The organism is Pedobacter frigiditerrae (assembly GCF_004331645.1).
Classification (GTDB): Bacteria; Bacteroidota; Bacteroidia; order Sphingobacteriales; family Sphingobacteriaceae; genus Pedobacter; species Pedobacter frigiditerrae.
The window spans coordinates 173,014-230,684 of record NZ_SJSK01000006.1 but is presented as its reverse complement, the minus strand read 5'-3'; the positions used below and the strand labels follow the sequence as shown (position 1 = coordinate 230,684).

The window sequence follows — 57,671 nt, the reverse complement described above, 5'->3', positions numbered from 1 at the left end:
AAAGGCAATAATATATGGGAATTTTATACAAAGATTAGGTTTCAGTAGTGGTGGCTTTCCTCAAGACATCAGGATCATAAATATCGATACGAAAGAAATATTTGCCTTTAGAGTTAAGCCCGCTTTTAAGTCGGCAAAAGAAAACCAGTTTATCTATTTTATTAAACCAGGAAGATATGCAATAGTAAATTATTGGTGGACACAAAGTAAAGTTTATGGCGGTGCAATACATACGGAACCAATTTTTAAAGGAGTTGATGCAACTGATAACCTAGAGGACAAGATTAAAACTGGCCAAATTAAAGTGAATGAGTTGACACAATTTACATTTCATGTATCCGAAAATTCATTGAATTATTTAGGATCATGGCATTTCGATAAAGGTCTAGTCTCTTTTACTGACAATAAAGAGCAATGCGACAAGAAATTAAACAAACTTAAAAAGCTTGATTTTGCAAAAGCTAAAACCGAATTACCTAACTAATATAAGTTCGAAGAAACCCTCTTATAGATCTCTTACCGATAAATCGGTACAGGCCCTATCGGCGAGATGATGGAGCTGACGGACTTGCAATATTACTATTCGTAAAATCATTTCGAACGAGGCACGAGGAGAACCCAGAAGGGCTCAGCGCAGCTAAATCTACTAGTTGCTTTCGATTAAAAGTCATTGATTTTAATACCTTTAGTAATAAGGTTCTAATTATTAACTTTGCTTATTCACATAATATACCATAAGATGTTCCAGAAGTACTATAAGATTTTAGTAATAGTTCTGTGTTTGTTTCATTGCATAACTGATTCATATGCTCAACTAGACAAACTTAATGTGAAACGCGATGATCCTTGCGATTGTAAGTTAAGCAAAAATTTGAAAGAGGGCGATTGGAGCTTAGGAGCTGTTGGAGATAGCGTAATTGTCTGTAACAAAGGAGCAATCAGAACTTTAGCTAACGGAACTTCAAAGCGATACAGTTCTTGGGTTGAACTATTAAAGGAGCAATCTTTATATAATGATTTTGAGAGGATAATCTATTGCACAACAGGAGCTATGGTGCCTCGCGAGAATGGCTTTGCGGGTTATTCGTTAACCTATTCCAAAAAACAACTTGTTATTAATTGGCACATCCGAATAGATAGCTTTGAGGTGTCAAACAAAAGATGGTCAGATAAAATTAGACCTGTTTTACAACAAAGGATTTATGCAAGGCAAGGTAATCTATTCATTAGTGAGAAGAGGGTAATATTTCACCCACATAAGATAAGTGAACTTGCAATTAAAGATGTCAATCAAATGTACCTAACTCAAAAAAAACAGAATAACAAGTACGGCATGCCTCCTTTGAGTAAAAGACTATTTGTTCTTGCGATGTCTGGCCACCAAGTTTCAATAACTAGGCTACTTAACCTTAACAAGGAGTTTGATGTTAGCGAAGATTCACGGCTTCCAGGTTACCAAGCAATAATGAGGCAGAAGTTAAAGCAAAAATAAAGTGTTGTTTCTCTTATTGGTATTTAGTCAGTAATCAATCATCCTAAATCCTTGTGTAAACTAAATTCGTTTTCCATAGCTGTAGGTTGTAATTAAAACCGTAAATTAGCTAGGCGCCGAACCGTAACGAACCACCGCAGATTGTTAAAAACAATTAGTGGGTTGTTTCTTACGGTCTTAAAAAACATTTATATTTGGATATGGAAACCTCTGAAAAAACAAACCGCACCCACCTAGGCCGTAAGATTAGCCGTATCCGCGAATTGCGTGGAATGAAACAGGAAGCTTTAGCCACCGAATTGGGCATTAGCCAACAAGCCATTAGCAAACTAGAACAGAGTGAGGAGATTGAAGATTCTACATTGGAGAAGATTGCAAAAGCATTGGGAGTACCCGCCGACTCTATAAGGAATTTTGATGAAGAGAAAATGATTTACAATATCCAGAACAACTATGAAAACTCAAATAATAGTGGCTCGATTATCGGCTATCAAGTAACTTTCAATCCATTAGAAAAGGTTATAGAGCTATATGAAGAGAATAAAAAACTTTATGAGAAGCTTTTGGCAAGTGAGAGAGAAAAAGTTGAGATTTTGAGAGGGAAGTTGAGACCTTAACATTACAAATACCACCTATTTATTATATGGTCTTTTAGGAACTAATCTTTCGAATTGTTCGATTTGCTTGCCTCTATAGCGGCTTCAATTATTGTTCTACGAATATTAACCCATATAAGTTTAGATACCTTTATAATTGCCATTGTATTATCAGGTTTTATAGCTAGTGCCAGTGTATGATCATCAAGTCTATTTTCACCCCAATAAAATGTATAAATAAATTCATTAATAAAAAATTTCACCATACCTTTTTTATATGGATCTACTGCAACAAAATCTGTTAAAACATCTGAAGCCTCACAGGTCATCATTACGCATGGATAGCTTGTCTCTAGTAAGGGTTCGTTGTTCAATATAGATTGCCTAAGCTGGTCTTCTTGTTCACAAGGTAATTTGAAATCAGCAAACATACTATGGGTGGTTACACTAGCCCTCCAAAGTAAGGATATAAGAAACAACTTGAATCTAGAATAGTCCAGATTAGTGCATGCTATTATATTTACACCTGGGTTTGGAGTTAATTGTTCGAAACCCTCACTCGTAGTTAAGTAAGATTTGCTATAAAAATAATTATTTGCGTAACGTTCCAATTGTCCCAGAATCCGATTGTCACAATCAGCGCATAAAATATATTCATCAATTGCTCCGGTTTGTACTGTTTTTCTTCTAGTAAGATCCTTTGAGGAGAATATATACATCCTATTCTTTTCATCGGGAATACCCTTGTACATAAAATTAGGGAAAAGATGAGAACGTTTTATAAGTTCCTTTTCCTTGAGACAAAGCTTACATTTTCCTTCCATGATACAAATTAATTTACTATTTTAATATTTGAGGAAAAATCCAACATTAAATGATATAAAACCAACTGGTTACTATCAATGTCAGTATGTTCGGAGTCATAAAGATACTTATAGCTTTCGATTGAGTTATTTTTAGTCAGGAACTTAGTGGTATTTGCATTCGGATATTGGTCTCGCAAAACATCATTTATACAGTTGACATTATCATCAATATCCACTTGCTGGACGATAAAGCCAATCATTCCGTTCACCCTATGATAACAAGAATATTTTTTGTCGATAAATCTTAAAATACCATCGTTAATATATTTAGAATTTAAACCTGCTTTTCCTTTCGGATTAGTGCTATCGAGACGTTTACATTCTATTATATAGTATTCCGAAGGGTTGGCAAAAATATTTTCGTTAAAGACCTTAATATCTAAATACCCATCACTAACACCATATTCTTTAGGTTCACATTCAAAGTGATAGGAAAAATTGAGCTCATTACGAATATTACTGTTGTTTAGGTAGTTACAGTGAATGTGATCTCGAATTGCATCTTCATTATTCAAAACAAGTTCATTGTTTTCTACAATGCGTGTATAACAAAGCGCTATTTTTTCAAGTATATTTAGAAGCTCTCTATCGTAATAGTACTTGGCGTTATCCAAAAAGCTGGAGGCATCTGTATTCTCAAAACTAATCATCACTCCCTACCCGTCTTTAAAATTGCATCTAGAAATACGTTGAGGTCCAAATAAGCCAATGCAGGATGCCATAATCTCTCTTCATTTGGTTTAAAAATGTAAAAGAAATCTTTTTCAAACCCCCTAACATCTTTCTGGATAAATAGCTTATCGGTTAGTCTTTCATGCCCCAATGAAATAATAGTTTTAAGCACGAAATCATTGTCTTTTTTTATCCAAGTTATTGGCTGTTTCTGTGTTTCCATTTCAGAAATTCTGAAAAACATTCCTATAATATGATTTGAATGCCAGATATCAACCGAAAAAGATTTGGCACCTTTAAAAACACTAGAAAATTTTTCTAGAAAAATCTTTGAATATTCATCTAAAGAACCGTCTTCAAATTGTACGGATGGAAAACTGCTTATATCAACTTTCTGTATTATCGTGGGTATCACATATTTGTTGGCATAGTCTATTAATGATTTTTCAGCACTAGTCACACAAAATGATCTGTAGATGCTCTCATTTAGCAATTCCAATTGTCGATTCGAAACGGAATTCCAAATCAGACTGTTTTCACTTTCAGGAATTAAACTTAGCTCGATTTGAGATACAACTTTTGAAAGAACAACATTTTCAATAAACGGAAATGTAAATCTCTCTTCATTGAAACCCTGTTCCCTTTCGACACCAATCGATGAAAATCGGTTAAGAGCATAATATGAAAAGAGGTCTGATTGGAGCGAGCCAGAAATAGTTCTTAAATCATCCATCCCATCCTCATTTTCAATTTTTATCGCTGTTATCGAGTCTTTAAAAAGGCAATCATAATCAATAAAAGCGGCTACAGATTTAAGCTTGTTTGATAATCCTTTTTTAATCAAAAGTCTTTTACCAAAATATAATCCCTCATCCCTTACCCGATGCAACGTCTGCTCTGTAAACGGAATAAGGTTCTTGTGTGCCCTAAATGGCTTAACGTACCTTGGCTCTAACAATTGCAAAGTTCCTAGTACTCCAACGGGATTTTCGTCTTCTCCCATTTGAAATCCGACACCATTAAGATATCCCTTCTCAATTAATCGCTCACTGATTTTTTGATAAGAGGATAGTCTCAATAGAAAACTAAAGTCTAAATAATGACCATATAACAACGTTTTCCAAAGCCAGTCATGGTCTTTTAGTAACTTCTGTCTAACTGTTTTAATGTCATTCCGATTTACCATGAACAAATTAAACAGCGAAAAAAACCTACTCGGTTTAACAGAAATATGTTCGATCAGAGAATCATCTGTACTTTCTTCAAATGCATATTTATAGAACAAAATTACCGCTGGGGCGATTGCAGGGTCGTTTGACTTATTAAAAACCTCTCTTCTAACAGGTGAAAGCTCAAATACATTTGATATAAAAAAATCGTTGAGAAAATATCTTCTAAAATTAAGTGCTTTAAGGTTATACAGGGTTTTACTCGTTACAATTAATGCCGAATTTGTTATCTCCTTGGAAAAATCGCTTACTCTTAATATGAAGGCTTGCGCAATCTCCTTGTTACTGATTGCAATTTTAACGCTCTTTTTTACCTCTTTCTTTTTCCTAAAACTGATATATTGCTCAAATGGTTCTTTAACACCCTTTTGTGTCGCTCCTCGCTTCCAGGGAGGATTGCCAATGATATAATTAAAGGTAATCTTAGACAATTTTCTATTAAATGGTTTGTCTAAATCAAAAAAATCTGAAACGAAAAAATTTGTATCAAGTAGTTGGGGAAATACAAAATTTTCTATGTCTCGGGGGTTTTGGTAATCCAATAGGGTCAAATACACAGAAAATATTGCAACACTGATTGCGCTCCCGTCCTTATCTATTCCAAATATATTATTTTCTGCCAGTGACTTTAACTGGTTTTGATATTCAATTGATGTCCTTGATAAATTTGGAGTCAATAGATTAAAGCGCTCAATGATTAACCTTAATCCCTCAACCAAAAAAATCCCTGAACCGCATGCAGGGTCAAGAATCCTACAATTGTATTCAGTTGAATTCGACTTAAAATATTGCTGAACAGTTTGCGAAGTAATGTATTCTACAAGGAACAATGGTGTGTAATAACTACCTGTCGTCGCTTGTTCCTGTTGTCCAATGAACAGTTCGTAAACGTTACTGATAAATTCCACTGGGATTATAGAAAAATCGAATATATCAAATAAAGAGAGCTGTCCTGTATTAAGTTTTACACCATTCAAAAGATCGATAAGGATACTCAAAGCTTCTTTTGATATCCTATTAGAAGAATCATCAAAATCAAATAAGTTTCCTCCAAATTTATCTTCAAGATATTTAAAAAACGTGAAAGCATCCTCTCTATTCGCCAATACAGAGCAGAAATCAGCTGATGTCCATTCTTTCAGCTCACCTCCAAAGCCAATGCGAACCTGTCTGTCAATTAAGTACCTGGTAAAAATGATCTTACCCAATAACGCATTTGCTGTATGATTAGTTAAATTATACGAATCGATTAGTATACTTCTAGCATCTTTAATATTCTCAAGAAGTTTATAGTCTACCCTATTTTTGTAAGTTAGGAGCTCATTATATTTTTCCCATGTTTCTCCTGTCACAAGTTTGAAATAGGTAAAATCATCGAGTCTTTCATCGCTCCCTATCAACGACAGGGCAAAGTTGTCTTTGATATATTCAAAACCGTTAAAAATATTTACTGCAGAATTTTCTACAATAATGACTATCGGTGTTTCATTTAGATTCCAGATTGCCTTAAATAAACCATCCCTATTTCTTGGGTTATCATAAAATAATATAAATGGTTTCTCTTCCAAGCAAAAAACCGAGTCAGGTTGTGGATCAAGAGCCTGAAAAACCTTATCTATTTTTTTTCCAGTCGCCTTTGAATTATCTGCAAAACATAATCCATTAGTCTCATCTAAGCCTAGTTTTAGATAAATATCCTTTATTGTCATAATGCTTGGGCAAAAAGATTAAATAACGGACTCAAAACTCTGATCATAGGTGAATAGCATTTATAAATGTAACCAAGTTTTTATAACTTTTCATAAAAGGATAACGACTATTTTATTCGAGGCAAAATACTAATTTTTTTAGTTATCTGGAATTAATAATTTCCAATCCAACCGTTCGAGATTTTCTGTGCCAAAGGCATCCCTTTGGGAAAGGCATCACGAACATCCTATCAAAGGGATTTGAAGCCCTTAATAAAACGCATGGAAAACTTTTACTTATAGATCTCTTACCGATAAATCGGTACAGGCTCTATCGTCGAGATGACGAACTTGTGACGAGATGATGCGCAACAAAAACACTTACCTATCCCGCTCTACTAACTCATTCACTTCCTTTTTAGAATAATACAGTTTAGTGCCAATCTTATAGGCAGTAATTAGGTTCATTTGGCGCCAACGGTATAAGGTAGAGATGGAGATGTTAAGCCTATCTTTTAAATCCGTACTGTCCATCCATTCCTCATCCGTTTTTACCTTGCGGTATACACGCTCTAACATTTGAGCCATTTTCTTTTGAAGAAGCAGCAGTGCATCAAGCTTTTGGTTTATATCAGGTTCCATAGGTTTGGTTTTGATGATACAAACCAATAAAATAAAAATAACCTGTGGTAGTGGCAGGGGTTGCAAAGCACCATTTGCAACCCCCTAAAAAACTTAATTTAAAGTAGATTCAAAGCATTTTTTTTAATTATTTAACGCATTAAAATATTTGTAGCGAAAGCTATCACTACTAACCGAACCCATCTCCACCCTATCCCTCGGACAAGATACTATCAAATTAGCGGAGGCAAGGGGGTTACCAAACCTTAAAAGATTTGTTTGATACCCCTAAGAAAGAAATCTTTGAAAAGCCAGAGTTTACCTATCGCTGGTTTTTTGAGGTTTGTGATTATTTGGAAAGGAATGAGTTGTTGGGGGAGTTTGATAGGGTGTAGGAACGTCATTCGAAATATCTGCTATCGAGCCCGCGAATAGATCTCTCCTATCGTCGAGATGACGGTTCCTACAGGGATGACGAACGGCGTAAACGTCATATCATAACGGAGCGCCCGCCTGTCCGGCAGGCAGGCAGTGGGGAGAAATCTGTAAGAAGAGTTAGCTAGCATTTTATTGTTTTAATGGTATTAATGAGCCATTCTGGGTTCTCCTATCTTCGATACGAACAACAACCATTTGCGTCATGCTCAGTTCGACTGGGCAACTTAAAGCGTTATGTCTACAGGTTCAAAGTATGGGACAAGTCAATTCCTAAATGTAGTTTCTTCGGGAAGCCTTCGGGAACGCTTCGGTAGTTCTTCGGGAACTGTTCGGGAAGCCTTCGGGAAGCGTTCGGGAAGGCTTCGGGAAAGCTTCGGGAAATGGTCGTCTTTTTATCGGGACCATCCCGAAGCGGGAACGATAAAAACCCGAAGCAGATACGACCACATCACGAGCCATTCTCGAAGCAGATGCAATGGATAACTGAGCTGGTGTAAAAACCGATCCGAATATATATGGGCACAAAATTGCATAATAGTAAAATCGAAGGGTAAGGTTAAATCAAACCCTACCTGTTGTGACTGATGATGAAGGTGTCTGAAGAAATTCAGGCGCCTTTTTTTGTTGGTAAATGACCATAAGCTAAATTAATAGCCTACCTTACCAGAAACCTACCTCCCATGAAAATCGCCATTTTTAGTACCTGTAATTACGACCAGCAGTTCTTAACAGATTTTAACACTGGGCACGAGCTCAGCTTTTTTGCCGAGCCCTTAAGCCTGCAGAACGTAATGCTAACCAAAGGTTTCGATGCGCTGTGCCTTTTTGTGAATGATCATGCCAATGCGCAAGTATTTGCCAAACTAGAAGAAAATGGGATAAGGCTCATTCTGCTCAGGTGCGCAGGTTTTAACAACATTGACTTAACTGCCGCTGCCGCAGCCGGCATTAAGGTATTACGCGTACCAGCCTATTCACCACAAGCGGTGGCAGAACATGCGATGGCGATGGTGCTTACCCTTAATCGCAAGACACATAAAGCCCACAACCGCACCCGCGAGGGCAACTTTTCTTTAGAGGGTTTAATGGGCTTTAACCTTCACGGCGCCAAGGTAGCCCTTATAGGCACAGGCAATATTGGCAAAGCTTTTTACCATATCCTTAAGGGTTTTGGCTGCCAGGTCATGGCCTACGATCCCAAACCTGATCAGGAGCTCATGGCAAAAGGCTTACAATACGGTACCCTAGCAGAAGTATTAGCAGATGCGGTTATCGTATCGCTACATTGCCCATTGGTTCCCGAAAACCACCACATGATTAACTCCACCACCCTGCAATTCTTTAAAAAGGGTGCCATGTTAATTAACACTAGCCGTGGTGGCCTAATTAATACCCCTGAAGTAATTACGGCCTTAAAATCGGGTCATTTGGGTTACCTGGGGATTGATGTATACGAACAGGAATCTAAATTATTCTTTGCAGACCATTCTGCTGAAATCATGACTGATGAGCTGATTGCAAGGCTGATGTCTTTTCCCAACGTACTGATTACAGCTCACCAAGGTTTTTTTACCAAGAACGCCATGGAACAGATAGCAGGCACAACCTACAGCAATGCAGATGCATTTGTAGCGGGTATTCCCCTTGCTAATGAGGTATATGAGTAGGGAGTTGTGAGCTGGCTTAGGTGTTATTTGCTATTTCCCTAACAATATCATCAAGTTCTTTTGATGATGCATTTAAGACCGCAAGCAACTCCTTTTGTTCTTCGCTAAGGTCACTAGCTGCCAAAAGTTCTACTATAGACATGATTCTGGCTAAGGGTGCCCTAACCAAGTGAGATTGCATCCAACTAATTTCCTTCAATTTTTTATTCTGCTGCTCAATCTGTTGTACGTAATTATAACGTTCAGTTACATCACGCTGTATGCTAATCCACCTGATCAGCACTCCATCTTCGCCAAACACCGGGCTTAAACTTAAACTCACATGATAACTCTGCCCTGTTTTAGTATAATTAACTAATTCTACTTTGACCGCTTTTTTGACATTAACGGCAGCTTTCAACTTCAATAATTCTTCTTGATTACTGTCGTGACCATGCAGCATGTCTGGGGCATTACCTATCAGTTCGGCCTTGGTATAACCAGACATTAAAACCATGGCCTGGTTCACATAAATGATCGAGGGATTATTTGAAGCGTCGGTAATGAGCACACCGTCTGAGGTATTAATAACTACTGATTCTAATAGTTTAGACCATTCTTCTTCCTTTTTCCGGGAGGTAATGTCTTGCATGGCCCCAATCATCCTATAGGCCTTACCAAGCTCATCTAGCATCAAAAAACCCCTATCAAATATATTTTTATAGGTGCCATCGCCGCAAAGAAATCGGTATTCATCTGTCCACCTGGCAATCCCTTTTTCAATATGCAGATCGAGCCTCTTAATCACCCTATCTCTATCTTGGGGATGGATGAGCTGTTTCCACCAGGTAAGCGTGGTGCGTTCTGCATCGGGATATTTTAAGATCCCTTTTACTGCCTTGTTCCAGAAAATGGTACCCTCTAGCAGATTACAATCCCAAATTACATCGCTTGTGGCCTTGGAAACGACATTAAACCGCTCCACATTTTTGGCCACCTCTAGCTCTGCATTTATCCTTTCGGTAATGTCTTTCGAGGTACACACTATTCCTTCAACAGCAGGATCATCATAAAGATTGGTAGCCCTGGTCTCTACCCATAGCCACCCTCCTGCTACGTCCTTATATCGATAAGGCGATAACTGAATGGTCTTATGCTTCCAGATTTCTGCGGCCTCTTTCCCTACTCGCTCTATATCATCTCTATGAATAAAATCGAAGGCCCTTTTGCCAATAAAAAACTCGGGGGCAACCCCGAACACCCTTTCTGAAGCTGGGCTAACGTACTTATATTTAAAATCAGCATCAATGATGGTAATCATATCTGAGCCATCTTGCACCAATGCCTTGAACCTGTTTTGTGTAGCCAATAGTTCCTGCTGAGCGGCTATTTTTTCGGTAACATTCATGGCTAATACCACCCGGGCAACCCTTCCTTCAAATGTAATCTGGTTACTGGCCACCTGTACCCAAATGATCTTTTTTCCTTTGGTTAAATGCCTAAATACATTTTTGTAGAATAAGCCCGAGGCAAGGTTTTCCTTCACAATATTGGCTACTTTCTGTTTATCTTCATGAGGCCTAATGTCATTAATGTTCATGCTCAGGAATTCTTCCCTACTGTAACCATATTCACCTATCGCAGCTAGGTTAACATCAAGAAAATGAAGACTACCCACGTCGAAAACCCACATGGGAACTGGCGAGAGCTCAAAAAGACTATACAAATCAGTATTTTTCATAGATAAGGGGCATTGCTTTAACCTCTTTAGTGATAGATATAATAATTACAATATAAAATTATATAACGAATAATGACGTATAGGAAGCGATGATTTATAAGTTGGGTAACGATTAAGATAAGATAAACATTAATATTACCTAATGGTTTTAATTAAGCTTATTCCCTTTAACAAATAGCTTTAAAAGAGCCAAATTATTACACCAGGTTAAATGAGATCAATTTTATTCATTCCATTCATTTAATCATGTTAGTGCTAATTTGGGATTGATAGGCTTGGCTGAACTATTTTAATACGTTAGAAAATGCTAATCTATGTAGCACATAGCGTTTAGCCGACATTTTTTGGTTATATTTAATAATGCAGTCATTTGAAATTACCCATTGGGGTAAGCAAATCTTAGTTATTCCACTGGGGAAAATGGAGTTTAAACTCTATTATAATGATGAGTTGATTGCCTCCATTACCAATCAATTAAATGCAGGAAGATCATATTGGTCTTCGCCCAATCTTGATGCCAGTGAGGCTAATTTATTAGGATCAATCATCACTTCAAAACTATATTAATGGCTATTTGCCCTAGTACATTGAGTTATGTATGTAAAATTGTAAGCACCCTTTAGAAATTTAGAATTACTAAACTGTTGGATTAACAGGTAAATTTTAGCCTAGACAAAAAATCCTGTGGCTAATAACAATCCATGCACAGCTCAGGACCGCTGAAATGGCTGTCATGTCTTTTGACCCTTAATTTTTTCCACTCCTCCATCATTCGGTTTCATACCCTAAAACAAAAGATCCTTAAAGTTGTTAAGAAGAAAAACGGCCCTAATGATTACACGACCTATATTTGAAAAATTTAGGCAGCAATTTCTCGACTATTTTGAGGATGAGGTATTGACTGCAGAATTTGACAACAACCATAACCTGATTGTTTATGCCAACCCTTACAGAGATTATAGCGAGCTTGTTATTTATATTTGTGACAAGGTTGCAGAGCTAGTTTATTTTCGCCAGCAATTGCTCCTTTACCTTTACCCCTTTGGTAATAACGATTGTTTAAGCATTCGTATCAATTGAGTAAACAAAAAGCGTCAAAACATAAATAGCCCAAGTTTTATTTCGCCGTCTCAATAGGGCGCAGGCACCATAAATTATCGCGTATAACAGTAGGTGAGCAAAAAAGCGACCGTTAAATGTGCTTGTGTGTAAGGCGGTTTTTTACGTAGATTAAAAGAGAATGTTATAACCACACAGACAAATATAGGCTACTTCTTCCAGTCTCGATAGCTTTATGTTTTCTTAACACAAAAGGAGTTTTGTTTTTAGTAGATTGCAATAGAAATTAACCTTAGCCCTCTCAAGTATGCCTCAACCAACCTCCACTCTCGCCAAAGAACGAGAAAAAGTCACATGTCCCAATTGCAAGCAGGCAACAGTCCAAAGAATTAGCCGTCCCGTAATGTTTAAGATCTTCCTACGGTGGAGTGATTTGAAACGATTCAAATGCTATAACTGCTACAGCTCCTTCTATTCCTAGGATTATTTTTTATCCAAAAGGCTGCTATAGTCTTCTGCGACCTTAAAGTTATATTCGAACTTCTTTTTAACCAACCTTACCATACATTTGAAATAGATGCTGTAAGCTTCTTGTTTAAGCCGTAAGCTTTGACAGGTTTGTATTGTAGTTTCCAAACAGCTCATTGTTCGGGGGCGTTCAAGCGCTTTGACATCAAACATTAATTGTTACATTTACTAATCGGATAAAGTACTACTCATTCTTGTGCCAATCATCGCTAATTTATGCAGACCAGACTAGAACTATATCAACTTGTAACACCCCTTGCAGAGTTGGGCATCTGGGAGAGAAATCTCTCAACGGGAAAGGTATTCTGGAACGAGATCATCCGCCAGATACTGGAAGTTGACGAGGATTTTCAGCCTGGGTCACAGACTAACATAAGATTCTACAAGGATACTGACCGTGTGCAATCAATGATTGAATCGGTGATTGAATCGGGCAAGCCTCAGCAGGCAGAACTGGAGATGGTCACTGCCCTTGGCAATGCCAAATGGGTAAAGGTACGAATGCATATCAGATCCAACGAGGGCTCTGGTAAGTTGCTCTATGGCACTTTGGAGGATGTCACGGCAGAAGTGGATGCCAAACTACTGCTTCAAGAAAGGGAGCAGCGATTTTCCAAGGCGTTTAATTATGCCCCAATTGGTATGGCATTGGTATCGCTGAAGGGAGAATGGCTCAAGGCTAACCCAAGCCTCTGCGGTATGCTTGGCTACAGTGAAGATGAATTTATGGGTCGGACATTTCAAGAAATCACCTTTCCAGAAGACCTAGAGACCGACCTCGAACAAATGAGCCACTTGCTGGCAAGAGACATTACTAACTACAGTCTTGAAAAACGCTATTATCATAAAAATGGACATATCATATGGGCGTTACTCAATGTATCCCTCGTTAGGGATGAACGGGAAAATCCCCTGTATTTTATTTCACAGATCAAGGACATTACCGAACAAAAAAAGAATACGGGAATCATTGAGGCACAAAACGGCCGACTGTTAAATTTCGCACACATCGTTTCCCATAATCTCCGCTCTCACGCGGGTAACATTTACATGCTTGCACAGATGATCTTAGGAGAAAATGACCAAGCCGAAAAGGACGTGTTGACTGGTATGCTAGCTGACAATGCGGACAGCCTGCTGAACACGCTTGATGAGCTAAACGAAATCGTCAAGATCAACAACGAGGGCACAACTCACCGGCAGGTGATCAATTTGCGCAAGGAGATCGAACGGACAGCAAATATTCTGGCAGCATCTATCAGGGCAGAGGGCGCAACAGTAACGGTACAGGGGCCAGAGGATATCTCCATCCTGTTTAACCCCTCTTATTTTGAAAGCGTATTCATCAACCTCATTAGCAACAGTCTCAAGTATAGACATCCCGACCGTCCTCCAATTATTGCCATTACGGTTGAGGATATTGCCGAGAAGGTACAGATAACCGTCGCCGATAATGGGATTGGACTGGATATGGTTCTTCACGGACATAAGCTTTTCGGCATGTACAAGGCATTTCACGGGAACGCCGACGCTAGGGGTATGGGTCTATTCCTTATCAGGAACCAGATTGAGGCGATGGGGGGAAGCATAACCGCACATGGCAACCCAGGCGAAGGGATGACATTTACAATTGAAATCAACAAGGCATAGCATGGAACAACTAGACACCGCATACGTTATAGACGATGACAAGATATTCACTTACGCACTGTCAAGGCAAATGAAACTGGTGAATTTTTCCCGTTCGGTAATGGTCTTCCATAACGGGTTGGAAGCACTGAAACATCTTACGCCCGCCATGGCATCACCAGAAGAATTGCCGTCGCTGATTCTGTTAGACTTGAATATGCCAGTACTAGACGGATGGCAGTTCCTCGACGAGTTTACCAAGCTCAGACCGAACAAGAAGATAAGGATCTACATTGTTAGTTCTTCGATTGATCCGGCTGACCATGAACGGGCACTCCGCTACGAATCGGTTTCGAACTTCTATATCAAACCGATCTCGAAAACTAACCTGCTGGAAATCCTAAGCCACATGACACTGCACTAAGTACGACAGGACTACAACAATCTGGCATTGTTTGTAGCTTAATCCGTTTGTATAGCTATAAGCACATTATAACAGGCTAATATTTCCTATCTATTATGAAAATACACGTCCATTCTTAACTTAGCAGGGCTTTGCTTTAATATTTTTACTATTTTGCAAAGGATTGCGAGATTAGATTTATTGCTAATAAATGTCAAGTACGAAAAGCCCCACCTATTCCTGTTATGTCATTGATGATGAGCTTCATTCTGTTGAATCACTAAAAGACCATATAGGAAAAATGTCCGAGTTAAGACTTATCGGAAGTTATACCAATCCGTTGATTGCACTTGAAGAAATAAGAAATGGTAAAAAGCCAGACATCATTTTCTTGGATGTCGATATGCCCGAAATGTCAGGCATCGAAGTTACCGAACTGCTTCCAAAGGATATCATCATAATTTTTACCACAGCGCATTCCAAATATGCATTACAGGCATTTCAACTTGATGTACTCGACTTTCTTTTAAAACCGTTTAACCACCAAATGTTTCTTAAGTCCGTTACGAAGGCAATAGAGAGAATTGGAAAGGCTACCCCAAAAGCAGAAATAGAGAGCATATTCATTAACCCAGGCACAAAGGGCAAAATTGTTCAGCTTACAATAGCTAGAATCTCGCACATCGAGGCGCTTGACCATTCGGTCTGCATCAATACGCCACCAGAACGGTTCGTTACCAATGTCAATCTCAAGGAAATAGAAGCCAAGCTTCCCCCATCAAAATTTGCACGGGTGCATCGATCGTTCATCATCAATGTTGACCAAATACAGTCAATAGAGGCAAATTTCATAGTGCTTCAAAATAATGAGAGAATTCCTCTTGGTGAAGCCTATAAAAAATCTCTTAAGGAAAGAATTCAGCACAAAACAATCACTGGCTTTTAGTTCACGTTGTCTAGAGGGTAATTCGCGTATCCCATTAAGCTATTGACGCTTTTATTCTAAACAACAAGTTCCAACACATATCTTGGTTTAAACTTAACATCCTGAAACATTGATAAACCTTGAAATAACTGAACGTGTACCTATCTCTTTCCTTTCGCACCATAATAGATTCCGTCTCTTAAAGTTAATTTGCCTGCAGGCTTGAAAACTTGACTATCAACTTCCCCCAAATCCATAATCATTATCCAATCCCTAAGTTTTATTGGCAAAATATTGGCATAGGCTTTTTGTGTTCATCACTAACCGAATGACTGTGGCAATTAATAAATATGGCTAACAGACACAGAAAATCACTTGTTCTTCGGAATGTCAAAAGTTCGGTAAAGGCTTTGACAATTCTGCTTTTGGCATTGTCCGTAATTGGCATTGCCTATGCAAACCTCATCGGGGAAAAGAAGGAAATATTGATTCCCGTGACAGGTGCAAACAAAAACAGTTGGGATAGCAAGAGCTTTTGGCATAGCCCCTGGGGCAAGTCAAAGGTTCATAAGGGCATAGACATTTTTGCCACCCGAAAAAGTCTTGTCATCAGTCCCATTAATGGTCTCATCATATCTGCAGGATACAGCGAGAACGGGGGAAACTACGTGTATGTTCTCGATGCAAAACTGCGAACCTACTATTTTGCCCATTTGAACAGGCAGGAAAAATCATCGTTTTCCTTCATCAAAAAGGGACAACGGATAGGCTTGGTGGGAAACTCTGGCAATGCAATCAGTTCACCGCCCCACCTGCACTTCTCGATATTCTCGCTGTTCCCAATCATCAAAAACTATAGTAGGAAGGAGAAATTTACGTGGATGAAAATGTTCTATCTCGACCCAGTTAAATCCTTTAAAACAACCTAAGATGTTGAGGGATTATTTAACACGCCACTCTTTTTTGTTAAGCGTAACCTGCTTAAGCCTAGTCCTTGTGTTTTCGCTATTGATGTTAAACCGTTCATTCGCTATTGGGGCAATAGTGGGCATTCTATTTTTGCTATTTACCCATCAGAAAATTCGTTTAAGTAAAGTAGCAATGATACTTTCCGTTTTTGCCGTTATCGCATTAACTTTATTTCTCTCCATTTATATAGAAAGCGATTCTAGCTTGGGAAGGCTGCTTATTTACAAGGTTTCTGCAAAGATGTTCCTCGAACATCCGTTCAGTGGAATTGGTTGGGGTGCATTTCAAAAAGAATACAACCTCCATCAGGCATTGTTCTTTAAATCGGGAAACTATACCCAAAAGGAGTTTCTGTTGGCGGACAATACTTTTTATGCATTTAATGATTATTGGCAGTTCATCGTTGAAATGGGAATCATTGGTGGGCTTTGCCTCCTCATGTCTCTATTATTGATAATTGCCCTCATCCGCACTCGCCTAAAAAACAATGCCAATGACCCGTTTCTTAAGTTGCTTGTTGCAATAGCCCTTATGGTTTGTGTGGCGGCATTCTTTACCCACGTATTTGAACATAAGCCGTTTCAAGTGGTAATGCTGTGTATGCTTGCCTATATGATTCTCTACGACAGAATAAAAAGATTGAGACCACAGATTAGAGCCTGTGCCTTAACAGCTATCCCCGTAGTGCTATCATTGGCTATCTACCTTAATGAAATAAGGAACATTGATAATTACCAGAAACTGGAACAGGCGAAGTTGCTCTCAGCAACAGGATATGTTAACGAAAGTATAAGCATTCTTGAAAAGCTATACCCTACCCTAAGGGATGATGTCGGTTTTTTGAAGACCTACAGTGAGACGCTCTCGGGCAGGAGTATGACGAGAAGAAAAACATCGCTATTGCGCGAGATACTGGCGCAATATTCAGACAACTCAACCTTTCTCAAACTGGGGCTTGCCTATAAGGAACTGGGGAGGTTCAAGCAGGCAGAGGCGGCGTTCCTTCAGTCCGTTTATATGGTTCCAAACAGGTTCGTACCGAGGGAAGCCCTGTATCAATTTTATTTAAGGAACAAGCAATACGAGCAAGCATCGTATTGGCGCAAGATAATACTCACAATGTCAGTCAAGATCCCTTCAGAAAGGATTGAGGCAATTAAACAAACAATGAATCAATAATTTTTAACCATTAAACAAAAAACAATGAAGATGAAAAACCCCTACATTGCCATCGTGGCAATGTTTATGCTTTCAATTGGCATCTACTCCTGTCGAAAGGAAGTGGCAAGCCTACCCGAAATGAAGCCCGAGGCTCAATGGGCGAAAAGTTACTTTAACGACGTGCTACTGCCAAATGCTGGGAATCAGGTTTCCTATGCCGTAAGTAACAAGGTATCGTCAACAGAGCGCACGGGCAAAAAAACCAACCTTAAAACGCCTATATGGACACGTGCCTCGGTTGATAAAACAGCTTTATATGAATTTGTTGAAATCCCGTTGGCCTATACTCACAAAATAACATCCATAATTGGCAAAAAGAATGAAAAGCCTGATCTGGAAATCATCAAGGCAAGTTTTGATCGCTTGCTTATCTTCAAGGATAAAAAGGGAAAGATAAATCAAAGGATAATTTCTTTTATCCCCGATAAAGATTACCTTAACAGGCACAATGGAGACATTAGTCATAATAAGATAAACAAATTGGACAAGGATTTTAATGGCTTTCTTATCTATAAGACCTGGAATAATGTTACCGTTAACAAGCTGCGGATAACTAATGGGAAAGCAGCTAGTTTATCAAAATCAAATGTGTCAAAGCCATACCTGAAGGTTAATAAATTAGCGAGCATTGACAGGACAACATCTGACAGAGCCGGGTATGAAGGTGAGCCGGGCTGTGCGGATTGGTATCATTTTGAATATGAAATCTGGTGTGAATATGTTGGTGATAACCCAGTGCCTACTTCATGTGGTGAACCGATACTTGTATCAGAAACTTATTTATATACCATTTGTCCTGACGACCCGCCTGGTGGTGGCGAAGGTGGTTGTGAAGACCCAGCAAACTTTAACAACCCAGAGTGTCAAAATGGTGGTGGTGAAGGGGGGGTAGACCCCGAAGAAGAAGATTGGGGTCAATTTGGTACTTTTAATTATACTGATGAAACAATTGTCTCAGGTGAAGATGATAATTCTGAGACTATAACTAGATATGTGACTGCATTTATTTCTAAGCCTGCTGAATTTTTATGGTTTCAGACAAAAGAGAAAGTAACATTAACGAAATATCTGCCTTTTATGGGCTACTGGGAATTACAAGGTATTACACATGATAGTATGGGTACTGTTGGCAATCAACCCTCTGATATGACCATTAGCGTTATTGATGTTGCAACAACAGGGTCGCTTCATCAAACAACAGGAACCCCACTCGAAAGATATACTAACGATTATGTGCAAATGAATTATACCTTCAATGAAAAACGTACTAAAATAATTAATGGTCAGCCTGTTGAAAAAATTAAAGAGAACATAACTGGGGTAAAAACCTGGAATGCAATCCATTGTAGGCCCCCACAAAATTAAAATGAAAAAAATTCTTAACCTAATTCCGTTACTTTTCATCTTTGGATGCCAAGTTAAAAATAAGAATGTAAATGGGAAGCTTATTACACTCTCTGTGGTCACTGCTGATAGGACTACTACATTGGATGGACTAACCAATGTAGATAGTACAGGTGTAAATATCATATACTATAATGATTATATCATATACAAGACTCGTAACATAACCTATAGAAAAAGCATAGATACAATTATTGGGGACACTACCTTTGCTGGTTTTATAAATCCTGATACCAGTTATCGTCATTTTGTAATTAAGAAAAAAAATGATTTTGGTTTTTACTACGACGATGATAAACCAAAACACGTCGTAAGATTTTCTATAGACTCGCTTCTAAAGGCAATTTCCCTTCACTCCTCCAATTTTAATGTATACAATTTAGAGCTAGGCACACCCACTGAAATCGTTAAAACTGGCGGTAAATTAGTGGTTGAGAAGTATCTAAATAAAAAAACCGTCCCTCAGGATCCCGACTCAATATATCGATATTATGATATGGGACTAAATGGAATTGACTTTTCTTTCTCACCATTATTGGATAAAGAACAGAAGAGCAAATTGGTTAAAACCAGCTTTATAAACATATATAAAGGTGAAGCTATAAAGGAAAATGTGATAAGGTCAGAGTTTTATTCAGAGATGAAAGAAATAAAAATAACCAATCCAAAAGATTATATTCTTTTGATCAAGCAATATGAAACTGATTTAAATCGGATGAATTTGAAGCAGTCGGAATAATAAAAAACCTAAACCACCTCGAAGCGAGGTAGTTTTAAGCAAATAATTTTTATGCATAATTCAATGTACAAAACTACAAACTTGTCTAGACATACAGACTCACCTAAGGCGCCAGATTAAGATAGATGCAGAAGTTAAAAACATTATACTTCAAAGTATAACGGTTCTTATGCCCACTGGGAAACAAACTTTGTAAAATACTAATTAAATGAGGTCTATTACTTATCTATTACTACTGTTATATTCACTATTTACATCTTGTGTAGCCAATTTGCGGCTTGACGTTATAGAAGTAAAGGATTATGGCCAATTTTTTGATCCGAGGCGAAAGTCTCTTTTCAAGATGGGACATACTTCTAAGATTGCCTTTAGCGGAGATAAAAGGCTTCTTATTGAAGAAAGAGCTTCCCTAACGACAAAAGACATCTTAGATAACAACGGAAAGAAGATAGACGAGATAGTGACTAAAGAGGATATCTCTTATGTGGTGTATGTTTATCAGAAAGGGAGTAAAAATGGATTAAGCTATCACCTTGATTCCTTTCGGCAGGAGAAAGGAATTGTCTTTAACGTCGATTCCATAATAAAGGGCTTGTCCTTAGACCAGCAACCAGTATTAAGTATAGACTTAGGCAAACCAATTGAGGTTTTAAAAGAAAAAGACGTTGAGATTGAAAAATTCTTGAATTCCAAGAAAAAGCCATCCGACCCAGATTCCATCTTTAGGTATTATGACCGAGGATTAAGAAACATTGATTTCTCGTTTTCTGAAAAGCTAGACAGGCAAAAGAACAGCAAATTGGTCAAGACCTTGTTTATATATAACCAAACAAATGTTCTAGAGGGGTCTAAAGAATACACAACTCCAAGAAGAGTAATGGAAACCTCAATGAACAGGATTAATCAGGACGTTAATCTCCTCAAAGAAGTCTTTCTGAAATTCGAGTCAGATAAGAAGACCGAAAAACTACTTAAGTGATGCAGATCTAGATCTCAAAAATACAAACAAAGCCACTCAATCGAGTGGCTTTGTTTGTAGGGTTATTAATTACAAAAACCAATCTCCCCACAGATTGTTATAGAAAAAAAGACAATTAACAATAACATGTCTCTGTATCCGGTAGCTGTAGACCATGAGAACGTTACCTACCATTTTCAGGTAAGTGAATATCCGCACTACGACGAATTGCGCTGCAAGTTTAGTGTATATTACTGCGGCGAACTGGTGGCAACATTTACCCCTGGAAAAGACCATATCCTGCACCTCTGCAAAAAGTATGGCAACATTAAGGAACAACTACTTGATTTAGTGGCAAACCAAATTGAAAAGTTGCATCCCTACGGCTTTTTCTTGCAGTGAGCTGATTTGGCTTTATTGGGGCTATCTGCTTTCACAAACTATTTAGCCATGCCGTTGCGCCAGTGCTATTTTCTATACCTAGCAACCTTATTACTGACTTTCAAAGCCATTACTATAGAAAATAAATTACAAAGACTGAAACACAATGCTTAACTTGGCACATAGCTTGCTTATAATTAAGCATTTACCAAATAAAACAATAACCTACTAGAACCTGAATAACCTAATGATCAAGGAACATCCCCATTACTTCCCTGCCCGCAATCTATTTACTAAAAAATCAAGAACAAAGCTCATCAATTTGGTGTGCCACTTGAGCGCCATACTTGCGCTGGCCTCAGCATTACTTGGAAGCGATTCTGTACCTTATAGTCTTTCCATGATAGCCCTGTCTGGCATTTTCATTGCCTCGCTGCTATTGAAACTTAATGCCAAAGATTCGGTTGGCAAGTTTTTTGTCCCTTTGGCCACTTCCTTGTGGATCACCTATATGTGCATTGCCTTTGGAAGCGAGCTTGGCACGCAAAACTATCTTGTAATTGCCTTGGTTGCCTTGGCTATTTATGCCAATGGCAATACCTATAGGGTCACGAGTATCTTAGGCGTACTCATCGTGGCCATATTAGTGAATGGCTATCAGTATAACAATGCCCCCTTATATCCCTTGCCACGCTTTGGCCATGTTATATTCATGATCAATGTAATTACCCCACTGGCCATTATCTCCATGATGTGCTGGAAAGTGATTAACCAGACCAGGGATTCTCAGCAGCTCATCAACCAGCAGAAGTGGGAATTACAGCAGTCTAACCAATTCAAGGACCGCATACTTTCTATCCTTGGCCATGACATGCGTTCGCCATTTAATAGTACAAAGAGCCTGATTGATATGCTGGATCTTGACATGCTTTCTACATCAGAACGAAGGACAATCGTTGACCAGCTTCGCAACGACATCGATCTGTCACTCTCCACACTTGACAATATCCTTGCTTGGGCCTCCCAAGGTTATTATGGCTCTTTAATGGGCACAGGCGTAAAAAGTGAGAACTTAGCGCTTGCTGACATGGCATCCAAGACTGTTGCCGCCTTCCAACACTTGGGATCGCTAAAGAAAGTGAGCATTATTAATTCTATTCCTAGTGAATGTGTTGCATACGCCGATTTTCAGCAAATCTCCTTTGTGCTACGAAACCTAACAAACAATGCACTAAAGTTTAGCTACACCGGTGGCCATATCACTTTAAATGGAAAATTAGGCGTACAGGGTGTAACAATCAGCATAAAAGATCAGGGAACGGGAATGGATGCCAGTATCCTTTCCTCATTGTTCAACATCGGCAACCGAATGACCAGAAGAGGAACGGCTGGAGAAAAGGGAAGCGGACTAGGCCTTATCTTCTGCAAGGAATTTGTAGAAAATAACGGCGGTAAATTATGGATTGAGAGCGTTACTGGTCAGGGGACTACGGTATATTTTTCGCTGCCAGCTGCACTGGGAGTACAATTTAGCTGATCAAAGACTTCAAATTAGGATTTGGAGCGTTCGATTTTATGGTCGTTAAGGGTAGGAAAGTTCTTAGTTACTTACAGAAATCTAAATCCCTCAATGGAAGCAATCGCATTTGTGCTAAAAACAATTCGCTAAAATGGGGTTATTCATCTTTATTGGTCGCACTATTAAGATTCGCTAGCGGTTCACTCATTATAATTTAAAGCATCCACCTAAAAATTGTTGAGCTCGTTATAAAATTGCCATTAGAACTAATTGCAATAAATTTTCGTAGGTTAATGTAATTTGGTTATTTATGGGGGGCGAGTAAACGGAAACTTTTAAAAATTAACAGCGTGCAAGATTAAACAGTTCACAAAACTGCCTAAAATGATTGCAAAATTGACATAATCACTCCTTGCCCAAGTAATTGAAAACAATTTAGATAAAATTTGTATTGCAGTAGTTTAATACAATTATCAAATAAATTAATGAGGACATGAACAATTATCAGGTATGGAAAAGTTGAGTTCTAAAGTTGTCTTCGACCTAGAATATTTCTTTGAGGTAACTCCAGACCTTTTATGTATTGCTGGCTTTGATGGGTATTTTAAAAAAATTAATCCTACGGTAGCCAAAACGTTAGGTTATACCAATGAGGAGCTATTCGCTTTACCCATTAGCTCATTTATTCATCCTGATGACCAACATTTAACTGGCCTAAAACAAGCTGCTCTAGTTGAAGGGCAATCCCTGTTAAATTTCGAAAACAGGTACATTACAAAAGATGGCGCCATCATTTGGCTTTTATGGACCTCTGTTCCCATTAAGCGAGATAGTCTTATTTTTGCAATTGCCAAGGATATTACCTACAGAAAGCAGTTAGAAGAATACGACAGGATTTCTTCTATTTTGGGAATGATTGAGAACGACCATCAGAAAAGGTTCAAGACTCCTCAAAAAAGGGAACTTTCTAGCCACTTGATGTCATCTGCGATTGATAAACGCAAAAAAACAGAGGAAGAGCCATCACAATCAGATCAATTTTGGTTAAATAACTTCGAAACGCTGGTTCGCAAAAATGCCAGCAAGGCCAACTTAAACTTAAATTTTATAAGTGATGGTTTAGCCCTTAGTCAAAGACAGTTGTTTAGGCGTGTAGATCAAATCTTAGGTATCACTCCAAATAAACTGGTTCGCATCATCCGCTTACAATTGGCATGGGAAGCCATTGCCTCCGGAAAATATAGGACCATCAAGGAAATATCGAATATTGCTGGATACAATTCTAGGAGCCATTTTAGTAAACTATTTAAAGAAGTCTATGGCATCCATGTAACAGAGTTGCTCTGATCAACAAAACTGAATTGATAAAAGTTACCCTTTAAGATTACCACTTCATTCAAAAAAAGATTAAAATGGCAAAACGGATACTAGTGATTGATGATGATGAAGATATACTTACAATTTTAGACATCATCTTTAAGGAAGAGGGCTATGAAACCATACTTTACCAGACTGGTACAAGTGCAGCCCAAATAAAACTCCTACATCCAGACCTTGTTCTGCTTGATGTGAGAATTAATGGCTTTGAAAAAACAGGTGCTGAAATTTGCATAGACATTAAAAATGAGTTGGAGTTGGAAAAAGTTCCTGTGTTACTATTATCCGCTGAACTTGATGTTGCTGCGTTAGCAAGTTACAGTGGTGCAAATGGTTATGTGAATAAGCCATTTGATATTAATAAACTTCTTGCAAAAGTGAAAGAATTTTTAACTTAGTGGCTTAATAAAGCCATATGAATGAGCAGTCTGATAAATCCAAATCATGGAAAAAGATTAACCTAGGTTCTGAGAAGCTGAAGTTATTTTTTTTGAAACACCTAGATCGCATTTACGGTGCTAAACTGCATTTGGTATCTAAGTTGCCACATCTTGCGAGCGAAGTTGAATTTGCCGACCTTAAGCATGCTATTGCTGAAACCGTAGCAGATGTAGAAAAACAAATTGCCAGAATGGAGTTGATTTATTCCTTGTTAGATGCAGAGGTATCTAAGGGTAGCATACACGGTTTAACTGGCTTGGTAGAAGATGCATTTGAGGCCATAGATGAACAACGAGGGGAAGCTGAGCTTCGTGATCTATCCATTATATTTTATCTTCAAAATATTGAAAGTGTAGAGATGGCGTCTTTTCAGATATTGCAAATGGCTGCTGTAAAATTGAAGAATAAGCATATTAACCAACTACTTAAGGAAAATTATGATGAGGCAAAAGCAGATCGCACCCTATTGTTACTAATTTCGTCTAAATATATTACAAATTAACTTGGGCTTATATCCCATTAATCTGTTTCTGTTGGTGGGATTTTGCATTTGATAAAATAACGGGCAGGTTAGCTGAATACTTAACAATAATACTCCAATTAAGAATAACTATTTCTCAGGCCAAACAATTACCCAACTGAAAATGTATATATATAGGTAGTTTATAAACTAAAATCATCCTATTATGCAAACATTTCAACTTAATGACGTGCTTTCTGAACACAGACCCCATTTGCGTTCCTTTGCTTATAAATTTACTAAAGATGACAGCGAAGCAGATGATCTTATACAAGATACCATGCTTAAAGCAATGAGGTATGCTGATAAATTTATAGAGGGAACCAATTTAAAAGCTTGGCTTTTTACCATCATGCGGAATACCTTTATTAACGATTATCGTAAGGAAACTAGAAAAAATGCAGTGGTTACACAGGAAGATGAGATTTCTAACGCCCACCTGATGACTAGTGCAACCAAAAACGAGGCAGAGGGTAAATTTGCAATGGCAGATATTCAAAAGACACTTTCTAAGTTACCTAAGTGTTATTATGATCCATTTATTCAGTATTTTGAAGGCTATAAATATCATGAGATAGCCGAGGACTTAAATATACCCATTGGTACCGTAAAAACTCGAATTCACATGGCTAGGCAAATTTTGCAAAAACAATTAAAGGTATATCGTAAATAGGCATAAGCCCATAATTACCTGCTTTAATTATTTGACAATAAATCCTTTGTTAAGATAAGAGAACCATTCTTTTTAAACATTGCTTCGCAATTTTTCTTCTAGCTCAAAAAATACTATTTTAGCATCATGGCTAATCAAACAGTATTGATATTTGATGATGATGATGACTTGCTAACTATTTTTAGTTTTCTTTTTGAAGACATGGGATGGCAGGTTTTTACCCATCCCACCTGTGATGATGTGTTGGAAAGAACAAGGGAAACAAAACCAGACTTGATATTGATGGACAATTGGATACCAACCATTGGCGGCATTGCGGCAACCCAGTTATTAAAAGCTGATGAAGAATTAAAAGCAATACCTGTTATTTATATCTCAGCTAATAACGATGTAAAGGCGCTTTCTGCACGGGCTGGAGCAGATGCTTTTGTAGCTAAACCATTTGACTTTGACGAACTGGGCGCATTAGCAAAAAAATTGGTAAACAAAACAGGCGTTTAACTGTTATGGCATGGCCAAACTAAAAAACACATTACCGTAGCTCTGCCACATGGAAGAACCTAACCACAAACCAAACAGCAAATCCTCATTAAGTAAAGACCAAACAAACCCTAGTTATACTAGCGAGGAGCAACAGATCAATGCAATGATTGAGAGTGCGCCCTTTCCTATTGCGGTTTATATTGGAAAGGAAATGCGAATTATTAGAGCTAATCAGGCTGTAATTGAAGTTTGGGGCAAAGGTCCTGATGTAATTGGTAAGACCTTTAAGGAACTACTACCAGAATTAGCCGGAACTGGTATATACCAACACCTTGATGAGGTATATAACACAGGTGTACCGTTTAACATCCGCAATAGCAAGGTTAAGCTTACCATTAATGGCGAACTAAAGGAATTCTATTTCAACTATAGCTTTACACCCTTATTTGATGATAGTGGAAAGGTATACGGTGTAATGAATACTGCTGCCGATGTAACCGATTTGAACCTTGCCAAACAACATGCAGAATTTAGTGAAACAAACTTTCGCAACATGATTCTGCAAGCACCATTGGCGATGTCTCTATTAAGGGACCCAGCATTTGTGGTTGATTTGGTAAACGATGCCATGCTTGACATTTGGGGCAAGTCACTGGCTCAAGTTACAGGCAAACCCGTATTTGAAGCTTTACCGGATGCTAAGGAACAGGGATTAGAACAGGTAATGGAAGCAGTTTACCGTACTGGTGAGCCTTTTTTTGCCAATGAAACCCCAGTTAAACTGATTCGTCATGGCAAGGAAGATACGGTTTACCAAAACTTTGTTTACCAAGCCTATCGTGATTCTTACGGTGCAATTTTAGGTGTGCTGGCTATTTCTGTAAATGTATCTGAACAAGTAAGGGCAAGGATGGAATTGGAAAAGGCATATGAGCAGATCCAACTTTCTAAAACTGCTGCGCAGCTAGGTACTTTTGATTTGGACCTAGAAAAAGGCACCATGGAATGGGATGAAAGATGCAGGGAACTTTTCGGCATTGCCCACAGGAACCAAGTAACCTATGAGCAAGACTTTGTACAAGGTTTACATCCTGAGGATAAGGAACGTATTGTTACGATTATAGACCAGCTCTTAACTGGTAAAAAACCCGATGGCAATTATGATGTAGAATACCGTACCATTGGGCAAGAAGACCAACAAATAAGGTGGGTGCGAGCCAAGGGAAAAGTTTATCACGAAAACAATAAACCAAAACGATTTATCGGATCGGTATTGGATATCACTAACCAGAAGCAAAACGAACAGCGTTTATTAGACTTGTCAGAAAAACAAGCAAGGTTAGCAGCCCTGGTTAACTCATCAGATGATATCATTATTTCTAAAACATTAGAAGGTATCATTACCAGTTGGAACCCTGCAGCCGAAAGGGCTTTTGGGTTTACAGAAGCTGAAGCCATAGGCTGTCATATTTCTATTGTTATTCCAAAAAACCGATTAAACGAAGAAGACTATATACTCGGTCAGATACGCAATGGCAACAAAGTAGACCATTTTGAGACCGTACGTTATAGCAAAGGCAAGCAAGAAATACATCTATCACTTACGGTTTCTCCTGTAGTAGACCATACTGGTAAGGTAATTGGCGCTTCGAAAATTGCAAGGGATATTACCCAACAAAAAATAACACAGCAAAGGGCAAAAAAATATACCGTTCGCCTAGAGATCATGAATATGGTGATGAGTGCCATTTCTGAAGAGCTGGACTTGAACAAGATTTTACAAAAGGTAACAGATGCCACAACAGAATTAACAGGAGCATCATTTGGCGCATTCTTTTATAACAAGATGGATGCTGCTGGAGAATCTTACACACTGTTTACCTTGTCTGGCGCACCTAGAGAAGCTTTTGAAAAGTTTGGCATGCCTAGAAACACAGCAGTGTTTCACCCAACCTTTTCTGGCGAGGGCGTGGTGAGGGTTGATGACATTACCAAAGACCCCCGTTACGGTAAAAACGACCCACATTTCGGTATGCCAAAGGGGCACTTACCCGTGGTGAGTTATTTGGCCGTTCCGGTAATATCACGTAATGGGCACGTAATTGGCGGGCTATTTTTTGGTCACCCAGAGCCTGCCATGTTTAACGAAGAACATGAAGCCTTAGTAATTTCTATCGCTGCCCAAGCAGCCATTAGCCTTGATAATGCTAAGCTGTTTGAAGAAGTAAGGGCGTTAAATGATAAAAAAGATGAATTTATAGGGCTAGCCAGCCATGAGTTAAAAACACCATTAGCAAGTATAAATGGTTATTTACAGATTCTTGATCGCCAGATTAAGGAAGAGGGTCCAAAGAAATTTCTTCAAAAAGCGCTTAACCAAGTTGGTAGAATTACCTCATTAGTAAATGATTTATTGGATGTATCTAAAATTGAGGCAGGTAAATTACAATTAACCCGTGCAGAATTTGACTTAAAATATATTGTGGAGGAAGCCATTGAGCTGATACAGCAATCTGAGGCAAAACATAATATTAGTTTTAAAAGTGAGCTAGCAGAGTGCCCAGTGCAAGGCGATGCACAACGCATAGAGCAAGTAATTGTGAACCTATTGTCTAATGCCATTAAATATGCCCCAAAGGCAAATAAGGTAGAGGTTGCGCTAACCTGCACAGCTCAAAAAGTAACGGTTAGCGTAAGGGATTTTGGCCCTGGTATAGCTAAAGACAAGTTGAAGAATATTTTTACAAGGTTCTATCGTATAGATGAAGCCTCACCCAATATTTCTGGCTTGGGCATTGGTTTGTACTTAGCTCACGAAATTATTACCCGTCACAATGGTGAGATTTGGGCAGAAAGTGAATTGGGTGCAGGCAGCACTTTCTTTTTCTCTTTGCCCAGACACAAGAATTAATTTTGCGATAGCTTAGCAAAAAAAGCCCCGATATAAAATCGGGGCTTCTCTTACAAAAAAACTAACCTTATTATAGTCCCCTATCACCTCTTTCTTCTTGTCCACTCTCTTGGCTATCCTCTCCAAAAGTTTCTTTGTCGCTATCGGCATCTGCACCGTCAAATTGATTTGCAGTGCCCGAACCATCTCCCTTATTAGCTATGCCGTCTTCTTGATCGCCATAACCTCCCGTACCTTGATTAGTGGTTTGTCCGAAGTTATTAGATTGATCATCGTTTTGTGATTGGGTGTGGTTCTGGGAGTAATCCTGGCTTTGTGAGCTGCCCTGCCCTTGTTGTTGACCTTGATTTTGCCCATACTGGTTTTGTCCAGCTGCGTGCCCTTCTTTAAATTCGTTTTCTTCCTTTGAGCTGTCATTCTCTTCATTTTGGTAAGAAGCGCCGTAAGGAGTTTCGCCGTTTTGAGCGTTTTGACTTTGGCGCTCAGCGTTCGCATTTTGCTGATTGTTTTCGTCTCTCTGGTTTAGTGCACCAGTGTTTTCACCTTGTTGGTTACTTTCTTGATTTTCTGGTTGATACTCTTGATTTTCCATGGTATTTGATATTTAGGTTTGATTGACCACTACCCAATTGGCAGCGGCAAGACATAAAGGATTTCAAATAGAAAATGTTTTAAAATTCTTACAACCTAAAAGCATATTATGCTTGTGCAAAACATTTGAAAGACTAATATGTTATAGTATCATCAAATGCAACACCATGCTTTATTTTAACGCTAATCAGCAAGCTACAGTAGAAGGGATAAATAGTACTGCACTCTGTTATTTTTTTGAGAGTGCCAATTTTTATTTATTAGAAACTGATGCAAACAAGTTCAACATCGAGAATTTAAGCAAGGATCAAAGGTGGTTAATGATCGATAAATCTACCACTAAGGTTTGTCCCCTAAATTTGCGTCATAAAGACGCGTCTGAGGTAGTAGAAGAAAGGTTTTTTGAAGAAGGTTATTTAAAATTTAATGATACTTCTGGTACTTATATAGAGAAATACAATTCTGCACAACATAGTTTAACACAAATCCCTGCTGTAGCTATACCTGCTGCTGTACACGAAGCAGTTGCTGATTTCATGAGTTAAAGTACCGCTGAGGTTGCCAGCGACGGTGATTAATGCTAGCCATTGTTATTAATGCTTTAAGGGATTTTTCTAAAAACCTTAAAACCATATGGTGCTTAATGTGTTGTTGTGGTATCATTAAATTTTAGCGGAAAATCAAATCTATATCATGACAACAGACATCAAATCAGCAACAAAAAACAACCAACCTTTAAAAAACTCAAGTTTAGCTATTAGAGAAAATGTATCCTTAAAAAATGAGGTTGCTCATGCTAACAAAAAGCCAAGGGTAATTAGGGATATTAAGATTAATTATCCTAGCAATGGCCTATATGGTCTTTTATAAACATAAAGATTAAACTAACCGCAACTAAAGCGCATAAAAAACAAGGCTTTTTGGTTGCGGCTTTTTTATGCCCAAAAAGATAATTTATAATTGAAACATAAGGGTTAGCAAAGTGTTTACCGTATTCTATGATAAATAAATAAACCTATGGCTAAAAAACCTATTGCCCCGAAAACAACCGCATTAAACAATAGTGCAAAAATTGAGAATCTTAAGCCACATACGGCTGATGCGACAAACCAAAAGATGACAACCGATCATGGTGTAGGTATAAACGATGATCAAAACTCCTTAAAGGCTGGAGACAGGGGTGCAACATTGTTGGAAGACTTTATACTTAGAGAAAAGATTACACACTTTGACCATGAAAGAATACCTGAGCGTGTGGTGCATGCAAGAGGGTCTGGGGCACATGGTGTTTTTAAATTATATAAGCCCATTCCTGAATTAACTAAAGCACAGTTTTTAAATGATACCGAAATTGAAACTCCGGTATTTGTGCGGTTCTCTACCGTGGCAGGGTCAAGAGGATCAACCGATTTAGCAAGAGATGTAAGAGGATTTGCAGTTAAGTTTTATACCCAAGAAGGGAATTTTGATTTGGTGGGTAATAACATGCCTGTCTTTTTTATTCAAGATGCCATGAAGTTCCCTGATCTGGTGCACGCCGTTAAACCAGAACCAGACAATGAAATGCCACAAGCCGCTAGTGCACATGATACCTTTTGGGATTTTATTTCCCTAATGCCCGAATCTACGCACATGATCATGTGGGCAATGAGCGATAGGGCTTTGCCTAGAAGTTACAGAATGATGGAGGGTTTTGGTGTACATACCTTTAGGTTTATTAATGATAAAGGCGAATCGAACTTCGTGAAGTTTCATTGGAAACCTTTACTGGGGGTACATTCAGTAGCTTGGGATGAAGCTCAGAACATTTCTGGTAAAGACCCAGATTTCCATAGAAGAGATTTATGGGAAGCCATACAAAGTGGTAATTTCCCCGAATGGGAATTTGGCGTTCAAATAGTTGCAGCCGCTGATGAGCATAAATTTGATTTTGACTTATTGGATCCAACAAAATTGATACCTGAAGAACTGGTTCCGGTACAGCGTATAGGGAAATTAACCTTGAATAGAAATACCGATAACTTTTTCGCAGAAACCGAACAGGTAGCTTTTCATGTTGGCCATGTTGTACCAGGAATAGATTTTACCAATGATCCTTTAATGCAAGGCAGGTTATTTTCTTATACCGATACACAACTGATTCGTTTAGGCGGACCTAACTTTCACGAAATACCTATTAATAGACCTGTAGTACCTGTTCACAATAACCAAAGAGATGGTTTCATGAGGCAAACCATTAATGTTGGCAAGGCAAGTTACAACCCGAATACCACAGGCAATAATGATCCTGCACAGGTTAAAGCAGCTGACGGCGGTTTTGTAAGTCATAATGAAAGGATTGATGCTAGAAAAATAAGGGCAAGAAGCAAAAGTTTCTTTGATCATTTTAGTCAAGCGAGGTTATTTTATAACAGTCAGTCTGAAGCAGAGAAAAATCATATCGTAGATGCATTGAGATTTGAATTAGGAAAGGTTAAAACAATTGCCATTCGAGAAAAAATGATTGGCAGATTGACACAAGTAGATAATGGTTTGGCTAGCAAGGTTGCTGCAGCCTTAGGCTTGGCCGTTCCAAAACAAGAACTTGAACCTATCAATCACAGTATTCCTGCTGACGGAAACCCAGCAGATTATCAACCGATTGAGGTAGACTCGAAGCTTAAAGTTTCTGAAGCCTTAAGTATGGCTAATACCATTAAGGATAACATTAAAACAAGGAAAATTGCCATTCTTGCTGCAGATGGTGTAAACGATAAATCAGTGAATGATGTTAAAAAAGCGTTAATGGCTGCAGGAGCAACGGTAGAAATCATTGCTCCTAAGCTCGGAAATATTCTTACAGATAAAAATGCTGCAATTGCTGCTGACGAAAGTTTATTAACTGTAGCATCGGTATTTTATGATGCGGTTTATGTGCCTGGCGGCAAAAAAAGTGTAGCTACCATTGCCACAGAACCTGATGCCATTCATTTTTTGAATGAAGCTTTTAAACACTGTAAAGCCATTGCTATAGATGCCGATGCGCAAGCAGTTGTAGACGCTACTTATTTTGCTGCTGCAGCTAAAGAAGATGGAATTATCATTGAAGGAGACGTTAAAAAGCTAGGTGATCAATTTATTAAAGCAATTGCCCAACATCGTTTTTGGGATAGGGAAAAAGCGAGAAAAGTTCCGGCTTAAAATGCAAAAGCCTCACGAAATTTCGTGAGGCTTTTTTAAAGAATTAACCACAGATTTACACAGATGCACACAGATTTAATTAGGTTAATTCATCTGTGTTCATCCTTTTTTACTGTGGTTAATATATTATGCTTCTAACAATTCTAAAGCTTTAACGTTTCCTTGTTGTGCTGCTAAATCTGCGGCTCGCATCCCTCTCACATCACAAATATTTGTATCTGCACCATGCAATAACAACAGTTCAACTAAATTATTTCTACCAAACATAGCCGCAAACATTAAGGCTGTACCGCCATTACCATGTTGTAAATTTAAATTAGCTCCGCCTTCAATCAGTAATTCAGCAACTGCTGGATACCCTTTAAAAGCTACACCCATCAATGCAGTATTTCCGCCTAAATCTTGGGCATTTACATCTGCGCCATTAGCGAGTAATAGTTTAGCTGCTTCTAATTGATTATTGTAACAAGCAATAATTAGTGGTGTATATCCTTTTTCGTCCTTGATATTTACATCAGCTTTACCATTTAGCAATTCATTTAATACAGCTATATCGCCAACCCTGGCAGCATGGATGAGTAGTTCTTGTTCTATTTGCATAATTGTGGGTTCATTGGTTCATTGCCGTCTGCTTCAGCTCACGGATAGTTTATTAACAACAGAAGATCATTAAGGTTTTATGCTGAATCTTGATTCAACTGAGAAGCCAAAATCTCATTAAGTGTAGCTTTATAAAGCACACCTGTCCATAACCACATTTCGTAGTCTAATATGGCTACAATCTCAAAATCTGAATATTGAGCATAAATCTTCTGAGAGGAAAGATTAAGTGATAAGTTTGACAAGATTTTCATGATCTGTTCTTGTTTTGCAGGAACGATAATTAACTTGTCTATGGTTTTGCCTTTGTACGTTTGATCAACTAAATGACTGTTCGCTTCAATCATTAGTTCTGCTTCATGATAATTCATAAGTCTTAAGATTAAGAAGATTGAAAAAACGGAAAATTATGTACCACGTATGGTATAAGGAAATTAATTAAGCCGTTTTTAAATGGGGCAAAATTTCTTTTAATGAGATTTTATCTAGTTTATGTTTTTTAACTTTTTGATTATAATCAAAAACAATAACCACATCTAAAATTGGATATTTGCTATAAGAATAAGGAGAATGTAATTGCTGGTTAACCATATAGATTAATCGATCTAAACCTTCATGGTCTGAGGGTGCAATTACCAAGGCAGAAATTGTTTTGCCTTTGAATTCTGTGTTTACTAAATGATTATAGTCTACAATTAATTTAGATGCTTGATAATAGTTCATTTCAAAAACATTTAATGGATTTCTGTGATTTTGTGGACAGATAACATTAAATTTTATAAGATGTTTTAGAAATAATTAAATAACTGAAAATTAGAACTTATAGCTCTACTATTTTAGTTTTTCATGGTAATTTTCGGCTAAAAAACCTAAAAGAATTGCCTTGCCATCTTGCTCTACAATTGGGCGTTTGATGGCACTTGTATTTTGCATTAAATAAGAAATGGCTGCTGATGGAGAATTAATTTCTGCTTGTTCTTCCTTGCTTAATTTCTTAAAGGTTAATCCGTTTTTATTGATCACTTTTTCCCAACCAAACGTATCAAACCACTCCGTTAGTTTTTCTGCAGTAACGCCTTTTTTCTTAAAGTCATGAAATTCGAAATCTACATGGTTTTCTTTTAACCAATCTTGGGCCTTTTTAACAGTGTTGCAATTTGGGATACCGTATACTATCATTTACGTTTTTAGAATTAAGATTTACGATTTAGATTTACTGCAAACTTAGGCCTTTACAGCAAAACTTCAAAGTTCGCTAACCCATAACCGTTAAATCTTCTAATTCATCACATTTTTTTACAAGTTCATCACATTTTTAAAATAGGTAGCTTTAGGCTTGTTAAAATTGTGGCATCAAACTACTAAGCATGAAACAAAAAGATTTACAGAAGGCAGAATTCTGGATAGCAACCATTCTTTATGGCATTGCGTTAATTATACTTATTTCTAATACAGGAAACCGCAGGCATTCTTACGAATTTTATCATTTTAGAAATAATGGTTTAACCTTTTCTTATCTCTATAGTTATTTTCTTCCAAAACTATTTCAGTATTCAATTATCTATTTTGGGTTTTTGTCTTTGAATTTTCTAATCGTCCCTAAACTAATTAAAAAACAGCAAAGTACTTTAAATGGCATACTGTTGTTTGGCCTATTCTTAGTTATGGGCCTAGTGATCAGTATTTGTAAAACTTACACAGAGGCTTATTTTCTATTAGAATATGATGATATTCAGGATGCTTATAACCGTGTTTTCTTTAAAGGTTTCTCAAGCTCGTTGTGGATCATCATTGCTATAGCTGGCTATGTACTATTAAAAGAATTTGTGACTTATTTAGTCGAAGATCAAAGAAAGATTGAAGGCAGTCAGAATCAGATTAAAGTAGACATTGGTTTCGGGCTTGCATTTTGGTTTGTGGGTTTGTTGTTATGGGTTTCGGCCAATGCTCCTTTTGAAATCATCATCATGTGGACATTAGTAATTTTGGCGGGTATTTGTATTACAGTTTATGCCATCTATTTTTATTTACCTACACATTATAAAAAAGGCAGGAAGTTTAGGCGCTATCTTTTTCAAATCCTTTTTGCTGCTATTTTGGCAGCCATTCCAATTTCTCTTATCACTTTAATGATGGCAAGAGATGATGAGTTTGCAGCCATCATTCTTTGCTTCCATTTTCCAACACAATTGTTAATTACCTTACCATTGGCTTGGTATATTTATAAAAGTAGACTTACCAATAGCAATGTATTAACTTCTTTAAGAACTGAGCTTGGCAAATCTGATGCAAGCTTAAGTTTTCTGCAATCGCAGATTAACCCACACTTTTTGTTTAATGCTTTAAATACTTTATACGGAACCGCCTTACAAGAGAATGCTGAAAGAACGGGAGAAGGCATTCAGAAATTAGGTGACATGATGAGGTTCATGTTACATGAAAATGTACAGGAGAAAATTTCCCTTACCAGAGATGTAGATTATTTAGAAAATTATATCGCCCTGCAAAAACTAAGAACTTCTCGCTCTGGTGATATAGTTATTGACACCCAAATTGATGAACAATTAAACAACTTTCAAATTGCCCCAATGTTGTTAATTCCTTTTGTAGAAAATGCATTTAAACATGGGATTAGCTTACAACAGCCATCGCACATTAAGGTAACCTTGCAAACAAAGGAAAACACCTTGTATTTTGATGTGCATAACAGCATTCATATTAAACCAGATAACGATCCAGAGAAATTGAAAAGCGGAATTGGATTAGAGAATGTAAAACAACGTTTGGCTTTATTATATCCAGGTAAACATGAGTTGATTATTCGTGAGAGTGCAAAGGAATTCTTTATTCATTTAACTATACAGTTATAAGTTATGTATTTCAAAAAAATTATCCTTTTAGCAATAACAATAGTTTATTGCTTATCAGCCACTGCTCAATTTAAACTAAGTGGAAAAATTATAGACTATGATGGGATGGAAGAATTAAAAATAAATATCCCATTGGTTTTCGGGTTTTATAAAGAGAATTCCGTTGCAATTCCAGTTGCGAAAGACGGCTCATTTAATATTGTATTACCTATTAAGGAATCAAAATTTGCCAACCTTATTTACAAGAGAATTTTTCATACTTTGCTTTTAAATCCTACCAAAAACCTGACAGCTAACTTAAGAGACACCACCTTAATTTTAACTGGCGGAACAGCTCTAGCAGAAAACAAAGTAATGCAAAAAGTTAATGTGGAAGAATATCCCTTCTTTTTAAAAAATGAGGGCAATAATGAATTCGCAAAACTTCCCTTACTACAACTGAAAGAACGAGTACTAAAACCCTATTTTTCACAACGAGATGAAAAGATAAAGATAGTTAATACATCAACTTTAACAGATAAACATAAACTGTTAATTATTACCGAACTTAAATCTATAGTTTACAATTACATTAATGATTTTGCACGGACTAGATTGGCTGACAAAAAAAAGAATGACAGTTTAATCGTTTATGTTTTTGACCACAGTGACAAAAACCCAGTAATTTTTCCTGCTGGGCCGCAATATTTTGCCTATGTAAGAAATTACTTAGGTTATCTGGAAACCAAGGCATTTATGCAGAAAAAACCAGATCAACTTTCGCCAACCGAAAAAATTCCATATTTCAATTTAACTATAGACAGTGCAACAAAACTAATTAAGTCATTTGGGAAGCCATATTGGCGATGGATTGGGGCAAATAATAATCTTTCTTTAAAGATAGTTGAACCTTACACTTATCAAGAAATCATCAACCTTTATAATGCGAAAGACCTTAAGCAAATGGAAGGTCTAGTCAATGCTTTTAACATTACTTTTACAAGAAGTGCTTATCAAACTGATATTACGCAAAAGATTGGCATACTACGAAAACGGCTCTTAGAAAACGAGTCTAATACTAACATCAAAATATTTGATGGTTATGAAAAGTTATCATCTATATATGATGTGATTAAAACGCTGAAAGGAAAAGTAGTATACGTTGATGTTTGGGGAACTTGGTGTGGACCATGCAAAGAAGAATTAACCTACAATCCACAGTTAAAAGAAAAATTTGCAAAGCAAGATGTAGCCTTTGTTTATTTAGATATGGATGAAGAGGATAAGGACTTTACTTGGAGAGAATTTATAAAAGTTAATGGATTAACTGGTGTTCATATTCGTAAAAACCGAAAAACCATTGAACCGTTTTGGTTAGAATTACTGGCAAAAACAAACGACAAAGAACAATATTATCCACAGTATTTTATATTTGACAAGAATGGAAATTTAGTAGTGAGTAAGGCAAACCGACCTAGTGACACCAATTTACTTTATCAGCAAATAGAGCAATATTTAAAAGTAAACTAAAATGCCGAAGATATTTATCTCTCTAACTATTCGTTGTAAAAACATGTATTTCAAGAAAATTATCCTTTTAGCAATAACAATGGTTTATTGCTTATCAGCCGATGCTCAATTTAAACTCAGCGGAAAAATTACAGACTATGACGGAAAGGCCGAATTGAAGATCAACATCCCCTTGGTTTATGATTTTCATGATTATAACTCGATTTCAATTCCCATTGCTCATGACGGCTCCTTTGAAATTACTTTACCGATTAAGGAAACAAAATTAACTAGCTTAATTTTTAAAGATAAAGTAATATGCGATTTGCTCTTGCGTCCATCCAAAACCTTAACCTTTAATCTAAAATCGGTAAATGAAGGCCCACTGTTTCTAGCAGGAACAGCCTTGCCGGAAAATAAACTGATGCAAGACATTGGCTTTGATGAACCGCCGTTCTTTTTCACAAATAACCATAATGATGCCTCAAAAACATATAACAATTTTTCTTTCTCTGAACTATTGGAAAATTTTGTGAATCCTTTTAAGTTAAAGCAACAAGACCAAATTAAAAAGGTTAATGTTTCACAAGTAGATGATAAAGACAAGCAGATTATTAGCAATGAAATTAACTATAGGAGCTATTATTTACTAGGTTTATTTACCCAAGTGGCTGACCTAAAAAAACCAATGCTAGATAGCCTTATGCTCGAAATATTTAGCACCTCGCCAGTAGCACAGCATACATTACCAGGGGGCTCGTATTACTACAAATTTGTGAGGTATTATATGCGCTATATAGATACCAAAATGGCTCTGCAAGTTAAAAAAGATAATATTCCAAACTCAGCGCCACTTCCCTATTACGGGATAAGTTTTGATAGCGCAATGATAGCCAGAACAAAATATGGAGCAGCTTCTATTTCATTAATTGGCGCTATAAAAAACCTTCCAGCCGCTGTAGTTGAACCTTATTTTTATCAACAAATAACAGATCTTTATAACGGTAAAGACCTAACTAATTTATCAGGCTTGGTGTATGCTTTTAATAGGCAATTCCCAAATGGTTTTTATTACAAGGATGTTAATGACAAAGTTGCCACCTTGCAAAAAATACTTTCGGTAAATGCTTCCAATAAAAAAATTGAAATAGTTGAAAAAATAAACTCATTAACAGACCTAATTAAACCGCTAAAAGGAAAGGTTGTTTATCTAGATATCTGGGGAACCTGGTGTGGGCCATGCAAAGAAGAACTACAATATATCCCAGAACTAAAATCAAAGTTTAAAGGGAAAGATGTAGTATTTGTTTATTTGGATATGGATGAGGAAAATAAAGATGCTACTTGGAGAGAATTTATCAAATTAAATAACATGGAAGGCATTCATTTACGGAAAAACAGGCAAACAATAGTTCCTTTCTGGAAAGAATTACTGGCAAAGGCAGAAGATAAAGCTGAATATTATCCTCAATATTTTATATTTGACAAGGATGGCAAATTAGTTGTAACAAAGGCGAAGAGACCAAGTGAGAAAGAAGAGCTTTATACACAATTAGAAAGTTATTTGAGGTAGTTAAATAAATAAGGGGTCACGTTGAGCATAATCGAGGTCCTGTATGATATAACTCAAAATCAAAATAACTAGGAACGATCAGGACGGCATCTTTTATTTATTATATTCACACACATTAAAAACTATGTCACGCTGAGGGTAGTCGAAGCGCTAACATAATAATCTCACATTTAAAATGAAATTATATTCAGTTTATATTTTAAAATGTAGTGATGGCTCCTATTGTACTGGAATTACGAATGACATAGAAGGTTTTATGAGCATCAAAATGGCGAAAATATTACCTGTTACACTTATAAAAGAAGATCTTTAATTTTATTGTTTTGTGAAAATTTTACAGATGTAAATCAAGCAATCGATTTTGAGCAGCAAATTAAAGGTTGGACTAGAAAAAAGAAAGAAGCAATAATTAATGATAATTGGGAGAAACTAAAAGATCTGTCAATTTGCAAAAATAATACCAGCCATAAAAATTATATTAAAAAATAGGCTTCGACTACGCTCAGCCTGACAACCTAACTATAAATGATTGCCATAGCAATAGATGACGAACCAATAGCCTTAGATATTGTTGCAGCCCATGCTAGCAAGGTGCCATTTATTGAGTTAAAAGCCCAATTTACTAATGCTTTTGAAGCAATTACCTATTTGCAACAATACAAAGTGGATTTAATTTTCTTAGACATTAAGATGCCTGACATTAGTGGAATTGAATTTCTAAAAGCATTGAGTAAACCACCAATGGTTATTTTTACTACAGCTTACAGCGAACATGCAGTTCAGAGTTTTGAACTTGATGCTGTTGATTACTTGTTAAAACCATTTTCACTTTCTAGGTTCTTAAAAGCATGTAACAAAGCCAAAGAACTTTTTGATTTACGCAATCAAGCTCCAGAAAGCAAAGCTGATTTCATTTTCATTAAAGACGGCTATGAGCAAATAAAAGTTTTATATAACGATATCTTTTACATCGAAGCATCTGGAAACTATACCCAATTTCATCTAAGCAACGGCAAATTGTTAAGTTCTCGTATTACGATAAATGAGCTGGTGGATTTGCTGCCAAATAAGCAATTCATTAGAACGCATAGAGCATTTATAATCGCCAAAAATAAAATCAGCAAATATGATCGTTCACAGGTTTGGATTGGGGAACAAATTATCCCGATAGGAACAACTTACAGTGATTGTTTACAAGTCTTATAAATTTGTTTCTTTACTAAAGAAAATCTCATATTATCGTTAATATTGTATGTTGTCCATTTGATAGGTGTTTCACGTGGCTGGCATTATATATTAATTCTTATTAAATGTTTAAACTCTCTTTTAAGCAACAGGTACTTACTGGATTTGCAGTCTCGCTCACTTTTGTGCTAATTTCGGCAATAAGTTCATATTTAAGTATTAAAAAATTAAATGAAGATGCGACATGGCAATCGCATACCTACGAGGTTATCGATAAAATCAGAGAAACTGAGGTTTATTTGTTAAACTCAGGGACTGGTTTTAGGGGATATATTTTAACTCAAAGAGAAAAATACTTAACGCCTTATACTCAAAACGTAAAAAAAATTATACCTACTCTTCATAGTTTAAAATTATTAGTTAATGATAACCCAAAGCAGGTACGTAATGTGGATTCATTAATTCATTACGCTGAACTTAAAATAGCCGACATGGAGCTAGTCCTTTCTTCCAATAAAGAACAAGGCCCTGAAGCTGCTGTTCGGGTAATTCAAACAGATAAAGGAAAATTTTTTAAAGATCAGATCCTAAAAATCAGTCAACAAATGATTAACGTGGAATTTGTTCTACTGAAACAAAGAAAAATAGAAGCTCAAGCTAGCAGCAAACAAACTACCTTAATCGTAGTTTTAAGTTCGATAATCATTTTTGGATTAATCTTATTCCTACTATCTTATATCAGACGAACATTTGACCAGCAAAAAGAAACAGAGATACAAATTCGCCAAAACAATACTCAACTAGAATTACTATCCACAGAAAACGAGCAAAAAAATTGGTTGCTATCTGGAGTAAAGCTTGTAAATGAAGCCATGCGAGGCGAACAAGAAATAGAGGAACTGGCCAACAATATTATTTCTAGTATCTGTAATTATATCAACGCACCTATTGGCGCTATTTTTCTAGGTAATAAAGAGAAGGGCTTTGAATTAAGTGGGGCTTATGCTTACGCTATAAAAGGTATTAAAAAACATTATAATTTAGGTGATGGTTTTATTGGGCAGGTAGCACTGGAGAAAAAATCAAAGCTATTAAGTGACGTGCCTTCAGATTACATTAAAATTAGTTCGGGATTAGGTTCTGCCCCTCCTCGTTACATTCATCTTTGCCCTGTTCTATTTCAAAATGAAACTATCGCAGTAATCGAATTAGGCTTAAATAATGCACCTAATGAAGCAATGGGTTTATTTTTAAGTGGAATAGCTGAGAATGTTGGCATTGCTATTAACAGTGCCTTTTCAAGAGTTATTTTAAGGGATCTTTTTGAACAAACCCAACAACAGGCAGAGGAATTAGAAGCGCAACAAGAAGAACTAAGGACTACGAATGAGGAACTTCAAGCATCTGAAGAAGAGCTGAGGGTACAACAAGAAGAACTAAGACAAACCAACTTAGAACTTGAAGAAAAAGCACTTTTATTAGAGGAAAAAAATGTTTCCATTAATCAGGCAAGGGAAGCCATGGGCTTAAAGGCAAAAGAGCTTGAAATCTCTAGTAAATATAAATCGGAGTTTTTAGCAAACATGAGCCATGAGTTACGTACTCCTTTAAACAGTATTTTAATATTAGCTAGAATATTAAAAGAAAACAAGCCAGATAACCTAAATGAAGATCAAATCAAATATGCTGGTGTAATCCATAATGCCGGTACAGATTTATTGAACCTAATTAATGACATTTTAGACCTATCTAAGATTGAAGCTGGCAAGATAGACCTTAGTATTGAAACTGTAAGGCCATTAGAAGTTAAACAAAATATGGAAGCTTTGTTTAATGAGGTTGCAAAAAACAAAAAAGTAAATTTTGAAGTTAACATTTCACAGAATTTACCTAGTAGTTTTACTACAGATCAAGGTAGATTAGAGCAGGTGATCAAAAACCTATTGTCAAATGCTTTTAAATTTACTCCTGAGAAAGGCGCTGTAACCTTAAATATTTCCGTAACTGATAAAGAGACCTCTTATTATTCAGAACAGCTAAGAAATAATTCAAATCCTGTAATAGCAATAGAGATTGTTGATACTGGTATTGGTATTTCTACTGATAAACAAAAGGTTATCTTCGAAGCATTTCAACAGGCTGATGGATCTACAAGCAGAAAATATGGAGGCACTGGCTTAGGTTTATCAATTAGCAAAGAAATAGCACATATTTTAGGTGGCGAAATACAAATTAAGAGTGAACTAGGTACTGGAAGTACATTTACGCTATTTATTCCGGTAGAACATACTGCATCAGACTTATTTGATAATGAGATTGAAATAGAGGAGGCACGGGAAATAGAAGAACCTATAAACTTTAACACTCCTTTTAAAATTGAAAGAGAGAAAAATGTGCTATTAATAATAGAAGACGACCTTAACTTTGCTGACATTTTGAAGGATTATGCAATTGAAAAAGGTTTTGAGCCTATTCTTGCGCATAGTGGCGATATTGGCTTAGATATGGCCATAAGTCAGGTTCCAGATGCAATTATATTAGATATTATGCTTCCCGTAATGGATGGGTGGATGATTCTTAAAAAACTCAAAGCGAATCCAATTACCAAGCATATCCCTGTTCATATCATGTCTGCTAGAGATGAGAAATTAAGCAAGGCCAAACAAGAAGGTGCGGTTGGATTTCTGAAAAAGCCAATTGATGAAAAAGAATTGGCAACAGCATTTAATTCACTTTCAAATTTTTCTATTGCTCAACAATTTAATAAAGTTTTATTGATAGAAGATCAGGAAACTCAAAGTCAGTTATTAGCACAACAATTGTTAGATAGAGGTGCCGAAGTAACACAAGTTTATTCAGGGAATGAAGCCATAACCATTCTAGAAGACCACAAGTTTGACTGCATCATCCTAGACCTAAACCTTCCTGATATTTCTGGTTTCGACTTATTGGATAAGATAAAGGCCGACCCGGCATTATTACACATCCCTGTTGTAATTAACACAGCAATGGAGCTAGAAAAAGAGCAAATGTACAGGATCATGCGTTACTCTGAGGCCATGGTGTTAAAAACAGATAAGTCTAATGATAGACTTATTGATGAAGTAAGTTTGTTCATGAATAAACTGAATACCAAGCAAAAGCAACCATCAGTTAAGGAAGGAAAAAGCTTATCAACTTTGGAAAAGGCATTAAAAGATAAAACCATTTTAGTTACAGATGACGATATGCGTAATATCTTCGCGTTATCTACTGCCCTGCAAGCTTATGAAATGAATATTGTAATTGCAAATAATGGTCGTGAAGCAATTGAGAAATTGGAAGAAAACCCTGAAATTGATTTAGTCCTAATGGATATCATGATGCCTGAGATGGATGGTTATGAAGCAATGGCCGCCATTAGAAAACAGAAAAAGTTTCTAAAATTACCAATCATTGCTTTAACAGCAAAGGCAATGAAGAATGATAGGGAAAAATGTATTGAAGCTGGAGCAAACGATTATATTTCTAAACCAGTTGATATAGACAAATTACTTTCAATGATGAGAGTTTGGTTAAGCAACTAAAAACATTTAGCATTGGAACACTCATCATTAACAATTAGCAATGAAGAACTAAATGAACTAATTTTAATCATTAGGAAAGTCCATGATTTTGATTTTAGCGTATATTCTCAAGCCTCATTTAAGAGACAGGTAACCAAGTTAATGATCTTAGAAAAATTAAGTCTTTTTGATTTAAGAACATTGCTAACAAATGATGCCAACTATTTTGAGCATTTTTTAATTCAAGTAACTGTAAATGTTACGGAAATGTTTCGAGACCCATTATTTTATAAATCAGTTAAAGAAAATATTATTCCCTACCTAAGCTCTTATCAGCATATAAAAATTTGGAATGCGGGTTGTTCTACGGGCGAAGAACTTTATTCGTTTGCAATGCTTTTTGCTGATGAGAATCTATATCAGAGGAGTTTTTTTTATGGAACTGATGTGAATTCAAAAGTTTTGAGTATGGCCAAAAATGGCATCTATAGTTTAAAACAAATGAAACAGTATTCAGAGAACTATTTAGCAACCGGAGCTATTAATTCGCTTGCAAAATATTATACAGCTAAATATGATGCCGTTGCCATTAAGCATGCGCTTAAAAAAAACACGTTGTTCTCTGTGCATAACTTAATATCAGATGGTGTTTTTAATGAATTTCAGGTTATTTCCTGTAGAAATGTATTAATATACTTTAGCAAAGAATTACAAAATAAAGTAATTGAACTATTTTATAATAGTTTAGCTAATTTTGGCTTTTTATGCTTGGGCTCTAAGGAAAGTATTAGAAATTCCAATTTATTAGCTCTTTTTAAGATCATAGACAAAAAAAATAATATTTACCAAAAAATACCTTTAAACACATCGCCCTAATCAAGCAAAACCATGGAAAAAATTAACGTTTTAATTGTTGATGATAAAATAGAAAACTTGGTTGCATTAGAGGCCCTGTTAGATAGAAATGATATAAATATCATTAGTACAACTTTACCAAATGAAGCATTACGTATTTCTTGGGAGAATGATATTGCTATTGCATTAGTTGATGTACAAATGCCAGAAATGGATGGATTTGAACTGGTAGAAATACTAAAAAGTAATCCAAGGACAAAAGATATATTGATTGTTTTTGTTACAGCCATTTCTGTTGAAACTAAATATGCAGTAAGAGGGCTCAACGTTGGTGCAGTTGATTATTTATATAAACCTTTAAACCCATTCGTTACTTCTGCTAAAGTTGATTCTTTTGTTCAACTTGTTCGTAACCAGAGAGAAATTAAGGCAAAAAACATACAATTAGAGAGCTATCAAAAAGAACTAATTAAAGCTAAAGAGCTTGCTGAGCAAGGTAAAAAAATAAAGGAAAACTTCTTGGCTAATATGAGCCATGAAATACGCACTCCTATAAATGGGATAATTGGTCTAGTAAATGTATTACTAGACACTCCCCTATCAGCTGAGCAGAAGCAAATGATAGAATTATTAGAAATTTCATCCAACTCTTTATTGGGAATTATTAACGATGTATTAGATCTTTCCAAAATTGAAGCTGGGAAGTTTAAAATAATAAGAGCTGAAACTGATTTAGAAAAGCTAGGCAATGCTGTAATTAATTTGTTAAGCATAGGTGCTAAAGCAAAAAACATAGAGTTAAAGCTAGAGCTAGATAAAGATTTACCTAAGGTAATCCTAGCCGACTCATTAAGGTTAAATCAGATTCTGATGAATTTAATTGGAAATGCTATTAAGTTTACCACAGAAGGTTCTGTTAAGTTGAAGATTGAGGTTCTTGATAAAAAAGGAAACAATAAACGCATCAAATTTTCAATTATAGATACTGGAATTGGTATTCCAAAAGAAAACATTCACAAGGTATTTGAAGTGTTTGAACAAGGGAGTGATGACACTACGCTTAAGTTTGGCGGAACTGGTTTAGGTTTGTCTATTGTTAAGAATTTGGCCAAATTAAAAGGTGGTGTTTTAAATATAGAGAGTGAAATAAATAAGGGAAGTACTTTCTCCTTTACCAATTGGTATGAAGTTGTTGAAGAAATAAAAAAAGAGGAACCAAAAGAATTAAGAGTCAATCAGTTCCCCCCTTTAAAGCACGTTAAAATATTAGTTGCAGAAGACAATCCAATTAATAAACATCTAATAATTGCTACATTAAAAGGATGGGCTATTGTGCCTGATGTAGTTGAAAATGGAAAAGAAGCCTTAGAAAAACTCGCTGAAAACGATTATGATCTCATTTTAATGGATAACTATATGCCAGTAATGAATGGATTACAGGCCATTGCACTGATTAGAAATGGAGAAGTTCCTGGGAAAGAAAATATTCCAATTATTACCTTTTCTGCATCCATCATGGAAAGTGATAAGAAAATTGCACTTGATGCTGGCGCTAATGAGGTATTAAATAAAACCTTTGAGCCAGAATTACTCTATGATAAGATTAGTAGTTTTGTTATGAAATAGTTATTTATTAAACAGGGTCATCGTTTGCGCAGGGCCAATGGTTACAAAACTCTTGATCATGGTTACACCACGATTAATTAAAGTTGGCAATTCTTTTTGCTCATCCTTATCAAATAAGCCCAATACATAATCTGCTTGCTGTCCCTTTCTAAAATTATCACTAATACCAAAGCGTAAGCGCGCATAATTTTGTCCGCCACAAAGCTCTTCAATGCTTTTTAAACCATTATGGCCTGCACTGCTACCTTGTAGTTTCATTCTTAGTTTTCCTAAAGGCAAGGCTAAATCATCAACTAAAACCAGTACGTTTTCCGGAGCAATTTTTAAATCCTTCATCCAGTAATTAACTGCCTTACCACTTAGATTCATATAAGTGGTTGGCTTAATCACGTGCAGTTTTTTGCCCTTAAAACTTACTTCAGCATAATAAGCCAACTTTAAAAGATCAAAACTTCCATCTAAGTCTTTTACTAGCTGGTCTGCAATATTAAAGCCGATGTTATGTCGTGTGTTGGCATATTCCGGACCAATATTGCCCAAACCAACAATGAGATATTTCATTTTGCAAAGTTAGAATAAAAGTCCGAAAGTTCGAAAGTCAGGAAGTATGAAAGAAAAATTCTAAATGTAATTAAGCCAATACAATTCCCATCATCTTGAAAATCCTGCAAATCCTAAAATCCTGATAAAAAAAGAAGCGGTAAAGAATTTCTTCCTTACCGCTCGTTGTTTGAAATAACTCAAAACTGCCAAAGCTTACTTGCCTTTAGCTGCTTCAGTTTCTGCTTGTTTTAATGCCCTAGACATACCTACAGAAACGATAGTATCTTCTGGTGTGTTAGTTACAACGTAATCACCTTTTTGCAAATCACGAACGCGGAATAAATTTCCAACTTCCATTTTCGAAATGCTAACCTCAACTACTTGAGGCATATTTTTAGGTAATGATTTTACGCGTAGTTTACGTAATTTTTGAACTAATTTACCACCCATTTTAACACCTGGAGAAGTTCCAGTTAATTTAACAGGGATTTCCATCGTGATTTCTTTCTCGTCAAATAATTGAAGAAAATCTACATGTAATAATAAATCTGTTAATGGATGATATTGTGCTTCTTTGATGATAGCTTTAACTTTAGTGCCACCAACAGTGATTTCTAAAAAGTTAGCTTCTGGTGTAAAAATAGCAGCGTTTAAGTCTGTTATTAATACCGCAAAGTGCATTTGCTCTTTACCACCATACAATACTGCAGGAACTTTACCTTCATAGCGAAGCTCTTTAGCATCGCGTTTCCCTACGTTCTCTCTTGGAGAACCGCTAATAGCGATTGTTTTCATTTTTATTTATTTTTATTAGTATATAGTATTTAGTAGCTAGTATTTAGACCCTAAGCCTTTTACCTTCTACCTTTTATTAAACTTTAAACAGATCACTGATTGAACCATGCTCATTTACATTAGCAATTGCCTTTGCAAATAATTTAGCTGTACTCAACACCTTAATTTTAGCACTCTCTTGTTTTAGTGGAATGGTATCTGTTACGATTAATTCCTCTAACATTGAATTTTCTATGGTTTCATACGCTTTACCAGATAAAACTGCATGCGTACAAACCGCCCTCACGCTACTTGCCCCGTTTTCCATGATCAAGGCTGCTGCTTTAGCCAATGTACCAGCGGTATCGCAAATATCATCCATCAAAACTACATCTAAACCTTTTACATCTCCAATAATCGACATCGATTCGATTTCATTGGCACGTAAACGACGTTTATCACAAATGACAACTTCTGCATTAAAAAACTTGGCAAAAGTACGAGCTCTGTAAGATCCACCCATATCTGGTGATGCAATGGTTAAATTCTTTAAGCCTAAGCTTTTGATATAAGGAACAAAAATTACCGATCCATCTAAGTGATCCACCGGAATATCAAAGAAACCTTGTATCTGTGCAGCATGTAAATCCATAGTCATGATGCGATGGATACCTGCTGTTTTTAATAAGTTAGCAACCAACTTCGCTCCAATTGCCACACGTGGTTTGTCTTTTCTATCCTGACGAGACAATCCATAATATGGAACAACTGCAGTAATATAATGTGCTGATGCTCTTCTCGCTGCATCAACCATTAACAAAAGTTCCATTAAATTATCGCTAGGCTGATAGGTAGACTGTACCAAAAATACATCGCTCCCTCTAATCGACTCATCAAATGAAGGTTGAAACTCGCCATCGCTAAAGCGACTTAAAGTAACGCTTCCTAATGGCTTGCCGTAAGCGTCGGCAATTTTTTTCGCTAAATCTTTTGTACCGCTTCCGGCAAAAATCTTAACTGGGTTAAATTGCAATGGCATGATTTGTGGGTATCAATGCTGGTTAAAAAAAATCGGATTGCGGTCTTACTCACAATCCGAAAAAAATTTGTTGTCCGACCTGGATTCGAACCAAGACAAACGGTACCAAAAACCGTTGTACTACCCTTATACTATCGGACAATTTTATTTCCCATCCGTTGTTCTGAAATGGAATGCAAATTTACGCTTATTTTTTTATGCTGCAAGTCTCAAGTCAAAAAAAATTAAAATATTTTCAAAACCCTATTCCAAGCGCTAATAAAGCGTTAATTTTTTGTTAAAAGACGTTAAATGTTTGTACTTATATCAATCTATTTCTTTATTTTCGGCAGCATTTTTATGTTCAAATAGCGTTAATTTTTATCCATTTATAGAATGAAATATTCAAAAATAAACAACCTTGTAGGCTGGTTTTGTTTCTTATTAGCAGCTGTAACCTATATTTCTACTTTAGAACCTTCTGTAAGTTTTTGGGATTGTGGTGAGTTTATTTCCGCAGCATTAAAAATGCAAGTGGTTCACCAACCAGGCGCTCCACTGTTTTTAATGATACAACGTTTCTTTTCGTTATTTGCCATGGGCGACAATACGAAAGTGGCTTATTTCATGAATGTTGGCTCTGCATTGGCAAGTGCGGCGACTATACTATTCTTGTTTTGGACGATTACCGCATTGGCTAAAAAGATTATTGCTAAAGGCGAAGAAGTAGTGAGTACAACGAACCTAATCACCATAATGGGAGCTGGGGCAGTTGGTGCTTTAGCTTATACCTTCTCTGATAGTTTCTGGTTCTCAGCAGTGGAGTCAGAGGTTTATGCCTTATCATCATTAGCAACAGCAGTTGTTTTTTGGGCTGTTTTAAAATGGGAAGCCATTGCAGATGAACCACGTGCTGATAAATGGTTATTATTCATCGCCTATATAATGGGCCTTTCAATAGGTATCCACTTATTAAACTTATTAACTATACCAGCCCTAGCATTTGTTTATTATTTTAGAAAAACTAAAAAAGCAACTAACGCAGGCGTATTTAAAACATTAGGTATTGGTATATTAATTTTAGCCTTCATACAATATTTTATTGTTCAATATTTAGTTTCTTTCGGTGCTTATTTCGATTTATTCTTTGTTAATACCTTAGGCTTAGGCTTTGGAACGGGCGTTTTATTCTTTGTAATTTTATTGATTACAGGTTTAGTTATAGGGATTAGATATTCTATCAAACACCAAAAGAAAATTTTAAATCTTGCTTTACTTTCTACCACATTAATCATATTTGGCTACTTTTCATTTGCCATGATTTTAATTAGAGCTCAAGCCAAGCCTAATTTAAACAACAGTAATCCAGATAATGCATTCTCGTTTTTAAGTTATTTAAATCGTGAACAATATGGTGACAGACCATTAGTTTATGGCCCTAACTATAACTCAATTCCGAAATATAACGATGACCTAACTGGCTATGCAACCGTTCAAACTGGAAAAACCTATAGAAAAGGCGAAACGAAATATGAAGTTGCCGACATAAAAACAGATCGTATTTATGGTGAAAATGAAAATTTACCAGACAGTATAAAAAGATTACAGCACGAAGTACTTTTTCCTAGAATGTATAGTGATGACCAGGGACATGTTAAATATTATAAAGATTGGTTAAGCCTTAATGATCAGGACTTCCCTTCTACAGTAGACAACTTTAAATTCTTTGCGAGCTACCAAGTTGGCTTTATGTACATGCGCTATTTCGCTTGGAATTTTATTGGCAGACAAAATGAAGATCAAGGCCAAGGAAGCTATTATGAAGGGCAATGGTTAAGTGGTATCAAACCAATAGATAAAATCTTTTTAGGTGACCAGAAAAACCTTCCTCCAACAATTGCAGAGAGCACTTCTTATAATCGTTTCTTCTTTTTACCATTAATTTTAGGGATTTTAGGTGCTTTATGGCATTTTAAACGCAATCAGAAAGATGCAGGAATTATTGGATTATTGTTCTTCTGTACTGGTGTAGCAATTGTTTTGTACCTTAACCAAAAACCAATGGAACCAAGGGAAAGGGATTATGCCTATGTAGGCTCTTTCTATGCCTTTGCCATTTGGATAGGAATTGGTGTTTTAGCCATTAAAGAATGGGTATTTAAGAAGCTACAGCCTCAAACCGCAGCAATTGGAGCAACTGTACTTGCTTTATTAGCAGCTCCTGTTTTAATGGGAAGCCAGGGTTGGGATGACCATAACCGCTCTACAAAAATGTTAGCGCATGACATTGCAGTAAGTTACATGGAATCATGTGCACCAAATGCAATACTCTTTACCTATGGCGATAATGATACTTATCCCCTTTGGTACATTCAAGAAGTTGAAGGTGTTCGTCCGGATATCAGATTAGTAAACCTAAGTTTATTTGACACAGATTGGTACATCAACGGAATGAGGAGAAAGGTCCATGAATCTGAACCTTTGCCATTCTCGATGAAAGAATCTCAATATGTTGCTGGGGTTAGAGATGTAATGTATCATGACGATAATAATATCCCAGGTTCTGTTGAATTGAAACAAATTGTAGAGTTCTTATTATCTGACAATCCTGAATATAAATTGGCATTGCGAGATGGAAGTAAATCAAACTACATTCCTACCAAAAACTTTAAGCTAACGGTTAATCCACAAGATGTAATTAAAACTGGGACTTTACCTGCTAGTGATTTAAGTAAAATAGCACCCACGTTAGAGTGGAAGTTTAACAAAGACTATGTAACTAAAGGCAATTTAGCTATGTTTGATATTCTGGCACACAACAATTGGAAAAGGCCTATTTATTTCTGTAGTACCGTTCCCTCTTCGCAATACAACGGCTTAGATAATTACCTATATAACGAGGGTTTGACCTTACGTTTATTACCATTACAACCTGATAGCACTGTAGATAGAAGTTCTGGCGAGAGCGCTCCAAATTTGGAGCCTATGTATCAACATGTCATGAATAAGTTTAAATGGGGTAATATTAAAACTGCTTCTTATTTAGATGCTCAATCAACCGATGATGTTTCGATCTTTAATAACATGTTTAACACTTTAACTACAGGCTTAATTAAAGCTGGCAGAATAGCAGATGCTAAAAAGGTGATGAAAAGATATGATGAGGTAATGCCAACTAAAATCTATGGCATTCGCACCATGATGAGTGTACCTCAAATGGCACAAAACCTATATATTTTAGGCGAAACGCAGAGAGCAAATGATTTGCTTAAAAGGTCTGCAGCTTTTATTCAAAAAGAAATCACCTACCTAGCTGATGTTACTGATAGTAAAGAAAAGTTAGTGGGCATGAATAATATTCAAATGGGATTAATGTTTGGATTAGAACCAATGGCTAGAGTTGCTACTCAATATAAGCAACCAAAAGTTGCCGAAGAACTTCAAAAACAATATGAAAGTTTAATTAGTAGGTTTAGCATGTATTTCGGTCAGCGACAACCATAGTTAAATTCATACCAATAAAAAAGTCCCGATCAAATGATCGGGACTTTTTTATTATTAAGCTAAATCTAACTTTTGTTTTAATTCCCATATCTTGTCATCTCTTCTTTGAAGTTTTGATTCCAACTCTTCAATTCTTTTCTCTTGCTGTAAAATTATTTTCTGTGTTAAACTCCATTCTCTTTCACTAACGTTTATTGTCTTCACATTTGAACTAGAATCATTTATTCTTTCTCCACTCCCTGTAAATACATCTATTGGCTTGCCTAAGATTTTAGCAATTTTCATAAGGCGTTCCATTGAAATATTAACGACCCCTGACTCGATTTTTTGATATGCACTTTGACCAATACCCAGTTCACTTGCCATATATTCTTGGGTATAACAGGATTGATCTCTATATTTCCGTATCTCTTCACCTAAAACATTTTTCATATCAGCTTTAGTCATTAAAAATTTTCTAATCATATTGTAATTTAAAAACCATTTCAATCTTTTCAGGAATATAATTATTCCCGAAAAGATTGAATTCATTCCTAAAATAGATAATGTTATTCTAAATTTGAACAAAATACAATAATCAACTACATAGATTTACATAAATCAAAAAATTGAATTATGAAAAAGGTAAATTTACTCAGCAAAGCTGAAATGAAAAAAGTAATGGGTGGTAATGAGGTTGTTGGCGATGAAAGTGATAGTGGGAAGTGCAAAGGGGTTTGTATATTGGAGGGCACGTCATGTCCAGCTATAGTAAATAATGGTTTTCCACCAGAAATATGTACTCCTAGATATTCTAAATGTTGCGAATAACAATTGATCTTACATAAAATTTTATTCCTGAACCTTTAAAATTATTATTGAACTAATAAGACTTTTGTTAAAAAAGTCCCGATCAAATGATCGGGACTTTTTTTATGCTTAGTGTGATTGTCATTCCCGATTTTGTCCCAAAGGGACTCCCTTGGAGGAGGAATCTAATAAAAAGAATCTATTCCGCTAGATTCTTCGCTGTACTCTGAATGACAAAAGAAAAAACTAATTCTCTACAACTACACCCATATCACAAAATTTCTCAATTCTAGTTGATATTAGTTTATCAGTATTTACTTTCTTTAATTCTTTTAAATCTTTTAAAATCTGGGCTTTTAAGGTTTCGCCCATTAACTCTGGATTTTGGTGAGCGCCTCCAAGTGGTTCTTTTACCACACCATCAATTAATTTATTGCTAAACATATCGTCTGAGGTTAATTTCAAGCATTCTGCTGCTTTCTCTTTAAAATCCCAGCTTCTCCATAAAATAGAAGAACAAGATTCTGGTGAGATTACAGAATACCAAGTATGCTCTAGCATATAAACTTTATCGCCAATACCAATACCCAATGCTCCTCCAGATGCCCCTTCTCCTACAACAAAACATAGAATTGGCACTCTTAAAACAGACATCTCTAACAAGTTACGGGCAATAGCTTCCCCTTGTCCACGTTCTTCCGCTTCCAAACCTGGGTAAGCACCCATTGTATCAATAAAAGAAATAACTGGCTTATTAAATTTCTCAGCTAAGCGCATTAAACGTAAAGCTTTTCTATAACCCTCTGGGTTTGCCATTCCGAAGTTACGATATTGACGCTCTTTAGTGTTCTTTCCTTTTTGGTGACCGATAATCATAACGGTTTGACCATCAATTGTTGCAAAACCACCAATAATTGCCTTATCATCCTTTACGGTTCTATCCCCATGCATTTCGATGAAATCATCGCAAATCATATTGATATAGTCTAAAGTTTGAGGTCTTTCAGCGTGGCGAGACATTTGAACTTTCTGCCATCCTGTTAGGTTATTATATAGGTTTTTACTAGTATGAGCTACTTTTTCGTCAAGTTCTGCTAAAGTTGCAGACATGTCTACCTTAGTTTTATCAGCAACTTGTTTTACCTTTTCAATTTGCTGCATTAAATCAGCTAAAGGTTTTTCGAAATCGAATGATGTTTTGATCTGTTCCATATGCGGGTTACAAAAATAAGGAATTATCCCGAAACATAATACAATAAAAATTTAGATAAATAGCGTTAACTAAAAGTTAAGAAATTAAGAAAACTAATTGGTTAGTGAAGACACATTAAAGCTTAATATAATTAAAATAGTTCGGAGTTTTGAATCTTGAGCTTGGCATCTCCACTCCATCTTAACTCCTAACTCTCAACTATTTATCGACACCATTAAGCTTGTACTTAGCAGTTTACCATCTCATTTTTAATCCATTCTTGGTTTAACATGGGTCTTAAAGATGATTGCCTCAAAACGATTGGCTTCAGATTCTGTTTTTTTCCTCTTGGGGAAATGCAGATGTAGAATTTGTACTGAAATTAAGTTGGTTAAATCTTTATACTGTGCTATAATCAATCTAGGCACCATCATATACCAACAGGGATTCAACAGGGAGCTAACAGGGGGTTAACAGGGGTAATCTCCCTGTTAACCCCTAATCAAATCCTTGTTTGATATGAGTTTGTTAACCCCGATACCTACTTGTTAGTTAAGGAAGAGCTAGAGAACAATAAGCGTATTACTTCTTAATGTTTATGGATTTAGAACTTAGCTGGTGTACCAAATTTAGGCACTGCTTTTTCTATGAAATCTCTAATATGATCATTACCCATTTTTAAATCTGGCTTGCGCAAATACATCATATGGCCGCTTTCATATCCTTCCCAGCTCATTCTATCTTTCAATTTACCACTTGGGTCCATTTGCCACATGTTATATTTAGCGTTAAAATAATCGCAAGCACCATCATAATAACCAGATTGCACCAATACATGTAAGTATGGATTTTGCGCCATAGCAGATCTCAAATTCTCACCTGTTTGGTCGCCTGTTCTATCCCAAGGATTAACTGGTCCGAACATGTTATATTTTAAATCAGTTTTATAATTAAGCTCATTACGGATGTACATGTTAATTGCAGGCGTAAATGAATGTAGCCAAGACGTTAATTCTGCATTATAATCTGGTCCTTCGCCAGCATCAGCCTTATCAATACCTTTATATCTCGAATCTAATCTTCCAACGGTAAATCCTTTATCTCTTAATAATTCTTTCCAAAACAAATTGGTTGATATATCTAAGTTATTCTGCAAAATGACCTTTTCTGAAATTCCAGAATATTTAGCCATTTTTGCAGCTATTTTTTGCTTTTCGGCCATAGGTAAAAATCCACCTTTTGCAATAGCAGGAATAAGCTCATTAACGGTAAAGTTCTCTACCTCCGGTAGCATTGCAGTCAGTTTTTTGCCTTGCAAATCTGCAGGTAACATTTTATGGTACCAAGCCGTTGCTGCAAAATATGGTAAGCGCAAAGCTGCCTCTACAACAGTACCTCTTTCTATTCCTAATTCTGTTGGTGAAACCAGAATTACACCATTTAAATACATCCATTGGTTACTTTGCAATTCTAAGGCTAAGCCAGATACACGAGTTGTGCCATAACTTTCGCCAATTAAAAATTTAGGAGATGCCCATCTGTTGTTGCGGGTTACAAATGTATTGATCCACTCCGCCAAGTATTTGATATCTGCTCTAACCCCAAAAAACTTACTTGTCGGTACATCTTTGCTTGTAGCACGAGAATAGCCTGTATTTACTGGGTCTATGTAAACAATATCTGCTACATCTAAAATTGATGAACTGTTATCTTTATACCCATAAGGTTGAATTGGGTATCCTTCATCGTCTATGTTTAGAACAACTGGCCCTGTGTAGGCAATATGCATCCAAACTGAAGCAGAACCCGGCCCACCGTTAAATGAAATCACCAATGGTCTTTTGTCTTTATTTTGAACATCAGAACGTTCGTAATAAGTATAAAACAAACCAGCGATTGGTTTTCCGTCTTCATCCCAAACTGGCAAAGTACCTGTTGTAGCTTTGTAAGGGATAGCTTTTCCGTTTATGGTTACCGTTTTATTGGTTACAACCGAACTCTCTGGAACTATGGTTCTAGAAGCAATATTGGTATTGATTTTTGTTTCTTCTTTAGCAGGAGCAGTAGTTGTAGATGCACTTGCTGTAGCAGCTGGTCTTTGTCCTTGTTGACGTTGTTGAGCATAAGAAATGCTTACAAAACTTAAGGCAATAAGTGTTGTGGTAAAAATTCTCTTCATTTGTTTAGGTTGTTTGAGCCTATAAATATCAAAAAATGAACGCCATAATTTGCAACGAGCACGAAATTGTTACCTCAATAGGGGTCGCTGATCGCAGTCAAGAACTAGCTTACTTATAATTCTAAAACAATTACGCGATCAGGTTCATTATCGGTTAAATTAACTGAAATGTTTGCTGTACCATTATTAATTTTAGTCGTTACCGAACTATTATCTTTTAGCAAAAAAGCCTTCTTAATTTTCTTAACCGGAAAATTGGGAAGGTTAACCTGCGTTGTTTTACTGTTTAAGATATGAATATACATTCTGTTGCCTTTTTTAGTGATACTGCCCCATTCTTGCGGTTTCAAGTAACCAGCTTCAGTTCCGTAAATGCTTTCGCCATATGTTTTTAGCCAAGTTCCCATCCATTGTAAACGCTCTACAAATTCTGGCTGTACTTGTCCGTTTGGCATTGGCCCTATATTAAGTAGCAAGTTTGTACCCAAAGAAGATGCTTTTACTAGATAATCTATTAATTGCTTATGGGTTTTATAGGTAGTGTCCGTTAAATTAAAACCCCAAGAACCGTTAATGGTTTCGCAAACTTCTACTGGCAATTTATCTGATGCCTCTTGAAAGCTTAGTCCAGATTTATTTTCTCCTGGCAAATCCTTTTCAAACATTTGAAAATCTTCGCCTACAAATGGGGATAAGTGGTGATTATTACCAATTAAACATTGAGGTTGCAGTTTATGAATAAGTCCATAAATTTCTTCGTATTTCCAATCTATTCGAGAGGTCCTGTCTTTCTCGCCCTCTGGAGCAGTTTGATCCCAATGACCATCAAACCAAATTCCAGCAACTTCGCCATAATTAGTTAGCAGTTCTGTTAATTGGTTTTTCATGAATTGCAAGTAACTGGCATAATCACTTCTGCCTTTACGATCGCTGAATTGCCCTGTTTTACCAGTTTCTCTTGGGTAATCATCTCGTCTCCAATCTACCAATGAATAATATAAGAATAATTTTATGCCTTGTTTATGGCATT

Annotated in this window: 52 protein-coding genes (2 of these 52 only partly in view); 35 read left to right on the top strand and 17 right to left on the bottom strand. The window is 36.5% G+C overall.

Features of this window, described 5'->3' with window-relative positions; genetic code table 11:
* The 3 genes from EZ428_RS20215 to EZ428_RS20205 all read left to right on the top strand — a co-directional run.
* Positions 1 to 484, top strand: partial view of a hypothetical protein gene (locus EZ428_RS20215; protein ID WP_131555021.1) — the 3' portion only. It extends 107 nt beyond the left edge of the window; 484 of the gene's 591 nt are visible here — the last part of the coding sequence; its start codon lies off the left edge, out of view; the stop codon is at positions 482 to 484.
* Between the two features lie 345 nt (positions 485 to 829).
* Positions 830 to 1,492: a hypothetical protein gene (locus tag EZ428_RS20210; RefSeq protein ID WP_131555020.1), complete on the top strand. Its 663-nt coding sequence runs from the start codon at positions 830 to 832 to the stop codon at positions 1,490 to 1,492.
* A gap of 200 nt (positions 1,493 to 1,692) precedes the next feature.
* The gene (locus EZ428_RS20205) at positions 1,693 to 2,109 is read left to right on the top strand and encodes a helix-turn-helix domain-containing protein (RefSeq protein WP_131555019.1); all 417 of its coding nucleotides are present in this window, start codon (positions 1,693 to 1,695) and stop codon (positions 2,107 to 2,109) included.
* A 41-nt stretch (positions 2,110 to 2,150) separates the two neighbouring features.
* Here the strand turns inward: EZ428_RS20205 and EZ428_RS20200 are convergent, their stop codons facing one another.
* The 4 genes from EZ428_RS20200 to EZ428_RS20185 all read right to left on the bottom strand — a co-directional run bounded on the left by EZ428_RS20200 (position 2,151) and on the right by EZ428_RS20185 (position 7,185).
* Positions 2,151 to 2,912: a hypothetical protein gene (locus EZ428_RS20200; RefSeq protein ID WP_131555018.1), complete on the bottom strand. Its 762-nt coding sequence runs from the start codon at positions 2,910 to 2,912 to the stop codon at positions 2,151 to 2,153.
* An 8-nt stretch (positions 2,913 to 2,920) separates the two neighbouring features.
* A complete protein-coding gene (locus tag EZ428_RS20195; RefSeq protein WP_165501842.1) occupies positions 2,921 to 3,604 on the bottom strand; it encodes a hypothetical protein in 684 nt (227 codons plus the stop codon).
* Positions 3,604 to 6,564, bottom strand: a complete 2,961-nt coding sequence (locus EZ428_RS20190) for an Eco57I restriction-modification methylase domain-containing protein (protein WP_131555016.1) — start codon at positions 6,562 to 6,564, stop codon at positions 3,604 to 3,606. The genes EZ428_RS20195 and EZ428_RS20190 overlap by 1 nt, the downstream gene beginning before the upstream one ends.
* A gap of 360 nt (positions 6,565 to 6,924) precedes the next feature.
* Positions 6,925 to 7,185, bottom strand: a complete 261-nt coding sequence (locus tag EZ428_RS20185) for a helix-turn-helix domain-containing protein (RefSeq protein ID WP_131555015.1) — start codon at positions 7,183 to 7,185, stop codon at positions 6,925 to 6,927.
* Positions 7,186 to 8,282: 1,097 nt separating this feature from the next.
* On the opposite strand from EZ428_RS20185, the gene EZ428_RS20180 reads away from it, so the two are divergent.
* The gene (locus EZ428_RS20180; RefSeq protein ID WP_131555014.1) at positions 8,283 to 9,269 is read left to right on the top strand and encodes a 2-hydroxyacid dehydrogenase; all 987 of its coding nucleotides are present in this window, start codon (positions 8,283 to 8,285) and stop codon (positions 9,267 to 9,269) included.
* Positions 9,270 to 9,285: 16 nt separating this feature from the next.
* Here the strand turns inward: EZ428_RS20180 and EZ428_RS20175 are convergent, their stop codons facing one another.
* Positions 9,286 to 10,989 (bottom strand): PAS domain S-box protein, encoded by a 1,704-nt coding sequence (locus tag EZ428_RS20175; protein WP_131555013.1) that lies wholly within the window; start codon positions 10,987 to 10,989, stop codon positions 9,286 to 9,288.
* A 360-nt stretch (positions 10,990 to 11,349) separates the two neighbouring features.
* Here EZ428_RS20175 and EZ428_RS20170 point away from each other — a divergent pair, with 360 nt between their 5' ends.
* The 18 genes from EZ428_RS20170 to EZ428_RS20085 all read left to right on the top strand — a co-directional run bounded on the left by EZ428_RS20170 (position 11,350) and on the right by EZ428_RS20085 (position 29,129).
* Positions 11,350 to 11,556 carry a hypothetical protein gene (locus EZ428_RS20170; protein ID WP_131555012.1) on the top strand — a complete coding sequence of 69 codons (207 nt, stop codon included), beginning with the start codon at positions 11,350 to 11,352 and terminating at the stop codon, positions 11,554 to 11,556.
* A 264-nt stretch (positions 11,557 to 11,820) separates the two neighbouring features.
* The gene (locus EZ428_RS20165; RefSeq protein ID WP_131555011.1) at positions 11,821 to 12,069 is read left to right on the top strand and encodes a hypothetical protein; all 249 of its coding nucleotides are present in this window, start codon (positions 11,821 to 11,823) and stop codon (positions 12,067 to 12,069) included.
* Positions 12,070 to 12,792: 723 nt separating this feature from the next.
* Positions 12,793 to 14,226 carry a sensor histidine kinase gene (locus EZ428_RS20160; protein ID WP_131555010.1) on the top strand — a complete coding sequence of 478 codons (1,434 nt, stop codon included), beginning with the start codon at positions 12,793 to 12,795 and terminating at the stop codon, positions 14,224 to 14,226.
* A 1-nt stretch (position 14,227) separates the two neighbouring features.
* The gene (locus tag EZ428_RS20155) at positions 14,228 to 14,629 is read left to right on the top strand and encodes a response regulator (protein ID WP_131555009.1); all 402 of its coding nucleotides are present in this window, start codon (positions 14,228 to 14,230) and stop codon (positions 14,627 to 14,629) included.
* A gap of 190 nt (positions 14,630 to 14,819) precedes the next feature.
* Positions 14,820 to 15,554 carry a LytR/AlgR family response regulator transcription factor gene (locus EZ428_RS20150; protein ID WP_131555008.1) on the top strand — a complete coding sequence of 245 codons (735 nt, stop codon included), beginning with the start codon at positions 14,820 to 14,822 and terminating at the stop codon, positions 15,552 to 15,554.
* Positions 15,555 to 15,883: 329 nt separating this feature from the next.
* Positions 15,884 to 16,462, top strand: a complete 579-nt coding sequence (locus EZ428_RS20145; RefSeq protein WP_131555007.1) for a M23 family metallopeptidase — start codon at positions 15,884 to 15,886, stop codon at positions 16,460 to 16,462.
* Position 16,463: 1 nt separating this feature from the next.
* Positions 16,464 to 17,681: an O-antigen ligase family protein gene (locus EZ428_RS20140; protein WP_131555006.1), complete on the top strand. Its 1,218-nt coding sequence runs from the start codon at positions 16,464 to 16,466 to the stop codon at positions 17,679 to 17,681.
* A 24-nt stretch (positions 17,682 to 17,705) separates the two neighbouring features.
* On the top strand, positions 17,706 to 19,088 hold the full coding sequence (locus EZ428_RS20135; RefSeq protein ID WP_131555005.1) for a hypothetical protein: 1,383 nt from the start codon (positions 17,706 to 17,708) through the stop codon (positions 19,086 to 19,088).
* A gap of 1 nt (position 19,089) precedes the next feature.
* Positions 19,090 to 19,866, top strand: a complete 777-nt coding sequence (locus EZ428_RS20130) for a hypothetical protein (RefSeq protein ID WP_131555004.1) — start codon at positions 19,090 to 19,092, stop codon at positions 19,864 to 19,866.
* A gap of 208 nt (positions 19,867 to 20,074) precedes the next feature.
* A complete protein-coding gene (locus tag EZ428_RS20125; RefSeq protein ID WP_131555003.1) occupies positions 20,075 to 20,845 on the top strand; it encodes a hypothetical protein in 771 nt (256 codons plus the stop codon).
* Between the two features lie 126 nt (positions 20,846 to 20,971).
* Positions 20,972 to 21,226 (top strand): hypothetical protein, encoded by a 255-nt coding sequence (locus tag EZ428_RS20120; protein ID WP_131555002.1) that lies wholly within the window; start codon positions 20,972 to 20,974, stop codon positions 21,224 to 21,226.
* Positions 21,227 to 21,452: 226 nt separating this feature from the next.
* On the top strand, positions 21,453 to 22,742 hold the full coding sequence (locus EZ428_RS20115; RefSeq protein WP_131555001.1) for a sensor histidine kinase: 1,290 nt from the start codon (positions 21,453 to 21,455) through the stop codon (positions 22,740 to 22,742).
* Positions 22,743 to 23,234: 492 nt separating this feature from the next.
* The gene (locus EZ428_RS20110; RefSeq protein ID WP_131555000.1) at positions 23,235 to 24,071 is read left to right on the top strand and encodes a PAS domain S-box protein; all 837 of its coding nucleotides are present in this window, start codon (positions 23,235 to 23,237) and stop codon (positions 24,069 to 24,071) included.
* Positions 24,072 to 24,136: 65 nt separating this feature from the next.
* Positions 24,137 to 24,499 (top strand): response regulator transcription factor, encoded by a 363-nt coding sequence (locus EZ428_RS20105; protein ID WP_131554999.1) that lies wholly within the window; start codon positions 24,137 to 24,139, stop codon positions 24,497 to 24,499.
* 17 nt (positions 24,500 to 24,516) lie between these two features.
* Positions 24,517 to 25,044 carry a DUF892 family protein gene (locus EZ428_RS20100; RefSeq protein ID WP_131554998.1) on the top strand — a complete coding sequence of 176 codons (528 nt, stop codon included), beginning with the start codon at positions 24,517 to 24,519 and terminating at the stop codon, positions 25,042 to 25,044.
* A 184-nt stretch (positions 25,045 to 25,228) separates the two neighbouring features.
* Positions 25,229 to 25,735 carry an RNA polymerase sigma factor gene (locus EZ428_RS20095; RefSeq protein ID WP_131554997.1) on the top strand — a complete coding sequence of 169 codons (507 nt, stop codon included), beginning with the start codon at positions 25,229 to 25,231 and terminating at the stop codon, positions 25,733 to 25,735.
* Between the two features lie 126 nt (positions 25,736 to 25,861).
* Complete coding sequence (locus EZ428_RS20090; protein ID WP_131554996.1) at positions 25,862 to 26,236, top strand: response regulator; 375 nt, start codon at positions 25,862 to 25,864, stop codon at positions 26,234 to 26,236.
* Positions 26,237 to 26,285: 49 nt separating this feature from the next.
* Positions 26,286 to 29,129, top strand: a complete 2,844-nt coding sequence (locus EZ428_RS20085) for a PAS domain S-box protein (protein WP_131554995.1) — start codon at positions 26,286 to 26,288, stop codon at positions 29,127 to 29,129.
* A 70-nt stretch (positions 29,130 to 29,199) separates the two neighbouring features.
* Here the strand turns inward: EZ428_RS20085 and EZ428_RS20080 are convergent, their stop codons facing one another.
* On the bottom strand, positions 29,200 to 29,721 hold the full coding sequence (locus tag EZ428_RS20080) for a hypothetical protein (protein WP_131554994.1): 522 nt from the start codon (positions 29,719 to 29,721) through the stop codon (positions 29,200 to 29,202).
* Between the two features lie 166 nt (positions 29,722 to 29,887).
* On the opposite strand from EZ428_RS20080, the gene EZ428_RS20075 reads away from it, so the two are divergent.
* From EZ428_RS20075 to EZ428_RS20070, 3 genes are all read left to right on the top strand, one after another.
* The gene (locus tag EZ428_RS20075) at positions 29,888 to 30,265 is read left to right on the top strand and encodes a hypothetical protein (protein WP_131554993.1); all 378 of its coding nucleotides are present in this window, start codon (positions 29,888 to 29,890) and stop codon (positions 30,263 to 30,265) included.
* Positions 30,266 to 30,413: 148 nt separating this feature from the next.
* Positions 30,414 to 30,590: a hypothetical protein gene (locus EZ428_RS24040; RefSeq protein ID WP_165501841.1), complete on the top strand. Its 177-nt coding sequence runs from the start codon at positions 30,414 to 30,416 to the stop codon at positions 30,588 to 30,590.
* Positions 30,591 to 30,737: 147 nt separating this feature from the next.
* On the top strand, positions 30,738 to 32,900 hold the full coding sequence (locus EZ428_RS20070; RefSeq protein ID WP_131554992.1) for a catalase: 2,163 nt from the start codon (positions 30,738 to 30,740) through the stop codon (positions 32,898 to 32,900).
* Positions 32,901 to 33,026: 126 nt separating this feature from the next.
* On the opposite strand, the gene EZ428_RS20065 is transcribed toward EZ428_RS20070, so the two are convergent.
* From EZ428_RS20065 to EZ428_RS20050, 4 genes are all read right to left on the bottom strand, one after another.
* Entirely contained in the window at positions 33,027 to 33,500 is a 474-nt protein-coding gene (locus EZ428_RS20065; protein WP_131554991.1) for an ankyrin repeat domain-containing protein, read from the bottom strand.
* A 77-nt stretch (positions 33,501 to 33,577) separates the two neighbouring features.
* Positions 33,578 to 33,871 (bottom strand): hypothetical protein, encoded by a 294-nt coding sequence (locus EZ428_RS20060; protein WP_131554990.1) that lies wholly within the window; start codon positions 33,869 to 33,871, stop codon positions 33,578 to 33,580.
* A gap of 67 nt (positions 33,872 to 33,938) precedes the next feature.
* Positions 33,939 to 34,223 (bottom strand): hypothetical protein, encoded by a 285-nt coding sequence (locus EZ428_RS20055; RefSeq protein ID WP_131554989.1) that lies wholly within the window; start codon positions 34,221 to 34,223, stop codon positions 33,939 to 33,941.
* A gap of 108 nt (positions 34,224 to 34,331) precedes the next feature.
* Positions 34,332 to 34,679 (bottom strand): Spx/MgsR family RNA polymerase-binding regulatory protein, encoded by a 348-nt coding sequence (locus EZ428_RS20050; protein ID WP_131554988.1) that lies wholly within the window; start codon positions 34,677 to 34,679, stop codon positions 34,332 to 34,334.
* A 188-nt stretch (positions 34,680 to 34,867) separates the two neighbouring features.
* On the opposite strand from EZ428_RS20050, the gene EZ428_RS20045 reads away from it, so the two are divergent.
* From EZ428_RS20045 to EZ428_RS20010, 8 genes are all read left to right on the top strand, one after another.
* The gene (locus EZ428_RS20045) at positions 34,868 to 36,370 is read left to right on the top strand and encodes a sensor histidine kinase (RefSeq protein WP_205945769.1); all 1,503 of its coding nucleotides are present in this window, start codon (positions 34,868 to 34,870) and stop codon (positions 36,368 to 36,370) included.
* A gap of 3 nt (positions 36,371 to 36,373) precedes the next feature.
* A complete protein-coding gene (locus EZ428_RS20040) occupies positions 36,374 to 37,879 on the top strand; it encodes a TlpA family protein disulfide reductase (RefSeq protein WP_131554987.1) in 1,506 nt (501 codons plus the stop codon).
* A gap of 1 nt (position 37,880) precedes the next feature.
* Positions 37,881 to 39,431: a TlpA family protein disulfide reductase gene (locus EZ428_RS20035; protein ID WP_131554986.1), complete on the top strand. Its 1,551-nt coding sequence runs from the start codon at positions 37,881 to 37,883 to the stop codon at positions 39,429 to 39,431.
* Between the two features lie 279 nt (positions 39,432 to 39,710).
* Positions 39,711 to 39,920: a hypothetical protein gene (locus EZ428_RS24320; protein ID WP_317126462.1), complete on the top strand. Its 210-nt coding sequence runs from the start codon at positions 39,711 to 39,713 to the stop codon at positions 39,918 to 39,920.
* A 36-nt stretch (positions 39,921 to 39,956) separates the two neighbouring features.
* The gene (locus EZ428_RS20025) at positions 39,957 to 40,637 is read left to right on the top strand and encodes a LytR/AlgR family response regulator transcription factor (RefSeq protein ID WP_131554985.1); all 681 of its coding nucleotides are present in this window, start codon (positions 39,957 to 39,959) and stop codon (positions 40,635 to 40,637) included.
* A 104-nt stretch (positions 40,638 to 40,741) separates the two neighbouring features.
* Entirely contained in the window at positions 40,742 to 44,182 is a 3,441-nt protein-coding gene (locus EZ428_RS20020) for a response regulator (protein ID WP_131554984.1), read from the top strand.
* 12 nt (positions 44,183 to 44,194) lie between these two features.
* Positions 44,195 to 45,037: a CheR family methyltransferase gene (locus EZ428_RS20015; RefSeq protein ID WP_225871109.1), complete on the top strand. Its 843-nt coding sequence runs from the start codon at positions 44,195 to 44,197 to the stop codon at positions 45,035 to 45,037.
* 12 nt (positions 45,038 to 45,049) lie between these two features.
* Positions 45,050 to 46,642, top strand: coding sequence for a response regulator (locus tag EZ428_RS20010; RefSeq protein WP_131554983.1), 1,593 nt, complete (start codon positions 45,050 to 45,052; stop codon positions 46,640 to 46,642).
* On the opposite strand, the gene pth is transcribed toward EZ428_RS20010, so the two are convergent.
* From pth to EZ428_RS19995, 3 genes are all read right to left on the bottom strand, one after another.
* Positions 46,643 to 47,203: an aminoacyl-tRNA hydrolase gene (pth, locus tag EZ428_RS20005; RefSeq protein ID WP_131554982.1), complete on the bottom strand. Its 561-nt coding sequence runs from the start codon at positions 47,201 to 47,203 to the stop codon at positions 46,643 to 46,645.
* A gap of 195 nt (positions 47,204 to 47,398) precedes the next feature.
* Positions 47,399 to 47,980 (bottom strand): 50S ribosomal protein L25/general stress protein Ctc, encoded by a 582-nt coding sequence (locus EZ428_RS20000; protein WP_131554981.1) that lies wholly within the window; start codon positions 47,978 to 47,980, stop codon positions 47,399 to 47,401.
* Positions 47,981 to 48,056: 76 nt separating this feature from the next.
* Positions 48,057 to 48,998 (bottom strand): ribose-phosphate pyrophosphokinase, encoded by a 942-nt coding sequence (locus tag EZ428_RS19995; RefSeq protein ID WP_131554980.1) that lies wholly within the window; start codon positions 48,996 to 48,998, stop codon positions 48,057 to 48,059.
* 375 nt (positions 48,999 to 49,373) lie between these two features.
* Here EZ428_RS19995 and EZ428_RS19985 point away from each other — a divergent pair, with 375 nt between their 5' ends.
* Positions 49,374 to 52,481 carry a glycosyltransferase family 117 protein gene (locus EZ428_RS19985; RefSeq protein WP_131554979.1) on the top strand — a complete coding sequence of 1,036 codons (3,108 nt, stop codon included), beginning with the start codon at positions 49,374 to 49,376 and terminating at the stop codon, positions 52,479 to 52,481.
* Positions 52,482 to 52,535: 54 nt separating this feature from the next.
* On the opposite strand, the gene EZ428_RS19980 is transcribed toward EZ428_RS19985, so the two are convergent.
* Entirely contained in the window at positions 52,536 to 52,946 is a 411-nt protein-coding gene (locus EZ428_RS19980) for a helix-turn-helix domain-containing protein (protein ID WP_205945768.1), read from the bottom strand.
* A 150-nt stretch (positions 52,947 to 53,096) separates the two neighbouring features.
* Between EZ428_RS19980 and EZ428_RS19975 the strand changes: the two genes are divergently transcribed.
* Complete coding sequence (locus EZ428_RS19975) at positions 53,097 to 53,291, top strand: hypothetical protein (protein ID WP_131554978.1); 195 nt, start codon at positions 53,097 to 53,099, stop codon at positions 53,289 to 53,291.
* Between the two features lie 225 nt (positions 53,292 to 53,516).
* Here EZ428_RS19975 and EZ428_RS19970 read toward each other — a convergent pair whose 3' ends face one another.
* The 3 genes from EZ428_RS19970 to EZ428_RS19960 form a co-directional block, all read right to left on the bottom strand.
* Entirely contained in the window at positions 53,517 to 54,482 is a 966-nt protein-coding gene (locus tag EZ428_RS19970) for an acetyl-CoA carboxylase carboxyltransferase subunit alpha (protein ID WP_131554977.1), read from the bottom strand.
* A gap of 584 nt (positions 54,483 to 55,066) precedes the next feature.
* Positions 55,067 to 56,641, bottom strand: coding sequence for a S10 family peptidase (locus EZ428_RS19965; RefSeq protein ID WP_131554976.1), 1,575 nt, complete (start codon positions 56,639 to 56,641; stop codon positions 55,067 to 55,069).
* A 113-nt stretch (positions 56,642 to 56,754) separates the two neighbouring features.
* Positions 56,755 to 57,671: the 3' portion of an alpha-L-fucosidase gene (locus tag EZ428_RS19960; protein ID WP_131554975.1), read on the bottom strand. 406 nt of this gene lie beyond the right edge of the window; only the last 917 of its 1,323 coding nucleotides appear in the window; the start codon falls outside the window, past its right edge; the stop codon is at positions 56,755 to 56,757.

What these genes read in the sequence shown, in the direction of transcription:
- EZ428_RS20205 (WP_131555019.1), top strand. Translation starts at nt 1,693, where the DNA reads ATGGAAACCTCTGAAAAAACAAACCGCACCCACCTAGGCCGTAAGATT.
- EZ428_RS20200 (WP_131555018.1), bottom strand. Translation starts at nt 2,912, where the DNA reads ATGGAAGGAAAATGTAAGCTTTGTCTCAAGGAAAAGGAACTTATAAAA.
- EZ428_RS20195 (WP_165501842.1), bottom strand. Translation starts at nt 3,604, where the DNA reads ATGATTAGTTTTGAGAATACAGATGCCTCCAGCTTTTTGGATAACGCC.
- EZ428_RS20190 (WP_131555016.1), bottom strand. Translation starts at nt 6,564, where the DNA reads ATGACAATAAAGGATATTTATCTAAAACTAGGCTTAGATGAGACTAAT.
- EZ428_RS20185 (WP_131555015.1), bottom strand. Translation starts at nt 7,185, where the DNA reads ATGGAACCTGATATAAACCAAAAGCTTGATGCACTGCTGCTTCTTCAA.
- EZ428_RS20180 (WP_131555014.1), top strand. Translation starts at nt 8,283, where the DNA reads ATGAAAATCGCCATTTTTAGTACCTGTAATTACGACCAGCAGTTCTTA.
- EZ428_RS20175 (WP_131555013.1), bottom strand. Translation starts at nt 10,989, where the DNA reads ATGAAAAATACTGATTTGTATAGTCTTTTTGAGCTCTCGCCAGTTCCC.
- EZ428_RS20170 (WP_131555012.1), top strand. Translation starts at nt 11,350, where the DNA reads ATGCAGTCATTTGAAATTACCCATTGGGGTAAGCAAATCTTAGTTATT.
- EZ428_RS20165 (WP_131555011.1), top strand. Translation starts at nt 11,821, where the DNA reads ATGATTACACGACCTATATTTGAAAAATTTAGGCAGCAATTTCTCGAC.
- EZ428_RS20160 (WP_131555010.1), top strand. Translation starts at nt 12,793, where the DNA reads ATGCAGACCAGACTAGAACTATATCAACTTGTAACACCCCTTGCAGAG.
- EZ428_RS20155 (WP_131555009.1), top strand. Translation starts at nt 14,228, where the DNA reads ATGGAACAACTAGACACCGCATACGTTATAGACGATGACAAGATATTC.
- EZ428_RS20150 (WP_131555008.1), top strand. Translation starts at nt 14,820, where the DNA reads ATGTCAAGTACGAAAAGCCCCACCTATTCCTGTTATGTCATTGATGAT.
- EZ428_RS20145 (WP_131555007.1), top strand. Translation starts at nt 15,884, where the DNA reads ATGGCTAACAGACACAGAAAATCACTTGTTCTTCGGAATGTCAAAAGT.
- EZ428_RS20140 (WP_131555006.1), top strand. Translation starts at nt 16,464, where the DNA reads ATGTTGAGGGATTATTTAACACGCCACTCTTTTTTGTTAAGCGTAACC.
- EZ428_RS20135 (WP_131555005.1), top strand. Translation starts at nt 17,706, where the DNA reads ATGAAGATGAAAAACCCCTACATTGCCATCGTGGCAATGTTTATGCTT.
- EZ428_RS20130 (WP_131555004.1), top strand. Translation starts at nt 19,090, where the DNA reads ATGAAAAAAATTCTTAACCTAATTCCGTTACTTTTCATCTTTGGATGC.
- EZ428_RS20125 (WP_131555003.1), top strand. Translation starts at nt 20,075, where the DNA reads ATGAGGTCTATTACTTATCTATTACTACTGTTATATTCACTATTTACA.
- EZ428_RS20120 (WP_131555002.1), top strand. Translation starts at nt 20,972, where the DNA reads ATGTCTCTGTATCCGGTAGCTGTAGACCATGAGAACGTTACCTACCAT.
- EZ428_RS20115 (WP_131555001.1), top strand. Translation starts at nt 21,453, where the DNA reads ATGATCAAGGAACATCCCCATTACTTCCCTGCCCGCAATCTATTTACT.
- EZ428_RS20110 (WP_131555000.1), top strand. Translation starts at nt 23,235, where the DNA reads ATGGAAAAGTTGAGTTCTAAAGTTGTCTTCGACCTAGAATATTTCTTT.
- EZ428_RS20105 (WP_131554999.1), top strand. Translation starts at nt 24,137, where the DNA reads ATGGCAAAACGGATACTAGTGATTGATGATGATGAAGATATACTTACA.
- EZ428_RS20100 (WP_131554998.1), top strand. Translation starts at nt 24,517, where the DNA reads ATGAATGAGCAGTCTGATAAATCCAAATCATGGAAAAAGATTAACCTA.
- EZ428_RS20095 (WP_131554997.1), top strand. Translation starts at nt 25,229, where the DNA reads ATGCAAACATTTCAACTTAATGACGTGCTTTCTGAACACAGACCCCAT.
- EZ428_RS20090 (WP_131554996.1), top strand. Translation starts at nt 25,862, where the DNA reads ATGGCTAATCAAACAGTATTGATATTTGATGATGATGATGACTTGCTA.
- EZ428_RS20085 (WP_131554995.1), top strand. Translation starts at nt 26,286, where the DNA reads ATGGAAGAACCTAACCACAAACCAAACAGCAAATCCTCATTAAGTAAA.
- EZ428_RS20080 (WP_131554994.1), bottom strand. Translation starts at nt 29,721, where the DNA reads ATGGAAAATCAAGAGTATCAACCAGAAAATCAAGAAAGTAACCAACAA.
- EZ428_RS20075 (WP_131554993.1), top strand. Translation starts at nt 29,888, where the DNA reads ATGCTTTATTTTAACGCTAATCAGCAAGCTACAGTAGAAGGGATAAAT.
- EZ428_RS24040 (WP_165501841.1), top strand. Translation starts at nt 30,414, where the DNA reads ATGACAACAGACATCAAATCAGCAACAAAAAACAACCAACCTTTAAAA.
- EZ428_RS20070 (WP_131554992.1), top strand. Translation starts at nt 30,738, where the DNA reads ATGGCTAAAAAACCTATTGCCCCGAAAACAACCGCATTAAACAATAGT.
- EZ428_RS20065 (WP_131554991.1), bottom strand. Translation starts at nt 33,500, where the DNA reads ATGCAAATAGAACAAGAACTACTCATCCATGCTGCCAGGGTTGGCGAT.
- EZ428_RS20060 (WP_131554990.1), bottom strand. Translation starts at nt 33,871, where the DNA reads ATGAATTATCATGAAGCAGAACTAATGATTGAAGCGAACAGTCATTTA.
- EZ428_RS20055 (WP_131554989.1), bottom strand. Translation starts at nt 34,223, where the DNA reads ATGAACTATTATCAAGCATCTAAATTAATTGTAGACTATAATCATTTA.
- EZ428_RS20050 (WP_131554988.1), bottom strand. Translation starts at nt 34,679, where the DNA reads ATGATAGTATACGGTATCCCAAATTGCAACACTGTTAAAAAGGCCCAA.
- EZ428_RS20045 (WP_205945769.1), top strand. Translation starts at nt 34,868, where the DNA reads ATGAAACAAAAAGATTTACAGAAGGCAGAATTCTGGATAGCAACCATT.
- EZ428_RS20040 (WP_131554987.1), top strand. Translation starts at nt 36,374, where the DNA reads ATGTATTTCAAAAAAATTATCCTTTTAGCAATAACAATAGTTTATTGC.
- EZ428_RS20035 (WP_131554986.1), top strand. Translation starts at nt 37,881, where the DNA reads ATGCCGAAGATATTTATCTCTCTAACTATTCGTTGTAAAAACATGTAT.
- EZ428_RS20025 (WP_131554985.1), top strand. Translation starts at nt 39,957, where the DNA reads ATGATTGCCATAGCAATAGATGACGAACCAATAGCCTTAGATATTGTT.
- EZ428_RS20020 (WP_131554984.1), top strand. Translation starts at nt 40,742, where the DNA reads ATGTTTAAACTCTCTTTTAAGCAACAGGTACTTACTGGATTTGCAGTC.
- EZ428_RS20010 (WP_131554983.1), top strand. Translation starts at nt 45,050, where the DNA reads ATGGAAAAAATTAACGTTTTAATTGTTGATGATAAAATAGAAAACTTG.
- pth (WP_131554982.1), bottom strand. Translation starts at nt 47,203, where the DNA reads ATGAAATATCTCATTGTTGGTTTGGGCAATATTGGTCCGGAATATGCC.
- EZ428_RS20000 (WP_131554981.1), bottom strand. Translation starts at nt 47,980, where the DNA reads ATGAAAACAATCGCTATTAGCGGTTCTCCAAGAGAGAACGTAGGGAAA.
- EZ428_RS19995 (WP_131554980.1), bottom strand. Translation starts at nt 48,998, where the DNA reads ATGCCATTGCAATTTAACCCAGTTAAGATTTTTGCCGGAAGCGGTACA.
- EZ428_RS19985 (WP_131554979.1), top strand. Translation starts at nt 49,374, where the DNA reads ATGAAATATTCAAAAATAAACAACCTTGTAGGCTGGTTTTGTTTCTTA.
- EZ428_RS19980 (WP_205945768.1), bottom strand. Translation starts at nt 52,946, where the DNA reads ATGATTAGAAAATTTTTAATGACTAAAGCTGATATGAAAAATGTTTTA.
- EZ428_RS19975 (WP_131554978.1), top strand. Translation starts at nt 53,097, where the DNA reads ATGAAAAAGGTAAATTTACTCAGCAAAGCTGAAATGAAAAAAGTAATG.
- EZ428_RS19970 (WP_131554977.1), bottom strand. Translation starts at nt 54,482, where the DNA reads ATGGAACAGATCAAAACATCATTCGATTTCGAAAAACCTTTAGCTGAT.
- EZ428_RS19965 (WP_131554976.1), bottom strand. Translation starts at nt 56,641, where the DNA reads ATGAAGAGAATTTTTACCACAACACTTATTGCCTTAAGTTTTGTAAGC.